Below are 56,284 nucleotides of genomic sequence, written 5' to 3'. Positions count from 1 at the left end.
GAGCGGGGAAGTTTCCGTTGATGTTTGCCAATACTGCCACGTATGTCATCTTACCACCTCCTCTCAATTTTTCTAACTTTATTTTACTAAAAGGAGGTATTTAAGCTTTTCGAAATTTAGGGCTCAAGAAGATCGGAGCTTTCTTCTCTTCTTCCTATCTTGTTTAACCCTCGCACTGCTGAGCAGATAAAGCATAAGTGCATCCTCTATCATTGCTATCACCTCCTTGGTTTTAATATAATGTCTTGCTCTAATGGGTAAGAAACGTTCTATGTTTTAATTACCAAATGTTATTTAAAAATTTTTGGTTATTTTTTGGTCATAATTGAATAAGAGTAAAGATATGGCGCCCCGGCGGGGATTTGAACCCCGGATCTCGAGGTCCGCAGCCTCGCGCCCTATCCAGACTAGGCCACCGGGGCATCCAAGGGAACTTTTGGGAGAGACCTTATAAATTTTGCTCGCAAGTTTCTCTATGGTGGTATATGTGGATAGGATGAAGAAATTCTTGGAATTCCTCACGGAATACGATGGTGCATTAATAACCCCCAGTAGCAATCTCTATTATCTAACCGGAATGGCCCCTCAAGCAACTGAGGAGAGGCTTTTTCTCCTTGTAGTCAATAGAGAGGGGGAAAGCGTTTTAATAGCACCCAAGCTCTATGAAAACGAAGTTGAATGGGAAAATGTGGTGTTCTGGAGCGATGAAGAAAACCCATATGAAATCCTCGAGAGATTTCTGGTTTCTCTGAATTTAAAGAGCGGTAAGATTCTGGTAGAAGATACTATGAGGGCGGACTTTCTAATTCACATTGAGCGGCTTTTAAAAGATTACACTTTTTATCCCCTAAGTCTTGTTACAAGAGAGCTAAGAATGCGCAAAGATGAAAAGGAGATAAAGCTGATGAAAAAGGCTGCTGAGATTGTAGACAAAGTTTTCTACGAGATAATAAACAGGGATCTAATAGGAAAAAGCGAAAAGCAAGTAGCATTAGAAATCGAGTTTCTTATTAGGGAGCTGGCAGACGGTGTGTCGTTCTCTCCCATAGTAGCTTCTGGCAAAAACGCTGCAAATCCTCATCATAAGCCTAGTGAAAGAAAAATAAGGCGCGGAGACTTCGTGATACTCGACTTTGGGGCAAAGTACAAAGGCTACTGTTCGGATATAACGAGAACTGTAGCAGTTGGTGAAACAAACGAGAAGCTTAAGGAAATCTACGAAACTGTTAGAGAAGCTCAAGAAAGGGCTTTTCAGAGTGTTCGTGAAGGGATAGAAGCAAAGAAAGTTGATAAAGCAGCAAGAGAGTACATATCCCAGAAAGGCTATGGTGATTACTTTATCCACAGAACGGGACATGGATTGGGGCTGGAAGTGCACGAAGAGCCATATATAAGCCAAACAAGTGATAGGATTCTTGAAAGCGGCATGACGTTTACAATTGAACCCGGCATCTACATTCCCAATCTGGGTGGTGTGAGAATAGAGGATGATGTTGTTGTGAAGAAAAAAGGAAAGAGACTCACAAGTGCCGAAAGAGAGTTAATAATACTTTGAACCTCCTACGTAGACTTCAAGAACCTTTATATCCCTCAGCTCTTTATCTTTAACTTCAAATGGATCCTTGTCTACTATAATAAAGTCTCCGAATTTGCCCTCTTCAAGGGTTCCAATTTCATTTTCAGCGTGCATTATATAGGCCGAGCCGTATGTATAGCCGTGGAGGCTTTCCTCAAGGGAGAGGCGCTCATCTTTTGTATAGTGGTAGGTTTCAGTATTTTCAAATTTTCCCCTGGTGACTGCAGCGTATATAGTTTCCCACGGATTTACAGGTTCTATTGGGGAATCTGTTCCAAAGCCTATCACTATGCCCTCCTTAAGCATGCTCTTGAAGGGATAAATCCATTTTGCCCTCTCCTTCCCCACTCTCTTTACTGCCCACCAGTCGCTTATTATGAACCTTGGTTGAACCGAGGCAACAACTCCAAGCTTTTTCATTCTTTTTATTTGATCTTTCCTTAAAACTGATGCGTGCTCTATGCGGTTTCTCTCTCCTCTAAACTTCTCATAAACCTCTAAGATCATATCCGTAGTTTTATCGCCTATTGCATGGATTGCCACCTGGAGGTTCAGCTGATATGCCTCTTTTACTATCTTCTCTAATTCTTCTCTGCTCACGTTGGGGTGTCCAGCTGTGGGAGCGTCTTCATAGGGTTTAGAAAGCCATGCCGTTCGGGCTCCAAGGCTTCCATCAGCGAGAACTTTTATTCCCATAATCTTTACTCTCTTGCTCCCGATCTTTTTAGTAAGCCCTAGGCTTTTTAACTCCTCAAGAAGAGACGGGTTTAGGTATACAAACACCCTAATGGGAAGTCTTCCTTCGTTGTCTAATTCTAGGAGGGCTCTAAGGCTTTTCTTATTCACGCTTACGAAGCCGACAGTCGTAACACCCTGAGAAAGAACGAACTTGGCTCCTTCTTCGATAAAGTGCTTGTAGTCTTCAACTGTTAAAGCTTTATTGATGATTTCCCTTACCTTTTCCAAGGCGTTTTCTTTTATTATCCCCGTTTCGAGATCTACATCCTCATCTTCTTCCAGATTCGCCATTTCTATAGCTCTCGTGTTCAACACAGCTGCATGGAAACAGGTTCTATACAAAAGCACTGGTTTGTCATCAATAACTTCATCCAAGTCCTCTTTCGTGGGATATCTACCAAGCTCTTCTTGATCCCATCCAAAGCCAAGGATCCAGCTTGTGCTCGTTTTTCTGGCGTATTCTTTAAGCTTCTTCTTTAATTCCTCTATGCTTTTTGTTCCCTTTAAGTTGAGCATTTTCAAAGACTGCCCAAGAGAACTTAAATGGATATGGGAGTCTATGAATCCAGGCAGAGCAGTTTTTCCGTTCAGATCTATTATTTTCCCTCCGAGCTCCTCAGCAATTCTGCGAGCCCTTTCACTATCTCCTGCGTAGATGACTTTTTCATTGGCTATCACAATTGCTTCTGCGCTTTTCAACGGTTTAAAGGAGAGATATATTTTCCCATTCACAAAAGCCCCAATCAATTTACTCCCCCTCCCTTGGTTTGCCGTTGTCTTTTATATCTCCTTTGGTTGCCATCAAAAAATCCTTAAAGCTGCAAACTTTAATGCACAATAGCCGATGAAGAGCGGTTTCGGAACTGAAGGATGATGTAACCAGCTATCGCTGAGGCTTATATTTATAAATTCGTTTAGTGATCATAACCCCGGTGAAGAGCAAATGTTTGGGAAACTTAAGGAAAAATTAAGCTCATTCGTTGACAAAGTTGCTCAAACTGAAATAAGTGAAAAAGACATCGAGAATGCACTCTGGGATCTTGAGTTAGAGCTTTTAGAAGCAGATGTTGCCTTGGAAGTCGTTGATGAGCTTAAGGAAAAAATAAAGCAGAAGCTCGTTGGACAGAAGGTTAAAATAGGCACAAACAAAAGGGAGATTGTTGAAAAAGCAGTTAAAGAGGCTGTTCTTGAAGTTTTAACACCTGAAAGACACATAGACCTTTTGGAGATGATAAAATCAAAAAAAGAGAAGCCATTCGTGATAGTTTTCGTTGGCTTCAACGGAAGCGGGAAAACCACTACAATAGCTAAACTTGCCAATTGGCTTAAGAAAAATGGCTTAAGCGTTGTTATAGCCGCTAGCGATACCTTTAGGGCGGGAGCAATAGAGCAGGTAGAGGAACATGCGAAGAGAGTGGGGGTTAAGCTCATTAAACATGGTTATAAATCTGATCCAGCTGCTGTGGCTTACGATGCCATAGAGCATGCGAAAGCGAGAGGAATCGATGTGGTTTTAGTTGATACAGCCGGAAGAAACGAACTTAACAGGAACCTTATGGATGAAATGAAAAAAATAGTCAGGGTTACAAAGCCGGATCTGGTTATATTTGTAGGAGATGCGCTTGCCGGAAACGCAATAATAGAGCAGGCAAGGCAGTTTAATGAGGCGGTTAGGATTGACGGAGTTATTCTAACAAAGCTTGACGCAGATGCAAGGGGAGGTGCCGCATTAAGCATAGCCCATGCCATTGGCGCGCCAATACTTTTTGTTGGAGTTGGTCAAGGATATGACGATTTAATGCCCTTTGATGAAAAATGGATGCTGGAGAAGATTTTTGGTGAGTGAGAATGTTTTTGTTTTTTAAAACATTTCTTTATGTGTTTGGAACTCTCTTTGCAGTGATGAACCCTATTGGGGCTGTTCCGGTGTTTCTTTCTATTGCCCAGCACTGCAGATCTTATGAGGGGAGGATAAGTCTAGCAAAGAGAACATCAGTGGCTGTTTTTATGACCTTGATAACCTTTGCACTCTTAGGAGAGTGGATATTCAAATTTTTTGGCTCTACGGTAGATGCCTTTGCAATCGCAGGAGGGATTTTGCTCTTCAGGATGGCTCTGGAAATGCTAAGTGGTAGCCTCTCTACCATAAAAATAACTCATGAAGAGGAGGAAGAGGCTGTAAGTTTAAGTGAGATCGCCATAATCCCATTGGCGATTCCTTTAATCTCTGGTCCAGGTTCAATAACAACTGTAATGATACACATGGCAAAAAACACCAACTATTTGGGAAAAATTGCTGTGATTCTAGCGATTTTTATGGCAAGTTCTTCAGTTTACTTGGTGCTTACGTCTGCAGAAAAGGTACAGCGGAGACTTGGTAGAGTTGGGATAAGACTTATTACAAGAATGATGGGCCTTATACTGGCTTCAATGGCCGTTCAGCTCGTAATTAATGGAATTAAAGGAGCGTTTGGACTTTGATCGCAACCTTTTTAAATTTTTTAGGCAACCCTAATTGTGGGTGATAGATTGATACTAGCTGAAAACCTGACGATTTACTACGATAATTATAAAGCAGTTGAGGATATCACTTTTAAGCTGGATAGTGGAGAGACTCTTCTTTTGCTGGGTCCAAATGGTGCGGGAAAAACAAGTCTTCTTAGAACGATTGCAGGGCTTCATAAATCCTATGAAGGCAATCTTCTTGTTTTTGGAAAGCCTCCTGCTGAAGTGAGGGATTTAATATCTTATGTTCCCCAGAGCCATTCTTTAAACGAGCGTGTGCCTTTGAAGGCTATTGAAGTCGTTGCAATGGGGGCCCTTTACAAAAAGGGTCTCGTTCACTTTAATATTCCAAAGTCAATCTTAAAAGAAGCTGAAGAAGCTTTGGAGTTTGTGGGGCTTGGAGATATAAAAAACAAAAGGTTTGCGGAGCTTAGCGGTGGGCAAAAGCAGAGGGTTCTGTTGGCTAGAGCACTTGTTTCAAAACCTCAACTTCTTCTTTTGGACGAACCGTTATCTGCCCTTGACCCTAGTGCCAGAGTGGAAGTGGTTTCAGTCCTTGCAAAAATAAAGCGTGAGATGGGACTGACGATGATAATAACAACCCACGACCCCAATCCATTAACGGAGATAGGAGATAAGATAATGCTTATCAATAAAAGGCTCATAGCCTTTGGAACCCCAGAGGAAGTTCTGAGGGATGAAATAATTACCAAAGTCTATGGGCCTCTCTCCAAAGCTGTTAGAGTGGGAGAGAGAATGTACTGCTTTATAGGGGATGTCCACCTTCATGGGAGGGAAGAAGTTTGATCCCCGAGTACTTGCTTAGGGCTCTTTTGGGTGGTGTGATGGTTAGTGTTTTGCTGGGTATGCTAAGCCCTCTGATAAACATGAAGGGCTTAGCTTTTCTTACTCATGCCACTTTCCACTCCTTGCTCTTCGGAGCTGTTTTGGGTATGATACTCGGACTGGTATTTTCGAACTTTTCCCTGATTCTGTGGGTAGCTTTAATAATCACGATTTTTGTTGTTATCTTAATAGCCCTCCTAGAAAACAGAGGATTCAGCAGTGACACTGCAATAGGAGTAATAGCGAGCTTTATAGCGGGCTCCACTGTGCTGGCTTTTGGAATTCTATATAAAGTTATGGCGAATAAACCCTACTTTGCCCTCTCTCAGAGCATAGTGTCCTATTTAACTGGGGAGCTTTTTCTGATAACGCTCAACGACTTGATGTTTTTGGTCTTGGGAGGTGCCTTGATATTCTTTGTGATGCTTGCATTTTACCGTGATTTCCTATACGTCAGTTTCGATGCTGAGGGACTTGAGACCTATTCGGGTAATGCAAGGTTTTATCTCACTTTGCTCTACGTTCTCGTGGGCGCTACTGGTGCGTTAATAGTTAGAACCGTTGGATTGATAACCCTCCAGGTTGTGGCGGTTTTACCGGGTACAATAGCCATGATGCTCAGCAATGACTTGAGAAAGATTCTTGGAATAAGCTTGGGTCTAACTCTCTTAGTCCAGGTACTCTCGATAGTGCTGGCTTACTTAACAAACATACCTCCAAGTGGAATAGCCACGATAATGCTGGGACTTGTTTATGGACTCTTAGTCTTGAGGAGGTAGAGACATGAAGCTGGGAGGAATAGACGAAGCCGGTAGGGGACCAGTTATAGGCCCTCTTGTAATTGCAGCGGTTGTTGTCGATGAGGCTCATATACAGGAGCTTGAAGCTTTGGGAGTCAGGGATTCAAAAAAGCTAACACCAAAAAGGAGAGAAGAGTTGTTTGAGGAGATTGTGCGGATAGCTGATGACTACGTTATCCTTCAGCTTTCTCCAAGGGAGATAGACAGCAGGGAGGGAACAATGAACGAGCTTGAAATTGAAAACTTTGCTAAAGCGTTGAACTCCCTTAGGGTTAAACCCGATATACTCTACATAGATGCCGCAGATGTTAAGGAGAAACGCTTTGGTGATATCATAGGGGAAAGGCTCTCATTCTCTCCAAAGATAATTGCCGAGCATAAAGCCGATTCTAAGTACATCCCAGTGGCTGCAGCATCAATACTGGCTAAAGTTACCCGCGACAGGATAATAGAGGAGCTTAAGGAAGTTTATGGAGAGATAGGCTCAGGATACCCAAGTGACCCAATTACAAGGAGGTTTTTAGAGGAATACTACAATCTCCACGGGGAATTTCCTCCAATAGTAAGGAAAAGCTGGAAGACTCTTAGAAAGATAGAAGAAAAACTGAAAGCCAAACGGACTCAGCCCACTATTTTGGACTTCTTAAAAAAGCCTTAATCCTTTCGAAGGCTTCTTTTGCCCATATTAAGATGTTTCTTATCCATTCCCAGTACATTCTAATAGACCTTTCAAAGTACTCCCACTTTATTATATCGTACGCCATTACTCCAAGCGTTACTGCCCCCGGGGGGACTAATGGAGCGGCATAAAAGCTGAACTGAGTTTTTCCACCTAAAATCCATTGGAGGGCATAAAAAGATATTGTACTCCAGAATATTCCAAATGGCACTAGAAGCTTTCTTCTTCTTGTCGCAGCATAGGGAATTGCGAATATAAATACCACCATAGAGAGCATCAAAATTGGATCGGTCGCGGCAAAGATATCTGGGTTATAGTGAAAAGGAAACGGTTTAAGACTTATGAACCATTCCCAGAAAGGTGAATTCGCTGGGTGGTCTCCCTTGTAGCTGAGATGCCACCCAAAGCTTCCAATGAACTCAGAAAGCCACGGGAAGAAGCCTATCGCTTTTATTATCGTAACCTGTGGAAGTAAAAATCCAAGAGCGGGTAAAATAAATGCTGAGATAAGTATTTCCTTAATCCTGATCTTATCCCTTAAGCTTTTTATGAGCAAAACTGGGTAAGAAAAAGCGCCGTTTAGCTTTGTAGCCGCCGCAAGACCAATAGAAAGACCGCTTGAGCGATACTTCTCAGAAATCAAAAGATACATGAAAAGTGCTGTAAAGAACGTCACGTGTATATCGAGCATTGCAGCAAGGGAAGTTGCATACAAAAGAGGGTCAAAAGCAGAAAACACCAGCGCTATGAAAGATGCAAGATAACTTTTTGAGATTTTATATGCAGCTAAGAAGACGAGAATGTTTATTATAGCGTGTTCTATCAGCCCTGGCAAACGCCAGAAGATAGGCTTGTCCTCTATCAGCATTCCAAGCATTATTATATCCTTCCCCAAAAATGGATGCTCCGTGTTCAGATAGTTTTGGATGTTCTCCTTATCAGGATAGCGGAAGCCTTTTACGACTTCAACCCCTTCTATGCTTTTGACTTCTTCTATGAAGGCTTTGAGGTTTTCGCGGGGGATTTCATAGTAAACGCCGTCAAAATTAGAATATGGTTTGTAATAAGTGTAGTTGTATTTTCTCGCTATTGTTTCGATTTTAAACTTGATCTCATCAAAATCAGGAGATGGGGTTTTGTTTAAGGGTATAAATTCTACTCTTATTCCCAACTTTGAGAGAATTGCTGGCGTTTGAAGGTTTACGTTTCTCGTATAAGGTCTCGTGAATTCAAATCCAAAAGCAGAGACTTTTACATGCCCCTTAATAATTTCTCCGCTTGCAATTATATTCACCCCTTCTGAATTTGTTGTATCGTTTACGTAATGAAGTTCAGCCCCAAGCTTGTGGAGAACGTTCCTTGCTGCTGGGATGTACCATACCTCGTCCCCAATGTAGTCATAGAGCTCTGTGCTTGAGGCCTTCTCGTATGAATACCAGAAAGTTCCAACTATTATTGTTACCACTGCTACAAAATAAAGCTTCTTTCTAACGTTCATGCTCTCCCCCAGTGAATTTCACCTGATATCTTTAAATTATTTCCCATAAACCTTTAAAAATTGAATGAAAATGAAACAACGGTGAGAAAATGGAGGAGTTTATCGAGCAAGCCGTCGAGATGATAAAGCGAGGTCTAGACGAGAGAAAAATACGGGCGAGACTTCCGAGAGAAAAAGCGGATGAGATACTTGAGATAGCAAAGGCAAGAATCAGAGCAAAAGATAAGTTCTCAAGGACTGACCTATGGATGGACTTAGAAGGCCTTAGGTATGCTACTCATGAGGTTGTTGCCGAGTATAGAGCGGAGAGAATTAAACCAAAAAGCATAGCAGACGTAAGCTGTGGGATTGGAATCCAGCTAATATTCTTCGCAAAATATGCAGAAAAGGCCTACGCTATAGATATCAATGAGAAAAAGCTTTTCTACGCTATGAAGAATGCGGAGAAATATGGGGTTAGGGATAAGATAACCTTTATCCATGGAGACAGCTTAAGTGAGGAGGTTGTTAAGCAGGTTGATGCCGAGATAATATTTTCGGATCCTGCAAGGCCACCAGAGATGCCTGAAAGAAGGCTTGAGGATCTTCTCCCGAGTCCTATTGAAATTTATGAATCTTACAAGCACAAGACCGATGCGTTTATCTTTGATCTTCCACCTCAGATAAGAAGAGAAAGAGTCCCGTGGAAAGGGGAGTTCGAGTACATAGACTTATATGGAACGCTCAACAGACTAACTTTTTATTTTGAACCACTAGCCAAGGCAGAGCGCTCTGCGGTTATGCTCCCTAAGGGGGTTAGACTTGAAAGCAATCCCAGTCTTGAAAGCATAGTCGAGTGGAGTGGGGAAGTAAAAGATTACTTGTATGAAATCCCGCAGGGCATTGATTACGCTGATCTAATAAACGAACTTTTCCATGCAGTAAAAGGCAACTTATGGATGCTCATTCGAGAAAAGCGGAGAACTATTGCAACAAGCAATGATGAAATTGAGAGCGAATACTTCAAGAGACGCTACATCGTAAGAAAGGTGCTGAACTTCCATCCGGTAAAGATAAACGACTTTTTAAAGAGAGAAGGATACGGCAGGGTTACTCTAAAGATCTCAATTCCAGACAAAGATTACTGGAGATTCAGAAGAAGAGTTGAGCAAGGCCTAAGAGGAGAGAAGAGGGCTTACTTGTTCAAATTTAAAGACAAAGCAATAGTAGCAGAGCCACTTGATTAGTCTTCCTGAACTTCAACTATCTTTACTCTTTGTATCCTCTTTGAACCGATGCGGAGGGCTTTAAAATAGTTTATGTGCTCATCGGGTAAAAATTTGTCCAGTTTAGTTGATTTGAGTCTCTTTTTCTTGGAGAGCTTGGCTTTATTTTCGCTTCTTATTTTAATGGAACCGTTTATGAATTCATCCAACTTTTTCTCCATTGACCCACCCAAGATATTAAGGTTGCTTTGGATATATAGGTTTTTTGGAAATCTCTCTTGTTTCATTTCCCTTCCTCTGGTGTTTGATTCTTATTAAAGGCCTCAAAAACCAAAAGAAATCGTTTTGAACAATATTTCAAAGGGAACACTGAAACAGAGTAAAGAACACAATGGTTGCGGTAACAGTTTTATGGAAATCCTTTTAATTAGTTTAAACCATTACGATTTACAGTACAAAAAGCGGAGGCAGCACAATGTGCGGTATAATAGGCTATATCGGAGATAGAAAAGCCGCTAAAATCCTTGTAGATGGTCTTAAAAGATTGGAATACAGGGGATACGATTCAGTTGGAATTGTAACAGAAAAAGGAGAGCTTTTTATAAAAAAAGGGGCTGGAAAAATAGACGAGCTTAAAGAAAAGCTTAAACTTCATGAAATGCCTGGAAACAGAGGAATTGGTCATACTAGATGGGCAACGCACGGAGTTCCCAATGATATTAACGCCCATCCTCATACCGATTGTACTGGAAAAATAGCGGTTGTTCACAATGGAATAATTGAAAACTACCTTGAACTTAGAAGCGAGCTTGAGAAAAAAGGCCACACGTTCAAGAGCGACACTGATACAGAAGTGATAGCACATCTAATTGAAGAAGCTTTAAAGGATTCATCTACCTTTGAAGATGCCCTCCGCAAGGCGTTGTTGAAACTTAGGGGTTCGTTTGCCCTTGGCATAATGTATGCTGAAGATAAGGAACGCCTATATTTTGTGAGAAATGAAAGTCCGCTCGTCCTTGGAATCGGAAACGGGGAGATGTTTGCTGCCTCCGATATTCCTGCATTTTTACCTTACACGAATAAAGTTGTGTTCCTGGATGATGGAGAGTATGCAGTGGTTAGCAAAGATGCATTTACAGTGAAAGACCTTTGGACAGGAAAAGAAAAGAAAAAAGAAATCCATGAAATTAATTGGACTCTTGAAATGGCTGAAAAGCAGGGTTATCCCCACTTCATGCTTAAGGAAATCCATGAACAGCCAAAGGCTGTAAAGGAAGCAATTTACGGCAACTTGGAAACAATAAATCAAGTTGCTAAGGAGATAGCCAAATACGAGAAGATATTTGTTGTGGCTATGGGGACCTCTTATCATGCAGGAATTGCCGCGAAATACCTCTTCCAAAGACTGGCAAACAAACCTGTCCTTGTTGAGGAGGCAAGCGAGTTTAGGTATGAGTTTGAGAACATAGTTGACGAGAATTCCCTTGTAATCGCCATTACTCAGAGTGGGGAAACTGCCGACACTCTGGCGGCGATAAGACTAGCTAAAAAGAAGGGTGCAAAAGTTCTAAGCATTGTTAACGTTGTTGGGAGCATGGCTACCAGGCTAAGTGACCTTGTAATATACACGCATGCAGGGCCAGAAATAGGGGTAGCTGCGACAAAGACGTACACAACGCAGCTTACCGTTTTGACAATGCTTGCAATAGCACTAGCTAAAATACTCAATACCGTAAATGAGAACTACCTTAAGAAACTCGAAGCTGAGCTTTTGGAACTCCCGAGGTACATTGAGAGTGTTCTTGGATATGAGAACAAGATAAAAGCCCTTGCTAAGGAGTTAGTAGACAAGAGGGACTTCTTCTACATAGGAAGAGGGATAAGTGTTGCAACAGCTCTAGAGGGAGCATTAAAACTCAAGGAGATCAGCTACATTCATGCAGAAGGTCTTTCTGCTGGAGAACTTAAGCACGGCCCTCTAGCGCTGATTGAGGAAGGAGTCCCAGTTGTTGCCATTGCCCCAAGTGGAAGGACATTTGATAAGATGGTGTCCAATATACAGGAGGTCAATGCAAGAAAGGGGCTTGTAATTAGCTTGGGAGATAATGAAGAACTGAAAAAAGTTAGCAGGATCTTCTTGAAGATGCCGAAAATAGATGAGCTTTTAAGTCCTGTTGTGTATATAGTACCACTCCAATTGCTTGCCTATCATCTGGCTGTGTTGAGGGGTAACGATCCTGATAAGCCCAGAAATCTGGCAAAATCGGTAACTGTGGAGTGAGGTGGTTCAAAATGGTTGGAACAAAAGTTAAGAAAAAAACCAAGAGTGAAAAACCGTCCTCTTTAGATTTTTCAAAAATTAAGCTTTATCTTTTCCCAATTGTGGTGATAATCGTTGCTTTTATTGGTTATAAAATTAGAGCAGCAACAGGGGAAACAAAATACTTCATAGATCCAGACACGTTCTACCATTTTGAGATATACAAGCTTGCGATAAAGGAGGGGCTTCCGAAGTATTATCCTTTGGCAGATGCTCCTTTTGGCTCTCTCATTAGGGAACCTCTGGGGCTGTACATAATCCCAGCTTTGCTTTACAAGTTCCTTTCTGCATTTGGGTTTGAAATAATAAAGGTCTTCAAGATGTGGCCTCCACTTGTTGGGTTTTTCAGCATAGTTGGGATATACTTCTTAGGAAGAAAACTTCACTCAGAATGGGCTGGACTTTGGGCAGCTTTAGCCATGATGTTCTCGATAGCTCACTGGACAAGAACATTTTCAGGAAACGCAAGAGGCGATGGGCCGTTTTTAATGTTCTTCATCTATGCTGCTTTGTTCATGTTCTACTACCTTGAAACCAAAGAGATCAAGAGAAAATCACTTTTTGGCGCTCTATTTGTGCTCTTTGGAGTTTTGATGCTCTCAGTATGGAACGGCTCCCCATTTGGTCTTATGGTTCTCTTGGGCTTTGCAAGCTTGTACGTGATTGTATTATTTATTTTTGGAAAAGTTGAAGACGTCAAGAAGTTTGCCATGGAATTTTACCCAGTTTATGTTGCAGTATTGCTCATTGGCTACGCATTGACTCCAAGTGGAATTGTAAGAGTTGGAGGGCACATAAAGTTCGCCTTTGAAGTTTTCCTTGGACTGGCACTACTTACGACGATAATGCTCTACGGTGGCAGATACCTAAATTACTCCGACAAAACACATAGGTTTGGAGTTGTTGCAGTGATAGTACTCCTAGGCTTTGCTGGAGCTTATCTTTATGTTGGCCCCAAGCTCTTTTCCCTTATGAGTGGAGCATACCAATCCACTCAAGTTTATGAAACTGTTCAAGAGCTTGCAAAGACGGAATGGAACGATATACAGAGGTATTACTCGGTCAAGGGAACCGATGGGATAGTCTTTCTCCTCTCACTTGTCGGAATTGCAATAGTTGCGTTTAGATTTTTGAAAGCCTTAAACCAAAACAAAGTCGATGCAAAGAATTTGTTCCTCTTGGTGTTTTACGGGCTTTCAGTATATCTCATGTGGACAGCGGTGAGGTTTTTATTCCTTGCTTCGGGCGCAGTTTTGCTAACCTTTGGAATTCTCGTGGGAGAGCTCTTTAAAATAGTAGAGAATATGCAGGAAAAGGTTTCAACAAAAGCTCTCTATGCTTTCTTGTTGGTCCTCCTCTTTATTCCGATTCCAATAGTGGGAGCAAACACAACTTACAACTCGGCAAAGGTTAGCGGTGAAGCTGTAAGCCCGAGCTGGGAAGAAACCCTTAAGTGGCTTAGAGAGAACACAAACGAATACGATACGGCAACTTCTTGGTGGGACTACGGTTATTGGATTGAAAGCTCTCTCCTTGGAAACAGGAGGGCAAGTGCGGACGGTGGTCACGCGAGGGACAGGGACTATATAATTGCCCGCTTTTTGGCAAACGATGGCAGCAAGAGTGAAGTTGACTTCGAGAGCTGGCAGCTTAACTATTTTATTGCTTGGAGTGCCGACTGGATAAAATTCAATGCCATAAGCTATCTTGGAGGGGCAATAACAAGAGACGAAAGAGACAGATCCGGAATGATATTACTATTGACTAATGCAAGTGGAAGTGTATACATTAATCCTGATGTTGGTATTCAATTCCAGATAACTAAACAAAATGGTCAAATAAAGGCGATAATAATAGCTGGCAATCAACAGGGAGAACCGATACAAACGATAGATGTTCAAAATGGGGTAGTAATACCCGGAAGGGGTGACTTTCCCTATGTGGTTTACATAGGAATCAACTATCCGTTATATATGTACTCCTATTCCTTTAGACAGGTGTTACCCGTTAGAGGTATTATGGTATACTACAAAGTTGCTACCAGCAATTTCCTAAAACTTTCTTTTAGAGTGCCGATTTCTTTGGAGGATAATTTTGCCCAAAAACTGTATTCAAACTTTAGAATTGCAAAATCGCCCTCTGTAGTGGTTAGCCCACATACTGATACTTTGACCATTTATGAATTCGTCCCATTTGGAGTATATAGAATTGAAGTTTACAAGAATGATACATGGATGCCAGTGTCAAAGCTTATTCCTGGGGAATACAAGGCTAAGCTCTACATATCAGCATTTGGAAGAGACGTTAAAGATGCCACCATAAAGCTCAGGGCTTACAATGGAGATAAGCTCATAAGTGAGCAGATTATAGCGCAAAACGTTAACATCGATCATTTAAACGAGACGCCGGTAGAAGTTAGTCTCAAAGTCCCAAACGCTACAAAGTATCAGCTTGTCCTTGTGCAGAAAGGCCCCGTTGGGGCTCTTACAGAAGCTCCAAAATTAAATGGCAGGCTTGTCAGCCCAATAAGAGTTTTAAACGATGGCCAAAGTGGAGAACTTGAGTTAAGAGCTGGGTTCAGAAAAGACTACTCCAACTTAGAGCTTTACCTTAGGGCTACAGTTATATATCTTATTAGAACCGAGGGAGAAAACAGAGATGATCCAAAAGCCGCATTTGAGCCTCACATGGATATAATCCATTATGAAAAAATTGCCAGTGGCTTAAGCACATCCAACAGAGAACTTTATTTCAAAGGTCAGGCAAGTTTTCCAGAAGTTATCCAGCCTTATATAGAGAAGCTCAAGAATGAATATGGAAATAAGGTGGAAATAAGGGGAATAAGAGTCGAACCGGTGTTTATAACAGACAAAGAATACATAATATACGAGGGGTGATTTTTGCTACTTTTCTCATTTTTGCTATTTTGGAAGGAAAGATTTAAAAAGCAAGCATCCTTCCCTAACTTGATGACTCGATGAACGATGAAGTTTGGAGGGATGTGAAATGGCAAAGCCAAGTTACGTGAAGTTTGAGGTTCCAAAGGAGCTTGCTGAGAAAGCCCTTGAGGCAGTTGAGATTGCAAGAGATACTGGAAGGATTAGAAAGGGTACAAACGAGACAACAAAAGCCGTTGAGAGGGGTCAGGCAAAGCTTGTAATAATCGCTGAAGATGTTGACCCAGAAGAGATCGTTGCTCACTTGCCACCCCTCTGTGAGGAGAAGGAAATCCCATACATTTACGTTCCAAGCAAGAAGGAACTTGGTGCTGCCGCTGGTATTGAAGTTCCAGCTGCAAGTGTTGCTATAATCGAGCCGGGTAAGGCTCGTGAACTCGTTGAGGAAATTGCGATGAAGGTAAGGGAGCTCGCCAAGTGAGCTCCCCTTTCCTCACTCTCATTTGGATCGGGCGAGCTTTCATGATTACAATTGATTAGAGGTGTGAGAGATGTCAGATGAGGGATACCCTGCAGAGGTCATCGAAATTGTAGGAAGAACTGGAGTTACCGGTGAGGTTACTCAAGTAAAGGTTCGTGTTCTTGAAGGGATGGATAAGGGTAGAGTGATTAGAAGAAACGTTAAAGGCCCAGTTAGGATTGGCGACATAGTTATCCTCAGAGAGACAGAAAGAGAAGCAAGAGAGATCAAAGCAAGAAGGTGATGTAAATGGCAAGATGGAACGTTTGCTCATACTGTGGAAAAGAGTTCGAGCCAGGAACAGGAAAGATGTATGTCAGAAACGATGGAAGAGTTTATTTCTTCTGCTCAAGAAAATGCGAAAGATACTTCTTTATGGGTAGGAACCCAAGAAAGCTCAAATGGACAAAAGCTTTTGAGGAAGCAAGGCTCCAGAGAGCCAAAAAGTGACTCTTTTTATTTTTTAACCCTCACAGAAGTTTTTAAGCAAAGATTGTTCAATATTAAAAAAGAAAAGAGGCTCTTCACTCTGCAAAGGTTATTATTTTAAGATCGATAGGCCTTCTAACGACATTGCTTTTTCTTGCACCTATTAAATATTTGACCCCCTTCTCGCTTACTATATCGATAAGTCTCTGAGTTATGATTCCGTTAAATATTATTGTGTGTACATTTTCTTTATCGTTTAGGGAGGTAAGTAGGTCTCTCACTGGTATTTCCGCGATTATGTTCTTGTTTTCATCTAGGAGAATTGCTGTGGAGTCTTTTTTCACTTTTTCAATCCAATCTTTAAATTCATTAAGCTCGGGAGCTTTGGGAGGCTGTATTGGTTTTACAAACTTTTCTTCCCTTGCTGGGGGTTTTACCTCAACTTTTGTCTCTCTTATGGTTTCTTTTTGGGGTTCAATGGCTTTCTCTATCTTTGGTTCTGCAGGTTGTGGCTGGCTGGCTTTTTGCTGTTCCCTTTCTTTAACAAGTTCGTAAAAACTCTTTCCTTTAGCAAAGAGCTCATTTATAACTTGCTCCGCCGGAACTTTGCTTCTTAGAGACTTAATTATCTCTTTCTTTGTCAGCTCTTCAACTTCTTTTCCTTCCGGAGCTCTGGCAACATAATCAATGTCTGCGACTTGAAGGAGTTCTTTTAGTATAAGCTCTCCTCCCCTATCCCCATCGGTAAATGCAGTTACGATTCTCTCTTTGCTGAGCTTTATTATTGTCTCTGGTACCGAAGTTCCTTCAACAGCTATAGCGTTTTTGATTCCATGTTTTAGAAGGTTAAGCACGTCAGCTCTTCCTTCTACAACGATTATTGAATCTGAAAACGGCACGTGTGGGCCAGCCGGGAGTTTCTCCGGACCATATTCGATAAGTTCTTTAGCTCTCACTTCCTTTTTAACTTCTTCAGTAATCTCCTGTGTTTCTGGAATTTCTTCTTCCATAAGGGTCTCAAGTATCTCTTTAGCTCTCTCTATGATGTATTTTCTCTTTGTTGCCCTGACGTCCTCGATTCTTATTACCCTAATCCTGGCCTCAGAAGGCCCAATCCTATCTATTGTTTCTAAAGCAGCTGCCAGTATTGCTGTTTCTACTCTATCCAAGCTAGAGGGTATTGTTATTGTCCCATAACTTTTTCCAGCTCTTGTGTGAACGTCAACCTTGATCCTTCCTATTCTTCCAGTTTTTTGGAGCTCCCTTAAGTCCAGATCGTCCCCAAGTAAACCTTCAGTCTGCCCAAAAATAGCTCCTACAACATCAGGCCTTTCAACAATTCCATTTGCTTCAAATTCTGCGTGGATTACATATTTTGTTGTTCCAAAATCATCCTTTGCAGCCATGCTATCACCTTCTATTCCTTTCTTTTTTAACATTCTTTGCTTTTCAAGCAAAATCTGCTGGATTGTAGTCTTTTTTCTCTTCAATCCATACCCCTCCTTTCGGGGGTCAGAAACGGAGATCCCTAACACGGATGTAAAGGGAGTACAAGTCTTCAATGCCCTTAATGTCTTTTTTTGCTATTTTCTTGAGCTCTCTTCGTGTTTCTGTATCTACTTTGCATTTATACCCTTCTAAATATCGGGTTAGTTTTTTTGCAAGCTCTTCACCCTTTCTGTCGAAATCTGTTAATATCATGACATCATGATAGTGAGAGGCTATTAGAGCAATCTCCGCTAGTGGTGAGCGGGAAAGCCTAATTATCTCCGTTTCGACCCCCAATTTTCGTAAGGCCACCTCGTCTCGCATTCCCTCTACGAGGATAACACCCTCAAACTCTCGCAATTTGTCTATAAGTTGTTCGAATCTTTTATAATTTTCGGCGTACATACTGCCGTCATGATGATGAGAGTTCGATAGTATTATAAAGTTTTGGGAAGCGAAGACTCAATAAAGTGTTCACTTTGTTTAAAATCACTATCCCATGACAAGAGTATGTGTAAATGTATGTTACATGCTTTGTTGTGTATTTTTAACCATTTTAATAGTAACAGAACTGCATATTTATGCAGTCAAAATAAAATTACAATTAGAAAAAGTGCAACTAAAATCAATAAGAAAAAATTTATATAGGTCTTTGGCTATTTTACAAATAGAAGAGGTGATTAAAAATGGTGAAAGAAAGAATGGTAGAACTTTTGCAAGAACACTTTGAGCTGAATTTATATGAAGCTAGGGCATATGTTGCACTAGTTGGCTTCGGAGTTCTTACACCTGCAGAGCTTGCAAGTGTTTCCGAAGTACCAGCTCCAAGAACTTACGACGTTTTGAGGAGTTTGGAAAAGAAGGGATTTGCATTAAGCCAGCCCGGAAAGGCCAACAAGTACAGACCAGTGCACCCCAAAAACGTTCTTGAGAAGTTCATTGAGGACTGGCAGGTCAGGGTAAAAGAGGAACTTGAAGCTAAGAAGAAGGCTAAGGAAGAGCTTTTAGAACTAATGACCCCATTAATAGAAACAGAGGTTCCCAAATATGGAGTGGAGAGAGTCTGGGTGGTCAGAGGTATCAGGAACTCGACCCTCAAGACTCAAGAGATGTTTGAAGAAGTTGAGAAGGAAATACTGCTGGCAGACAACGGTTACATTGCAGCGAACCTTGATGAAGAGATAGCAAAAGCCGTCGATAGAGGAGTTAATACAAAAATAATAGTATCCAAACAGGTACTTCCAAGAATTGAGACATCAAAGATAATGGACTACTACAAAGAAGGAAAGCTTGAACTCAGAGTGCTTGACAAAATAGAGCTCCCCATGCTAATATGTGACGAGGAAGTGTTCTTTGCCTTGGAAGATTTGGCTGCTAGATACTTCAACTATGAAACCCAAGTATGGATAAAGGACTTTAGAGTAGTTGAGCTCTTCAAAGGAAAGTTCAATGAGTATTGGGAAAAAGCAGAAAAAGCTTAAAGGTACTTAAATTCTTCCTCTTCTTTGCTTTTCTCTTTCAACTTCCAAAAGACTTTTCCATTTCTTTCAAAGCTCTCTATCTTTCCTTGCTCCAGAAGTCTAAGCAGGAATCTTCTGGTCTCAGCTAAGCTCAAACCACTTTCTTTTGCAATTTCCTCCATTGTCATTTCCCTTGTTAAGGTATTCAAAATCTTCAAGTGCTTCATTTTATCTCCTCCATTTTCTTATATTTTTCCAGCAGTTCTACTATCATTCTCATAACTTCTAGGTGCTTTTTTAACTCGTCTATATCATCTGGGAGCTGGTTTGCCAGCAGCCTTAGTTTTTCTATGAGGCTCTCTTCAATGCTCTTTAGTTCGACTCTTTCCTCCCTTTTTCTGTGCTCACAAATTGGGCAAAAAACTCTTCCGTTTAGTTCAAAAAGAGGAGAACCGCACTTTGGACAGTGCTTGTCAAGCATCTTTGCTCCGGACAAGAGGAGTGGAGTTATTATTTCTCTAATCTCCTTGTCACTTAGTGCCATTTTACTCACCCATAAGGGCTGTGTAAACTTCAATCAAAGCTTTCTTCCCAAGTTTTGACCTCTTTATCCTGTCTGATATTTCCGCTATATCGCATGCTATTATGTTGAAGTTTTTCTTAATTTCGTCTATAAGTTCTAAAAGCTCATCTAAGGTAAGCTCCCCGTGCTGAAATCTGGCAATTTTATATTCAGGCTTTAGAACGTCCATATCAACTGTTAGGTAAATATCTTCCCCAAGATATTTCCGCATCTCGGCAATTATCTCCTCTATTGGGGAGATTTTTAGGCTTTTGTATGCTTTCCATTTTCCCCTTATTTTTCTGGTTCTTGGGAGTGCAGGGAAGATTTTAACTCTTCTTGTCCATAAGCTCGTCCCTTCAGTGGTGGGTATCATCAATACCGATCCAATTACCGTTGCTCTGTTTACTGCCTTTTCTTCCAGGGCATAAGCAAGCCATGAACCGTGGTCAAGATAATCGTGCATTAAGTCAGTATGGGCATCGATACTTATTATAGAAGGCGGTTTTATCCTTTTGATTATTCCATATGTTGCCAAATGCTCCCCGATAATATAACATTTGTCTAGAGGTACTCTATCTGCGAGTAGCTCCACATTATTTGATTCAACAATCATAAATTCCTCTATTAGTTTGTTCTTTTTTAGCAATTCTATAGTGTACATAACCCCCTCTTTGTTGGGCTTCTCTCCGAAAGGGATAAATGTAACCATTTCTTTCCCCGAAGCTATTTCTGACTCATCCCTTTTAAATTTATAGCTAATTAGTCTTTGATTGCAGGGGAGTTAAAGTTAAAAGCACCCAATTTGATGTTAATTTGAAGATCATTGGGAGGTAAGTCAAGATGATCCTGCAGGTAGCACTTGATCTGACTGATATCGAGCAGGCAATTTCTATAGCAGAGAAAGCCGCTCGTGGTGGCGCTCATTGGCTTGAAGTGGGGACTCCCCTAATAAAGAAGGAAGGCATGAGGGCTGTAGAGCTAATGAAAAGAAGATTCCCGGATAGAAAAATTGTAGCAGATTTAAAGACAATGGATACTGGGGCTCTTGAAGTTGAAATGGCGGCAAGACATGGTGCCGATGTGGTCTCAATACTTGGAGTTGCTGATGACAAGACTATAAAAGATGCTGTGATGGTTGCGAGAAAGTATGGGATAAAGGTAATGGTTGATTTAATCGGGGTTAAAGATAAGGTAAAAAGAGCTAAAGAGCTTGAAAAAATGGGTGTGCACTATATTCTAGTTCACACAGGAATAGATGAGCAAGCTCAGGGAAAAAACCCTTTGGAAGATTTAGAAAAAGTTGTAAAGGCCGTAAAAGTCCCGGTCGCTGTGGCGGGTGGCTTAAATCTAGAGACAATTCCAAAGGTTATTGAGGCTGGAGCCACTATTATCATCGTTGGTGGGGCAATAACAAAGGCAAAGGATCCCGAAGAGGTTACTCGGAAAATACTTGATCTGTTCTGGGGAGAGTACATGGTCACCATAAGAAAAGCAATCAGAGATATTACCGAGCACATAAACATGGTTGCTGACTCTCTAAAGCTTGAACAGGTTAGAGGAATGATAGATGCCATGATAGGTGCCAATAAAATCTTCATCTACGGTGCCGGAAGGAGCGGTTTGGTTGGAAAGGCTTTTGCAATGCGCTTGATGCACCTTGACTTTAACGTCTACGTGGTTGGTGAAACGATTACCCCGGCTTTTGAGGAGGGAGATCTCCTAATTGCGATCAGTGGAAGTGGTGAAACAAGAACGATAGTAGATGCAGCTGAAATCGCAAAGAAGCAGGGTGGAAAAGTCGTCGCAATAACTTCCTATAAAGACTCAACCCTTGGAAAACTTGCTGATGTTGTAGTAGAGATTCCGGGAAGAACAAAAACAGATATTCCAACAGATTATATTGCAAGGCAAATGCTCACAGAATATAAGTGGATCGCCCCAATGGGAACGCTGTTTGAAGACTCAACAATGCTGTTCTTGGATGGTATCATAGCACTGCTAATGGCGACATTCCAAAAAACCGAAAAAGACATGAAGAGGAAACATGCAACCTTAGAGTGATTCACATGGCTTCTTTTCCCCATATTTTTGTTGGGATTGGGAATAATGGAGGCAAAGTTGTTCAAAATATCGGTATAGAAAGGATTCCAAAGATCGTGATAAATCCAACATATTATCTACTTGGAAAAGCGTCTTTTCGTCAAAACCTTAAGAATTTGTTCTGGAATGTTTCAGACGATGCAATTTTGTGGTTTGTACTTGAAAATAAGCCAGTAAACATTGAAATAATGCAGGTTATTCTTGAATACGTGCCACGAAAACCTATTAAGTTGGCTTATGTCCTTACTCCTCAGAAGGAGCTTGTTAATGAAGAAAAGCCCCAATGGGCAGAGGACTTTGATACAGTATTTTATGACTCATTGTGGGAATTCCTAGATGAATATACTTCCTCTTCTCTTGGCTCTGCATTTCAAATGGCAGCAAAAAACATTGGATTGATGTTCACCAGGCTTTACTACTACCTAGAAAACCAAATGCTTGTAAATGTTGACTATGCCGACTTCTTTAATATGGTAAAAGGAAGCAATGTGGGTATACTTCGTCTTCTAAGGAAGGTTGATTTCGACTGGCATTGGGGAATATGGGACAGGGGCTTAGTAAACATTCTAGTGGGTGAAAAAGTCCCACTGAGTTATGCTCATAAAATACTCAATACATTTCAAGGTCTCTTAAAAGAGAAAGACATAATATGGGGGATAAAAATGGAAGAAGGTTTAGAAGAGCAGGTAGAAATCCTTTCACTTCTAGTTAAGAGGTGGTAAAATGGATGCGATCTTCTTTGACATAGATGAAACCCTTTTAAGTGAGAGGCCACTTGTAATGCTTTTTCTTCCCCAAGTTTATGAGAGGCTTTCAAAGAAACTGGGAATTTCCAGGGGAGATGCTAGATTAAAATTCCTCAGAGAACTCTCTGAAAAACGGGATACGTACGAATGGCATGACTGGAACTTCTTTTTTGAAAGTTTTGGCCTGAATTTTAAATATGAGGAGCTCTTGAGGGCGTATCCTCACAAAATTCGCGTTTTTCCTGATGTGAAGCCAACTCTAGAGTGGCTAAGGGAGGAAGGATATAAGCTTGGTGTGATAACAAGTGGTCCAGAATATCAGAAGTTGAAACTAAGAATTGCAAAGCTCGATAAGTATTTTGATGTAATTGTGACTAGGGAAGATGTAAAAACCGTAAAGCCTGACCCTAAAATATTTTTATATGCTTGTGAAAAATTAAACGTAGAACCTGAAAATGCCATGATGGTTGGGGATAACCTGCATCAAGATATTTACGGGGCAAAAAATGTTGGAATGCTTGCAATATGGGTTAATAGGGAGGGATCGGAGGACTATAACTTTGCAGATTTTGAAATTAGGAGCTTTCATCAACTGAGAAAAATCTTGGGGGGTCTAGGATGAGGGAGCTATTCAATAAAGAGGGGGTTTTCGTAAAATATAAAGAAAAAGTTATAGAGCTTGAGAATGGTGATAAGTTGACCCATAGACAGGAATCTCCAACAGAACTGTGGTGGCTCCTAAAAGAGGCAATAAAAGGCAAAAAAGTTAGGATAATAGCATATGAAGTTGAGGAATGAAAGATGATAGCCCATTTAATAAACACCGATATCTACGGAAGGAACGTCCTAAAGCTTTACCTTGAATACCGCAAACGCAACTTCGACTTCTTAAGCGATGCTACTTCTTTGTTTCTTGAAAACCTTGACAGAGTTTTAATTGTCTCATGTTTTCCAATTCCACCAATGCAGATAGCTGAAACGGATGGCCCCCCTGGGGCTCTAGCGCTTTACAGAACTGTTGAAAAGTTAGGGGGAAAAGCTGAGATACTGACGTGCAAAAAGATTCAGGAAGCTCTTAAAGAGTTTAAAGTTGATTTTGCCCAAAATCCGACCATTGCCGATTATTCTCTTTTAGTAAGTGTTGAGACTCCTGGAAGGGCCAAAGATGGGAAATACTACTCAATGAGTGCTCTGGAAATAGATGTGCCCCCCTTTGACAAATTATTTCTGGAAGCTAGAGAACTTGGCATTCCCACAATTGGAATCGGTGACGGAGGAAATGAAATAGGGATGGGGAATATAAGGGATCTAGTTTGCAGGCACATAAAATTTGGAAAGAGAATAGGTAGTATTGTCAAGGTTGATTCTTTAGTTCTTTCTGCGGTATCCAACTGGGGGGCTTATGGGTTAATCGCTCAGGCATCTATTGAGCTTGGGGAGAATATGATAGTTGGTTGGAATAAGGAGGAAGAAAAGATTCTGAGGGCTTTGGTTTCTTCCGGGGTTATAGATGGAGTAACTAAGAAACCCGAGCTCAGTGTTGATGGAATCCCTTTCGGAGTCCATAAAAGCTTTTTAATTCTGCTTAATTCAATTGTTGAGAATAAAATCGGGTGAAAGACATGAAGCTTGAGGAATACATAAAAGACAAAGAGAGTATAGAACTAATCAAAAAGGCCGAAGGATTAGCTAGGAACTTCTTTGAGCGAGAGGGAACACATGGATTTTCTCACGTGAAAAGGGTCTTCAACCTCTGCTTGCATATTGGTAAAGCAGAGGGGGCAGATCTGGAAGTTTTGGCTTTAGCGGCTTTACTCCATGATGTTGCCAGGCCTCTGGAGGATAAAGGAATTGTTGAAGACCACGCTAAGGAAAGCGCAAAGATTGCTCGCAGGTTTTTAACCTCCCTTAAATACCAGAAAGTTGACGAAGTTGTTCACGCAATTGAGGCACATAGATTCTCAAGGCCTCCAGAGCCTAAAACGCTTGAAGCAAAAATCCTCAGTGATGCGGATAAGCTTGACGCAATAGGGGCTATAGGAATTGCGAGGGTTTTTATGTATTCAGGAGAACACGGAAGGGATATAGAAACCTCCATAAAGCATTTTGAAGAGAAAATACTAAAGCTCAAAGATTTAATGTATACAAAAACTGCAAAGAAATTAGCTGAAGAGAGACATAAATTTGTTGAAGGGTTTATCGAAAGGCTCCTTAAAGAGATCGAAGGGGAGCTCTAGATGGCAGATACTCGACTTAAGTTTTCTTAATTTTGATTCCTTTGTAATGGGATAAGGTTTTTAAATAACACCTGCAAAAGAGTGTTAGCTTATGTTCATTTTTTGCAATAACTGGGAGGTGAGCTAATGAAAGCGCCAATCTGTGAGGTGTGTCTAAAAACGGAGGACATTTTGTGCCCGGCAGATGAAAAGAAACTTCAAGAGGGGTTGATTTCTGAACTTGATGTTAAGATTTCAAGAATGCTCTATAAACTCTTGGGTGACGCTGACATTGAGTTTAAAAAGGCTGTTGAGGCCGGGGATTTGGTAGTAATAATGGTCGGAGAAGGGAATGTCCCTCTTGTCATAGGTAAGGGTGGTAAGAATATCAAGCTTCTCATGAGGGAACTCGGAAAGAGAGTTAGAGTAATTGAAGGCAGGGAAATTAAAGGCACCGATGACCTCAAGAAACTTGCCACAGACCTTTTATATCCTGCGGGAGTCTTTGGAGTTAACGTCGTCTATGCCCCACAGGGGCAGTATTACAAAGTGCTTGTGATAAGGAGGGACAAGCAGAAACTTCCCGAAAGGCAGGAGATTTTGGAGAATATCCTTTCGAAGATAGCCGGTACTGATGTTAAGATATCCTTCATCTGATTTCTAATTTTTGGAGGTTTAAACATGTATAGAACTCATTATTCAAGCCAAATAACCGAAGAGCTACATGGGAAGAAAGTGAAAGTTGCGGGATGGGTTTATGAAGTCAAGGATCTCGGTGGAATAAAGTTTCTTTGGTTGAGGGATAGAGAGGGTATAGTTCAAATTACAGCTCCAAAAAAGAAGGTTAATGAGGACATTTTTACCCTTATTCCAAAGCTTAACAGTGAGGATGTAGTGGCTGTTGAAGGTGTTGTCAACTTTACCCCTAAGGCCAAACTTGGGTTTGAAGTTATTCCAGAGAAGATTGAAATCTTGGCAAAAGCTGAGTCTCCCCTTCCTTTAGACCCTACAGGCAAGGTTAAGGCCGAGCTTGATACAAGGCTCGACAACAGATTTATAGATTTAAGGAAGCCTGAAGTCATGGCAATATTCAAAATACGCTCAAGCGTTTTTAGGGCAGTAAGGGACTTCTTTTATCAAGAAGGGTTCATTGAGATTCACACACCCAAAATAATAGCCACCGCCACAGAAGGTGGCACGGAGCTCTTTCCCATGAAGTATTTTGAAAGAGATGCATTTTTAGCCCAATCTCCCCAGCTTTATAAGCAGATTATGATGGCTTCTGGATTGGACAGAGTGTTTGAGATAGCCCCCATCTTCAGAGCAGAGGAACATAACACAACCAGGCATTTAAATGAAGCTTGGAGTATTGATGCTGAAATGGCCTTCATAGAGAATGAAGAGGAAGTTATGCAACTCCTTGAGAGACTCGTTGCCTATGCGATTAATTACGTTAGAGAGCACAACGAAAAGGAGCTCAAGATTTTGAACTTTGAGCTTGAAGAACCAAAGCTTCCCTTTAGAAGGGTTACATATACCCAAGCTCTTGAAATACTTAAAGACCTTGGAAAAGAGATCCACTGGGGAGAAGACATTGATACAGAGGGAGAGAAGCTGCTAGGACAATATATCAAAGAGACCTATGATGAAGACCTCTACTTTATCTACCAATACCCAAGTGAAGCAAAACCCTTTTACATAATGAAATATGATGATAAGCCCGAAATCTCAAGGGCATTTGACCTGGAGTATAGGGGTGTGGAGATAACCTCTGGAGGTCAGAGAGAACACCGCTATGAAAAATTAAAGGCTCAAATTGCCGAGAAAGGCTTGAATGTGGAAAGCTTTGAGTTCTATCTTAAGGCATTCCGCTACGGTATGCCGCCCCACGGGGGCTTTGGTCTCGGGGCAGAGAGGTTGCTCAAGCAGATGCTTAACTTGAGCAATATCCGAGAAGTTATACTATTCCCAAGGGACAGAAGAAGGTTAGAACCATAAGAGCTTTATATTATTTTATCTTTTATGAATTTTAGGAAACAATTTGCTGGAGGAGGAAATGATGAGAAAAGTTGCTATACTCATTGTTGGATTGTTAATTTTGTCCGTTGTACCCCTTGTAAAATCAGCGGTGCCTTCAACTGCCCAAGTAACCCTAATAGAGCTCGGCCTTGGAGATTCAGTGATTTTTGGCAACTATGAAATCAAGTTTGCGGATGTTAATCCTTCCTGGACTAAGGTGAACATACATATCTACGAAAAAGGCAAAACTACACCAAGTGCTACTCCTGTACTCGGAGTTGGGGAGAGTTATCCATTCCCTACTGAGAACAATCCGCTATTTTATGTCAAAATTGCCTGGATAAAATCGGATGCAAAGACAATATACCTTAGAATTGAATCTCCTCTAAAAAAATTAGAAAGCAAGACCCTAAGTGAAGGAGACACTTATCAATTGCCCTCTTGGTTGCCGGAGATCAAGATAAAAGTGGTGGAAGCATATGATGACAGCGCCAAGTTCGAGATAATCCTCCCTTATGAGACCGATTCTAAGGTAGTTACCCTGAATATCACAGAGGGCAAGGGAGATGGGATCTCCTATAAACTCACTGAGATTTCAGGAAAAACAATATCTTACTACCCCTATGTCTACATAGATCTCAAGAGTTCTGCAAACAACGGGGATGTTAATTTTGATATATACATTCCGGAATATGCAACAACTTCACTTCAGGTAAAGAGAGCGCAGGTTAGCGAAGAGACACCCCAACAAGTAGTTGCTGAACCTACGGAACTTATCTACAACGACATCCTTTATGTTGGAGAAATATTGACCTTTAGTATTAATCAAACTACTTATAAACTGAGACTCAACTCTGTCGGATATTATTCAAGCTTCAGTGTCTTTGATAAGAACAACAAACCAATAAAGACATTCACTGTAAAGGAAGGTTTAGGATATCAGTTATCCCAAGTACCTATTAGAGTAGAAATTCCTCCGAACAGTGTGGATTTAAGTTATAATCGCACAAAAGTTAGATTGTATGCTCCTAAAGGTTCTGAAGTTCAGCCAATTATTAGGGAAGCAAACATAAAAGTTGAACTAAGCGTCAGCACAACCAAGATTCTACTCGACGGAGATGAACTTATAGTATTTGTCAACGTTGAAAATCAAGGGAAAGGCAAGGCGTTTGATGTTAATGTTGTTGCCCCAATACCAAGCGGCTTTGAGCTCAGAAGCGGAATTGGAACCTGGAACCTAAAAATGCTCGATGCCTTCACACAAATGCCGGTTTTAGTTTACACCTTAAAACCCACTCAAGTAGGGAGTTATAAGCTTGATACAGTAAACGTTCAGTATTACAATGAAGCAGGAGAAAAGAAGGTCGTAAAATCAAATACAATCAACCAGATCATCGTTTATGGCTTGCCAAAACTCTCTTTGAGTGGAGAAGCCTTCAACGGAACGTGGAGCACCTATGTCCACACACAAGAAAAGACCGTCAAGCTTAAGTTTACAATCTCTGCCGAAGGTAAAGACGCAAAATACGAATTCATAAAAAATGCTACGATTAAATTACTTCTCCCGGATAGCCTTGATGGGGAGACAGAGCTCTTTGTTGGAGATCTTAAAGCCGGAGAAACCAAAACTTTAGAAAGTGAGTATGCAATCTTAAAGCCAGATAATGCCATAATAAGTGCAATGCTAGTTTACCAAGACCCACTTGGCAAGTGGCATGAAGAGAACTTTGGAAACCTTGTGATAGTGAATTCCCTCCCACCAGCAGTGGAGATCAAGGAAGTAAAAGTTTACCCCTCTCCCGAAGAACTTCCACAATACGTAAACTCGACATTGGCAAAGTTGGACAACAAAACAAGGGAAGTGCTTGCGGAGAAGCTCAATAACATAACCATTTCCTATCTACCGCCATCAGAAAAAGGCATCAACTGGTGGCCAATCTTAGCTATCTTGTTCCTTATAACTTCAGCGGTCTTGGCATACAACTACATAGATCTGAAATCAAAATACGAGAAAGCCCTTAAAGAGCTTGGAAGGAGGAAGAGGAGACCTGGAGGGCTTCCAAAGAAAGAGGAGACATTAAAAGTCGAAGAAAAGGCTGTTGAAGATACACAAACTTGAACTTCTTTCTTCTTAAACCTTTATATATCCTTTTTGTTTGTTATTCTTGGGATGAGAGATGTTCAAGTATAAGCAAGTTATGGTAGTTAGGTCAGATTTGAAGCTCAGCAAAGGCAAATTAGCAGTTCAAGTGGCTCATGGAGCAGTTACAGCAGCTTTTAAAGCTTACAAAGAAAAGCCAGAATGGTTTAAAGCTTGGTTCAACGAGGGGCAGAAGAAAGTTGTCGTAAAGGCGGAGAGCGAAAGAGAGCTTTTTGAGCTAAAGGCTCAAGCAGAGAATCTAGGGATTCCAACGGCATTAATAAGGGACGCAGGCTTAACGGAAGTTCCGCCGGGGACGATAACGTGTTTGGCAATTGGTCCAGCACCAGAGGAGATAGTTGATAAGGTTACTGGAAACCTAAAACTTGTGTGAGTGATGAAAATGGACTATAAAGAATTTTTTAGTCAGTTCAAATATTTAAGCTCGTCTCCTGGAATAGGGGGGAAGATTAAAACCTACCCAGAAGATTTTATAGTGAAGGAAAAAATTCCAAAGAGCATTTTTAAAGGGAATAAGTGCTTGATATACCTCCTCAAAAAACGGAACTGGGAAACAATGGCTGCTATAAAGGAAATAGCCAAGAGAGTTGGTATAGATTACAAGCAGATTGGGTTTGCCGGTACTAAGGATAGGCATGCGGTAACTTATCAGTACATCAGCATCTGCACTGAAAACTCGGAAGAAATAAAAAAGCGTCTTGACTCTTTAGAGATTTCGGACATTTCATTAGAGTTTGCGGGATATGGAAAAAGGCTAAAACTTGGCATGCTTCTCGGGAATTATTTCCAGATAACTGTGAGAGACGTTAATCCTGATACCGCTCTAGAACGTACTAAGAAGATTTTGGCAGAGTTAAAAGTCAAAGGGGGCTTTCCAAATTATTTTGGCTACCAGCGCTTTGGTGAGAAAAGGGTTATCAATCATGAGGTGGGAAAGCTTCTGTTGAAGGGAAATTTTGAAGAAGCAGCGTTTAAGTTTTTGGGAGAATATACAGGTGATATGATGGGCGATGAAGCAAGAAGGAACTTTTTGGAAAGTGGCGATGTTGAAAAAGCTTTGGAGGAGTTTCCCAACTTTTTAAGGTATGAAAGGGCTATGCTTTATAAATATAAGGAAACAAAAAGCTGGAAAAAAGCCTTTGCAGTTCTCCCAAGGCCAATAGTGAGAATATTCATTCACTCCTATCAGTCTTATCTCTTTAACAAAGTGCTCTCGAGGAGAATTGAGGAAGGATTACCTCTTAATGAAGCACTACCTGGAGATATTGTTTGTCAGGTAAAAAGGGGACTCCCTATAAGGAGCAAAACGTTCAAAGTTACTGAAAGAACCCTTCGCTTTGTAAATGAAAAGATCAAAAAAGGAGAGGCAATGGTTACGGGACCTATTTTTGGATTCGCCTCGCGACTTGCCGATGGAGAAATGGGCAGGATTGAGAGAGAAGTGCTGGAAGAGGAAGGTATAACGCTTGAGGAATTTAAAATGAAGCATTTAAAAATTTTGGCAGAGCCTGGCGGGAGAAGAGAGCTGTTAATAAAGCCTAAGAAGTTTAGATACAGGGCATTTGAAGAGGGACTTATTTTCCGGTTTTTCTTGCCTAAGGGTGTCTATGCCACAAGTGTTTTGAGGGAGATTATGAAAGATCACTAAGGTGGGAAAAATGAAAATTAGAGCGATATCCATAGACATTGACGGCACAATAACGTATCCCGATAGAAGACTCCATGAAAAAGCCCTTGAAGCAGTTAGAAAAGCGGAAGAAGTTGGACTACCTGTGATGCTTGTTACAGGAAACAGCGCATGCTTTGCTTATGCAGCGAGCATTTTAATAGGGACAAGTGGTCCGTTTATTGCTGAGGACGGAGGCGTTATAGGGGATAAGCGCAACAACAGGATTTTTCTTGGAGATATGGGAGATTCCATGATCTTATGGAGTGAGCTCAAAAAACGCTACCCTCAAGCGGAGATGAGCGACACAATGAAATTTGGAGAGAGAAGGGCAGGACTTGTGATAAAAAGAACGGTTCCAGTTGAGGCGGTTAGAGAGATCATAAGGGAGCTCGGCCTGAATCTTGTGGCAGTAGACAGCGGATATGCAATACACGTAAAACAGCCCCATGTGAATAAAGGAGAGGGGATAAGAAAAGCGTGCGAGCTCTTGGGCATAAGGCCAGAGGAAGTTGCTCACATTGGAGACGGCGAAAACGATCTTGATGCCTTTAGAGTAGTTGGCTACAGAGTTGCAGTGGCTCAAGCCCCAGAAAGTGTTAAAAAGGAAGCGGATTACGTAACAAGTAAGCCATATGGCGAAGGCGCCGCTGAAGGAATTTTGCACATCTTAAAGAAGTTTGGATATACCTAATCAAAATACTGCCTTGCTAGCAACTCTCTGAACTCCTCTGCTTTCTTTCTCACGTTCTCTGCAAATATGATGGCTCTTGAAACATTAACCACAACGTCTTTCCCTTTTAATTCTCTGAGAACTTCTGGGTTTCCCCCTTGTGTTCCAATGCCGGGAATTAACCATGAAAGGCCTCCACTCGCATTAGAAATTTTGCCTATATACTCTTTCCTTGTTGCACCTACCACTATGCCAATCCTTTCTGGATAGCTTTTTTCAAGTTCCTTTGCAAGCTCGAGGACTTTGTGATATACATGAAGCTCAACATCTCCGATCGATTCGTTGCTAGTTAAGAGCAGAACAAACGCATGCCCTTTCTCCAAAAACGGTATTATGGCATCTCTCCCCATGTACGGATTAACGGTTACCGAGTCAACACCAAGTCTATCAAAATATGCCTTGGCATAGGCTCTTGCAGTGTTTCCGATATCTCCCCCCTTGGCGTCGAGTATTATTGGCAAATCTGTCTCATTTTTTATGAGTTCTATTGTTTCTTCAAGTGCTTTATACCCTCTCCAACCGGATTTTTCATAGAATGCAAGGTTTATCTTGTAGCCACACACCAAATCCGCCGTTTCTTTTACGATGTGCTCGTTGAACTCCATCACACTTTTGAACCCTTTGATTTTTTCAGGATCGCTGTCAAGACCAACTACTAAAATTGACGTGTTCTTGTCTCTCGCCTTTCTATATTTCTTAATAAACATCAGAACCCACCTCTATGGGCTATTCCAATTATGTCCTCAAATTTCTCGATCCCTTTTTGCCTTAGAAAGCTCTCAATACCATGCAAAATTTCAAGCGGTGCTTGAGGATCTACCATAATGGCTGTTCCTATTCCGATAAGAGATGCTCCGGCCATTGCATATTCCAAAGCGTCCTGCCAGTTCATAACTCCCCCGATGCCTATAATAGGGACTTCTAAAGCTTCTGCCACTCTAAAAACTCTCGCAAGAGTAATCGGCTTTATTGCGGGACCGCTTAAACCACCGGTTTTGAGTTTAAGGACAGGTAGTCCAGTTTCTATGTTTATCCTCATAGCTTCTATTGTGTTCCCAATGCTCAGGGCATCGGCACCGGCATTTACTGCTTTCTTTGCTACCTTCACTATATCCGTAACGTCGGGGGCTAGCTTGGCTATTATTGGCCTATCCGTCGATTCTCTTACGGCCTTTATTGCTTCTTGAGTAAGTTCCTCGTCTTTAGCCCAGATTCTCTTTCCTTCTACGTTAGGACACGAGAGATCGAGCTCAATCGCCTTTATCTCTTTAATTTTGTCCATTTCTTCTCCCAAAATTTTCCATTCCTCTGTGGTGAATCCCGCAATGCTTCCAATTTTGATCGTTTTAAGATCTTTAAGTCTTGGAGCAATGGTTCTCACAAATTTTTTGATGCCCGGATTTTGGAGTCCTATGGAATTTATTATTCCTCCATGAGTATCAACAAGTCTTGGAGGAGCATTCCCCTCTCTTGGATTCAGTGTAATGGTTTTCAGGGTTATTGCGCCTATCCTTGAGATGTCTAGATATTGCTGGAGCTCAAAACCAAATCCCGCTGGTCCAGAGGCAAGCACAAGCGGATTTTTAAATGTTAGTCCCAATATTTGGACGCTTAAATCCACTCCCATTGTATCTCCTCCTTTCTAAAGAGTGGCCCGTCCTTGCATACCATCTTAATGCCCTCTTTTGTTTTTACGGCGCAGCTTTTGCATGTTCCGATTCCACACCCCATTACGCTCTCAAGGGAGACGTATGAATCATGAGGAAGGTTTTTCAGCATTGGGATTGGACCACATGCCAAAATTCCTAGTTCCTCTGAATAGACCTCCCTAAATATGTCCACGACAGTTTTCCCGCTTTCTTCTTCTATTACAAGAGTCGACTGCTCCTCCTCCTCGAAGAGCTCTCTTATATATTTTTCTCTAAATCCATAGAGTTTTTTATAAACAAGCTCGGGATAAAGCTCTGAAAAGAAATTTAAAGGTGCTATCCCGCTTCCTCCCCCAATTAAAATATACTTTCTCCCTTTGTTGATCTTTTCAATGTACGGTGTTCCATAGAGCCCTCTTATGTAGAACACCTCCCCTATAGGACTGGAGAATATCTTTCCTGTCAATCTTCCAACACGCTTTATAAATAGGGTGAGGTTTTTGTTTTTGTAGGAATAAATGGAGAACGGCTTTGCAAGAATCGGCTCATCAAGAGCTTTTAGCATTATAAACTGTCCTGCATCCGGGCTTTCTAATTTTTTATGGAGTTTAAATTTAAAGAACCCGTAATCTTTTGCTATTTTCTTTTCTATAAGTTCTGCTTCAATCAAAGGTGATCCCCCCGGTATACAATCCTGCCCCCTTTAATGGTCATCTCAACTACCCCTGGAAGTTTTCTCCCGAGGAATGGAGTGTTCTTACCTTTTGAAAATAAACTTTTTTCTGTGACTTTCCACTCTTTATCTGGATCTAAGATGACCAAATCTGCTCTGTATCCTTCTCTTACGTCTCCTCTTAGAGGAAGATTGAAGAGATTTGCTGGGTTGTAGGTAACCTTTTCTAAAAGGATTTCAAAATTGATCTCGTGTTTTTCTGCTATTAACAACAAAGATGAGAGCAGGGTTTCAATACCACTTATTCCGAAGGGGGCTTTTTCAATGTCTATGTTCTTTTCCCCAAGAGAATACGGAGCATGGTCAGTGACTATTATGTCTATTGTGCCATCAAGGAGTCCTTTTATAAGTTCCTCTTGATCCTCTTCTCTTGGTAGAGGTGGATTAACCTTTTTAAACGAAGAACGATCTTTCAGGTCTTCATCCTTAAAAAGGAGGTGATGATGAGTAACTTCAGCAGATACTGGGGCTCCTTTTTTCTTTCCTTCTCTAACTATATCCACGGAGGATTTTGTTGAGAGGTGCTGTATATGAATATGAGCTCTAGTATATCTTGCCACTTCCACGTCCCTTGCAACGGCTATTGATTCAGCTATGTCGGGGATTCCGCTTATGCCATAAAGCCTTGAGAACTTCCCTTCTCTCATGGTACCTCCTGATAATTCCTTTATCTCTGCGTGGTCTAAGATTGGCTTGTTTACTTTTTTTGCATATCTCGCAGCTTCTAAAAATACTCTGAAGCTTTGAGGAGTTGACCCATCATCACTGAAGCCTACAACGTGTTCTGCTAATTTCTCAAAATCCGTGATTTCTTTTCCATTCCTGCCTTTTGTAATTGCCCCGATTGGGAGAACGTCAACGAGCCCTATTTCTCTTGCTTTCTCTTTTACGTATCCTATTACCTCGATATTGTCCATGGCGGGATTAGTATTTGGCATAAGGGCGACAGTTGTAATGCCTCCATGAACAGCCGCTCTTGACCCACTTTCTATCGTTTCTCTGTGTTCATACCCGGGCTCTCGAAAATGAGCATGCATATCTATTAATCCAGGGATAACGAGTTTGTCCTCTGCATCGATGTCTACGGCCCCTCTTGGCTTTTCTCGCTGAACGCTCCTGATTACTCCATTCCTGATTATTATGTATCCTCTTCCTTTGAAACTCTTTGAGATTATCTCTCCTTTGATTATCATTTTGACCCTCACAACAGATGTTTTGGCACGATGTCTTCTTCCAATGTCCTTTCACAGTAGTGACACTTTAACTTAAGTGGCTTCTTCGAGAGTACCTTAAACTTTGGGGTTACTTCTTCGTAGTGTGTTATACAATTGGGATTTGCACACTCTATGATTCCGATTATTTCATCCGGTATTTCGACCTTTCTCTTTTCCACGACTTCCCAGTTCTCTATTATGTTCACTGTGGCACTTGGAGCTATGAGGGCTATTTTGTTGACTTCTTCTTCGTTCAGTATTTTTCCTTCGACTTTTATGATGTCTTTTCTTCCAAGTTTTCCGCTTCTTACGTTCATAGCTATGAGTATCGTATTGTCTCCGGATAAATTTAAGATTTCAAGAACTTTCAACCCTCTGCCGGCAGGTATGTGATCTATTACAGTCCCTTTGTTAATTGCTGAGACTTTCAGCTCCTTCATTCTATCACCCCCAGTACAATGCCGAGAAGAGCCATCCTGACTGGAATCCCGCTCCACACTTGTCTGAAGTATGCGGAGTACTTCGTATTATCCACTTCATATGCTATCTCATCAACCCTTGGCAAAGGATGCATAACCTTTAGCGTATCTTTGGCCTTCTCAAGAACCTTTAAATCCACCTTATATGACCCCTTGATTTTATTGTACTCTGCAGGGTCTGGGAACCTCTCTTTTTGGATTCTTGTTACATAAAGCACGTCCACTTTTGGGATTACAGCTTCCAGATCACTGGTCTCTACGATTTCGACTTTGTTTGATATCTCTTCAACTATGTGCCTTGGCATCTCTAAACCTTTGGGAGCCACAAAATAAAGCCTGACGTTGTAATAAGAGAGGGCTTTTGCTAAGCTATGCACGGTTCTTCCATACTTAAGATCTCCAAGAAGGGCAATGTCAAGGCCATCTATTTTTCCAAATTCCTTTTTAATTGTATAAAGGTCAAGTAAGGTCTGGGTGGGATGTTGATTTGCCCCATCCCCTGCGTTTATTACTGGCACCCTCGCAACCTCGGCAGCTAATCTTGCAGCTCCCTCTCGTGGATGCCTTATAACTATTACATCTGCATAATTTTCTACGGTTCTTATCGTATCCATTAAACTCTCTCCTTTTTTGACACTTGTGCTTGATGCTTCGGCGAACCCTATTACTGAGCCTCCGAGTCTGTGCATTGCACTTTCAAAGCTCAATCTTGTTCTTGTCGATGGTTCGAAGAAAAGAGTCGCCAAAACTTTTCCTTTTGCGTATTTGAGTGTCCCTTCTTTTTTAAGTTCTTCTTCGAGTCTTTCTGCAACCCTCAAAACGTAGTCTATATCTTCTTTTCTAAAATCACTTATACTAATCACATCTTGGAACTTCATAAAGCCCGACCGAATTAACTCTGCAAAGATTTATAAATTTTTTGTTAACATATTTGTGAGAGCATGGGGGGATTTACATGGAAATGTCAATGAAAAAAGACCGGCTTATTGAAATGATATTCAAAGAAAAAGCAATCGAGTTTGGTCATTTTATCCTGAGCTCTGGAAAAGAAAGTGACTATTACATAAACATCAAAAAAGTGATAACCAATCCAAAAGCCCTAAGGCTTATTGCCTTCCTTATGAAGGCTAAGACAGAGGAGCTAGGCCTTGAGTACGACAAAATAGCTGGGCCAGAGTTGGGGGCGGTTCCTATAGCTGTCTCTTTGGCCTTGGAAACAGAAAAGCCCATTTTAATAGTGCGTAAAAAGAAAAAAAGCTATGGGACCGGAAGGCAGATCGAAGGAGTAGTAACACCTGGAGATAGGGTTCTTTTGGTTGAGGATGTTACAACGACAGGAAATAGCGTTTTAAGGGCTGCAAAAGTCTTAGAGGGAGAAGGTGCAAAGGTAGTTGGTATTATAGTAGTAGTCGATAGAGAAGAAGGCGCGAAAGAGTTACTATTGAGAGAAGGCTACACTTTAATTCCTCTTGTGACCGTTGGAGAACTATTTGAATACAAAGAAAAGCAGAGAAAGGATTAAAAGTAGTCTTCAATAGTCTTTGCCTTTACCATTATTGTAGCTTTTTCCTCCCCGAAGGATATTTCAACAAGCCCTTCGGATTCTAAATGCCTTAAAGCATTCAAAAGGTGGGGCATGGGGGTTTCGAGCTCTTCACTCAACTTCTGAAGAGAAGTAGCTTTTTTCTTGGTCGCTAAGAGTTTGTATATGATTTCCCTTCTAGCAACCATCACGAAAACACCATTAATATTACTCCTCTATCACTAATAAGGTTTTTCATGTAGTAAGTTGGCATTGTGACAATATAATCCCGAAAGTTTTCTAAACTTGGGCGGCATCTTTTTATATGCCTTCCAAAAACATTGAAACATGAGAGCAAGTGTAGAAAGACTAAGTGAGGAAGGATTCGGAGAAGTAAAGGTCGGGAAAAAGATCATATTGGTTCCGTTTACTTCTCCAGGTGACGTTGTTGAAATCAAGAGATGGCACAGAGAGAAGAAAAGGCTAGTTGCTCATGATTATGAGATAGTGGAATTTTCTCCTAACAGGGTAGAGCCAGCTTGCCGGTATTTTGGACGATGTGGGGGATGCTTGCTTCAGCATATCCCTTACAGGGAGCAGATAAAGTTTAAAGAAGAAAAGCTTGCCCATCTTCTCAAGGTTGAAGTAGAAGTACTCCCATCCCCAAAAATCTACGGGCATAGAAACAGAATTGACGTTGCAACAACAACGAGTGGGATAGGATTTAGGAGAAGGGGAACTTGGTGGGATGTTGTTGAGATTGAGGAGTGTAAAGTGTTTGGAGAAAATAGCAAAAAAGCATTGAGTGCATTGAGAGAATTTATAGAGGATTTTAAAATTCAACTTTGGGATTTAAAAAAGAGTGAGGGTTTTTTGAGATACATTGTGCTTAGAGAGGGGAAATTTACAGGAGAATTAATGGCAAATTTAGTAACCTCTACCGGGAAACTTCCTGAGGAAGTCAGCCACTATTTTGATTTCGTTGACTCTCTTTATTGGAGTATCAACGAGACTAAAAGCGATGTGTCCTATGGCGAGCCGAGAAAGTCTTGGGGAATGGAATTCATCAGAGAAAAGCTTGACAACGTGATTTACCTAATCCATCCCAACTCATTTTTCCAAACGAACTCATATCAAGCAGTTAACCTCCTAAAAAAGGTTGCAGAATTTGTAGAAGGTGAAAAAGTACTTGACCTTTATTCTGGGGTGGGAACCTTTGGGATATATCTCGCCAAGAAGGGATTTAAGGTAGAGGGTGTTGAAATAAACCCGTTTGCTGTTGAGATGGCTAAGAAAAATGCGGAAATAAACAACGTTGAGGCTGAATTTAGAGTTGGCGCTGATAAAGATATTGAAAGCCTAAACCTTTATGATACAGTTATAGTAGACCCCCCAAGAGCGGGCTTACATCCAAAACTCATAAGAAAGATTTTGAATGATTTACCAGATAATCTGGTCTATGTCTCCTGCAATCCCAAAACTTTTGCTGAAAATATCGAAAAGCTTAAGGAGGGATACTCCCTAGAGAACATAATTGGGCTCGACATGTTTCCTCATACCCCGCATGTTGAACTCATCGCAAAGTTGAGTTTGAAGGATAAACTTTAAGGTTCAAAAAGTTAATATACATGTTTTGACAAAATAACAATGGGGTGAGCTTTATGTTAGACGAAAGGGATAAGGTCATAATTGAGATGCTGACGAAGGATGCGAGGACACCTTTCACGGAAATAGCTAAGGTCTTGGGTATAAGCGAGACGGCCGTAAGAAAAAGAGTGCGAGCATTAGAAGAGAAGGGCATAATACAGCAGTATACGATCAAAGTAAACCCCCAAAAACTTGGGTACAACTTAATAAGCATAACCGGAGTTGATACAAAGCCAGAAAAGCTGTTTGAAGTCGCAAACAAACTGAAGGAGTTTGAATTTGTTAGGGAGCTTTACCTTTCAAGTGGCGATCACATGATAATGGCAGAAATCTGGGCAAAAGATGGCGAGGATTTAGCGGATATTATGTCAAACAAAATAGGAAAAATTGACGGGGTTACAAAGGTTTGTCCTGCGATAATTCTAGAGCGCTTAAAGTAAAGCTTTTAAACCCTTTTCTTATTATTTCTGTTGAGCGGTGGTAGTCTAGCCTGGTCTAGGACACCGGCCTCCCAAGCCGGTGACCCGGGTTCAAATCCCGGCCACCGCACCAATTCTCATTCAATTATTTTGATTGAGTCTATTCTTTCGTCTCCGAACACATAGAAGCGTAGCTCAAGGATTTCCCCATCAGGTTTATGGAGTTCCCATACCTCATAAAGCCTATCTTCTGTTTCCTTTCGCTTTAGAAAACTCCCGCCATCTCTGTAGAATTTGTTAAGGTTCCCATAAATGAACTTGTTTATCCTCTCCTTGTCCCCTATAAGCACTACCAAATCTAGCTTTCCTTTTGATATCTCCTCTTTAACGAGCACATATACCATAAAATCCACCTAATAACTTTTTGGTCCTTACTCTATTGTGTAGTTTCTTCAAATATAAATAATTTTCTAAGGAAATTGGGATACTGTTAGGATAACTGGGGCATCACCTCCTGAAGCCATTCAGTAACATCACCAGGCGGATCACCAAAACTAGAATGAATTCTGACAAAATTATACCAGAAGGCAAACAGAAAAACAAACCTATGAACCCTCCTCCAGTCTTTACCCCTGAAATTATTCCAGAAACGCTTCGTCCTCTCCTTCAACGTCCTAAACCAGCGCTCAACACTGTTCCTCGGCCCGAAAGTCACATGCAGATAACCCAACCTCAAACTCTTAAAAGCAGACTTATACCAGCTCGCCCTGTCAACCAGAAAGACAGGCTGCCCTTCACACGACTTTAAAACAACCAGAATGAAATCCCTGGCAACCCACCAGTTTCTAACAGTCGTAATCCAGACTGCTAAAACTTCCTTGCTCTCAACGTCAATTGCAGCCCAGAGGTATCTTTTCTTCCCGTTGATTTTTATTACTGTTTCGTCAACTGCGATGAAGTTTCGCTGTTTTTTGACTGCGAGGATTTTTGGCTTGTAAACTGCTTCTGCGAGTTTTTGGACTGCCTCCCAGACTGTTACGTGACTGATTTTGAGTATTCTGGCGGTTTGCCGGTAACTGAGGCCTCGCAGGTATAATTCTACTCCCCTGATTTTCTTTTCTGGTGGGATTTTGTTGCGACGAAAGGGTTTTAAGGCTGAAACCACCCAGTAAATAATGGTTTCAGACTTCATGTTCCCCCTTCTTTTTCTAAAGTACTGCCAGTAACTTAAACCTGACACCCCACAGCTTATCCTAACAGTATCGAAATTGGTTTATTGGTTTTCATGAGTCTAATTGATCATCGCTTATACGCCAATTTTAGCAAAGGAGGTGTTGAGATAGTTGTTACAAATACCATGAATATTGCTATGGTCAATGCCTCCGGCCCAATAACTCCACTTGAAAGTGCTATAGTCAGCATAGCGAGCTCCACTCCAAGCAGCATTCCCCCAATAAGCTGACCAAGAGCCCCCGGCATTTTGACTTTCGTTGCCAAATATCCGAACAGTTTAGCAACTATTAGGATCACTGCGAGTTCAAGGAACACGTCCATGCTTTCATCTCCCGCTGATTAAAGCGCAACAATCCTAATAAGTCGGATTATGTCCTTAACTTCCAGCAAGCCATGAACCTTTTTCTTATCGTCTATGACTGGCAGATGATGCTTCCCAGTCTCCGTCATGAGCTTAATAGCGTGCCCAAGGTTGTCATCTACATGAATGGTTATGGGCTTCGTCACCATTATGTCCTCTACCCTGGAGGCGCGGGTTAAAGTGTATTTTTTCAGTAAGCCTAAGCCAACGACTGAATATCTTCTCGGTGTTGTAAAAAAGTGCAGAAGGTCTTTCATCGTTATAAACCCTAAGAGTTTCCCATCTTCGTCAACAACTACTGCAGAAGTTTCTTCGCTTGTGAACCTGCCGATTAGAACTGTTAAAGGATCCTCAGGGCGGACTGTTAAAAATTCTCTGTCCATAACAAGCTTGACCGGAACTTTAGAGATATATCTAATGTTGTGGCTTAGTTCCTCTTTTCTTTGAAGCATCATATGGCGCTTTTTACCGACGATTATTGATATCTTTTTATTTTTCGCGTCTTTGGGTTTGCTTGGGAAAGGGTCGTTCACATTTACCCCCTATAATTTTTGTTCACTTCCCACTTAAAATTTTCTCCTAGCTGTAAAGCAGAATCTCTCCACGTGGTTGCTATGTACATATACAAAGCAAAAATCCAGAGGGAAAAGCTCTTCTTAACCTTGCATCAGGCAAAAAGTTTATAAGATAACTGCTCCAAAATATCGGCAAGGGAAATATGAGTTCTGAGGAAAGGTTTGATGTTGTTATAATAGGTGCAGGTCCAGCAGGCCTTTTTGCGGCTTATGAGCTTGCAGAAAAAAGCGATTTGAAAATTGCAATTTTTGATGAAGGTGGAGATATAGACCAGAGAACATGCCCAATGGACGAACTCGGCTACTGCATTGAGTGCAAGCCCTGTCATATAATGAGCGGTGTCGGAGGAGCTGGTGGCCTTAGCGATGGGACAATAAATCTAAGACCCGATATTGGAGGAAACCTAACCGACCTTACAAAAGATGAGAACTATTCCTGGCAGCTTGTGTGGGAAGTTGACCAGATCTTCTTGAGGCACGGAGCTCCTAAGGGCGTTTATAAGGGCAACGAAGACGAAATCAGGAAATGGGAAAGAAGAGCCGCTCAAGCTGGGGTAAAGTTCATACCAATAATTCAGCGCCATATAGGTTCAGACCACACAAAAGAAGTCATAAAGAGCATTAAAGACTACTTAGAAGCCAAAGGCGTAAGGTTTATCTTGTGGACGAAGGTCGAGGAGTTCAGAAAGGGTGAGGTCATAGCGAGAAAAGGAAAAGATATCTTCACAGTAAAGTCCAAATACATAATAGTCGCCCCCGGCAGAGGGGGGGCGGAGTGGTTCCACGACGTTGCTCAAAAGATTGGGCTAAATGCCAGACACGGCCCAATAGACGTGGGTGTTAGGGTTGAAGTTCCAGCCATAATAATGGAGCCCATAACGAGGATAAACCACGACCCGAAGTTCCACATATACACAGACACTTACGATGATTTTGTGAGGACTTTCTGCACCAATCCAAACGGCTTTGTTGTCGAAGAAAAATATGACGGCTACGTTGGCGTAAACGGCCACTCCATGAGAGACAAAAAGAGCAACAATACAAACTTTGCGTTTCTCACAAGGATAGAGCTAACCGAGCCGGTTGAGGATACAACAGCATACGGCAAAAGCATAGCACAGCTCGCAACCACCATCGGGGGAGGACGGCCAATACTTCAGAGACTTGGGGATTTGAAGAGGGGAAGAAGGAGCACATGGAGCAGAATCAGGAAGAGCGACGTTGAGCCGACACTGAAGCATGTAACGCCCGGAGATATAGCAATGGCATTGCCCCACAGAGTTGTGACGAACATAATTGAGGGACTTGAAAAGCTTGATAAGGTAATCCCCGGTGTTGCAAGCGACCACACCTTGCTCTACGCTCCAGAGATAAAGTACTATGCAATGCAGGTTGAGGTTAATGAGCTCCTTGAAACCAGCATAGAGAACATATTCGCAGCAGGGGATGGGGCTGGGTTGAGCAGGGATATAGTTAATGCTGCAGCCACGGGTCTTTTGGCAGCGAGGGGAATATTGATCAAGGAAGGCCTCTACATGGAGAGGAGCTTCAAAAAGCCAGGTAACTGGAAGAAAGCTGTTGAGAGTTTGGAGGCATGAATGCAAAGGTTTAAATTTGTTCTTCTTTTTCTCATTCTGGTGAGATCATGAGGTGCAGAGTTTGTGGAGAGAAAGCGTTTATAAAACTCCATTATCCAAAAATGTATCTTTGCGCTGATCACTTTGTGGAGTATTTTGAGAGGAAAGTCAAGAGGACAATCGAGAAATACAAACTCCTCAAGCCGGATGAAAAAGTCCTTGTGGTTATTAGCGGGGGAAAGGATTCCGCAGTAACGGCTTACGTTCTAAAGAAGCTCGGTTACAATGTGGAATGTCTACATATAAACCTTGGCATAGGGGAGTATTCAGAAAAAAGTGAGCAATATGCTAGGGAACAGTGCAGGATTATAGGTGCCCCTCTTCACGTGGTTAACGTTAGGGAGCTTCTTGGAAAAGGAATCGGCGAGGTGAGAACGAGAAGACCCACCTGTTCCTACTGTGGCCTTACGAAGAGGTATCTCTTCAACAAGTTTGCCTATGACAACGGCTTTGACGTCATTGCAACGGGCCATAACCTGGATGATGAGGCGAGCTTTATATTCTCCAACCTCATGAACTGGAACACAGAGTATCTGGCAAAGCAGGGACCTCTTTTACCGGGGGAGGGGAAGTTTGTAAGAAAGGTCAAGCCCCTCTACGAGCTCACCGAGAGGGAAGTAGTGGCTTATGCCCTTGCAGTCGGATTGGAGTATATAATCGATGAATGCCCCCACGCAAGAGGGGCTACAACAATAGAGTACAAGCAAATTTTAAATGAGCTTGAAGAAAAAAGGCCTGGGACTAAGATAAACTTCGTCAAGGGTTACCTGAGGAAAAGACACTTATTTGAGGCTGAGCTTAAGGAGATAGAGCTCAATGAATGCAAGGTCTGTGGAATGCCCACCCAGGGGGAAAAATGCTCATTCTGCAGATTCTGGGGCTTGGAAGAGCCCGTCAACCTTAGGATAGTAAATACCGATGAAGAAACTTTCGGGCCCTGAGGGGGGTGATGAGGGCCTTCCTATCTGAGGGATAATAAGGAAGAAAGGTCAGAGCTCCCTAAACCTTACCGTGAACTCTAATTCCTTTTCTATTGGGAAAAGCATTGTATAGCTTACTCCCTGCTGTATGAAGTCCCATCCGGCCTCACTCTGACTGAGCGTTTTTATCGGGAACTTCCAAACCTTTGCAGCCTTGTCGAGCTCTATCCTGACTTTTCCAATGCCGTATGGGTCATTCACTTCAAACTCTTTTGCTTCAAACTCTTCTGGCTTTTCCATAACGCTGTGTACTGCTAGGTTAATCTCTACTCCGAAGAGAGCTTTGTAGGGTTTTTCAAGCAAGACTCTGTACTTTGCAATGAAGCCGTCTTCCGTTAGTTCTATTTTCTTCTCTACCCTTGCAGGGATTTTTTCCTCTGCATAAACGCCTCCTTCACGCCACAGCTTTACTCCGTTTTCTATCATCTTATACTCGTAGGGCTGGTTAACGAAATCACCGAGCTCGTGGTACTTTACAAGGCGATAGTTGTCGAGAGTTTCTTCTGGTTTGATGAAGTGGTCTTGCAAAATAGCCCTTAGTTGCCAGTCATAGGCAAGCTCTCTCTTTATCTCCTCTGGAATTTGCTTTCCGAGCTCATGTATGCTTGCAACACCTTCTTCGCTTTCCTCCTCTGGTGTAGCGGCTTCCGGAACCTCATGGTAGTGCTCCCATCTTCTCGGAAGCACGTCGTTGTAGTTTACGGCTTTTTTCTTTGAGCTTAGTTCAAAAATGCTGCCTCCGTAATGGGGTTTTATCGTGGCAATAAAGCCCTCGTTTTCAACCATAATCTCTTTTCTTCCATCAAAATCAACGTCAAGTATTTTGTTTTCTGGCTTTAGGTGGCTCTGGGCTTTTATTATGTTCTCCCACACAGTTCTTCTCAAGTGAGGCAGATAAATTCCTCCAAAAACGCCGTGCCAATATGCGTCATTGCACTGTGCTTTGAGGATGTATTTTCTAGCTTCGGGGTCATCTCTCACGGCTTTGCTTACCATAAGCATTCTTTTGTGCATAAAGTTGCTTTCGGGGTACTTGAAGAAGAAGTTCTTCCATATGCCACCCCTGACAAAGACGCGGTACTTTTCAAACTTCCCCTCTTTTTTCAGCCCTTCTACAAACTCCACGAAGAGCTTTGCCTGCTTTGCCGGTAAAGACCACTCGCTCATCTCAAAGTACGACGCTATTGGGAGATACACCAGCCCCTTTGGAGTAAACTTGTTCAGGTATTCACTGTAGGTCATGAGGTTGATCTTTTCGTTGCTTGTAATTGTGTCAAAGAACTCTCTGAGCCAGCCTTTTTCATAAACCCATTCATAAGTTCCCGGCCAAACTCCAAACTTTTCGCCGTCGTCGTGGAACACAGCTACCTTTGAGGGGTCATCGCTTGCAAGGCTTTCTAAATATTCGAGAGTCTTCTTAACCGGACGGGTATCAAATAGCGTAGTTTTTCATCTATTGGGAACACTGTTATGACTTCTCCACCGTCTTCCGTATAGTACGGCCAGAAGAGTTCTTCTTTGCTCAATCCAGCACTCATGAAGTGATAATCATCAACGACTACGTACTCGATTCCAGCCTCTCTAAGCGACTTTACCAGTTCCGGTTGCCATACCCTCTCTGTGAGCCACACACCTTTTGCATCATAGCCGAGCTTTCTTGCATAGTCCTTTAGCATTTCTATCTGAACCAATCTGTCTTCTTTTGGAATAGCCGCTAACACTGGCTCATAAAATCCCGCCACAACGATCTCAAGTTGCCCCCTTTTTATGAGGGATTTAAGAAGATCAAGATAATCTGGTTTGTTTTCTTCAATCCATTCCAAAAGCGGTCCACTAAAGTGAACGTTTACTTTCATCTCTGGGAATTCCTCTAAAATCTCCATAAAAGGTCTGTAAGAACGGTTATATGCTTCTTCAAACACCCATCCAAAGTTGCCGAGAGGTTGATGGTTGTGAATGCCAAAGATGAAGTTTATTCTTTCCATAATTGCACCTCCTCAAATAGTTATCACTAAGAGTGATAGTGGGAAAGATATATAAATATTTTATGCTCATATATCAACTGGGGTGAACAAATATCACCCGAGGTGAATAAAGATGAAGAGGAGTGCGTCTTTGTGGATTGTTTTTTTGATGGTTCTTAGTCTAGTGCCAGCAGCAAAATTTGCTAGTGCCCTCTATGGGACAAAAGTTATTGATGGAAATCTAGGTGATTGGGGAACTCTCGATCTTGTAGCAAAAGACAAACTTGGCTATGGAGTAGATGGTGGAAACCTAAGCTCTCTCTATGTGTCTTATGACGATCAGTATCTTTATATAGCATTAGAAGCTAACAATAAAGCCAATTGGGGAATGGCGTATGGAATTGGAATTGATGTGGATCCTGATAGTGGAAATGGATACACTGGAACAAGTGATGCTTGGGGAAGAAGTATAAGTTTTAGTGGCAATTATGCCATTGATTATGAACTATACACTTGGTGGGACGATTCGCAAGCAAAGCCTACAGTGGAGGGACAAGAAAATGTTGCTTTTCTACCTTGGGTAGGAGATCATTGGGAATACAAAACAATTGGAGAGGTAGGCGGAAGTTTTGGATGGAGTGGAGATAGCTCTGTGGGTTTAAAGACTCTCGAAATAAAGATACCATGGAACGCTATTGGAGGAAAAACAAACAAAATTGCTGTTATTGTATGGGTAACAGGGGGTGAAGGATCTGCAGTGGATGCTCTTCCAGAAAGCTCCGTTGTAAAAGATAATCCTAATGAATGGGGAGACACTGATTACTTCACGAACCTTGCTGAAGTATACATCGTTCCTAAGACTATTGATGGGGATTTAAGCGACTGGGAAAGCTATGAGGTTGTGGGAGTAAGCAATCTTGATGGTCCAGATGGGGCGGATTTGAACAAGCTCTACGTTTCATACGATGAACAGTACCTATATGTGGCTATTACCACAAATAATACTGCAAGTTGGGGCGTAGTATATGGTTTTGGCCTTGACGTTAAAGAAGGAGGCTACACTGGGGATACTGATGCATGGGATAGAAAAATAGGGTTCTCGAGAGGAGTTGATTATGAGATTTACTTCTGGTACGATGGAGGTAATGACGTCATTGGGGGCGGAAACTTCATAACGTGGACTGGAAATGGTTGGGATTACAAAGACGTTGGAAGTGTAGTTACTTACGATTTCACAACAGGCAATGGGCTACAAGTACTCGAGATGGCAATTCCATGGGATGCAATAGGGGGTAGAACATCGGAAGTCGCCCTAATCGCATGGGTGGCTGGAGGTGCGAAGGGGGATTCAGCTGTTGATACAGTTCCCTTGGATCCAGCCGTAGATGGAAATGATTGGACTGATCAGGACGTTTTATCAAATTTTGCCGTTATTGAAATCCCAATTCCAAAACCCGAGCTTACGGTTAGCATTTCTTCAGATGTACTTAATGTCGAGCAATGGCAGCCAGCTAACATTACAATTACAGTTAAGAACATAGGAGAGGTGGATGCTCAAAACGTAACTGTGGAGCTCTACGATGGAGATGCTCTCCTCAAAAGCTGGCTTATTAACGTATCTGCACACTCTGAAGTCAAGCTTGGCTATCTCTACAGGTATTCTGATGCATGGGGGGTTCACACCATAAAGGCAGTTGTCGATCCCAACAATGAGATAGAAGAGGCTAACGAAGATAACAACGTTGCCACACTGGACATTGTGGTGGGACAAGTCGCAGAGAGGCAGAACAAGCTTATAAGGCTCGGTATGTATGTGTGGCCTAGAACCTATCCAGAGGAATACGAGAAGACAAAGCTACTTGTAGAAAATATTTCCTCCATGAGTCTGCCAGCCAAATATGCTGAGACTGTAAAAGGATTTGAGCTGAAGCTCAATGAAAGCCTGAAACTGTTTAACGAAGGCAAATCTCTCATTTACATGCCCAACTATGAATTGAGAGGGGCTCTAAAAATTTTCTCTGCGTATATCCGCCTTGTTAAGCTGCAGAGAGAGATTTCAGAATTCCTGGAGAGTTTAGAATTTAAGAAGAAGATCGATGGATTCCTTACGGATTGGGACGAAAGCTCACTTGTAGCTCAAAACAAAGTTGGGGCGGGAGCCGGAGCTTATCTGGACAGTCTCTACGTAGACTACGACGACAAATATCTCTACATTGCTCTGAGCACAAAGAACACCGAATCATGGAGAATAGCTTACGGTTTCGCACTTGATTACAGAGAGGGAGGATATACCGGAGATGCTGATGCGTGGGGAAGAAAGATTGGGTTCGCTAGAGGCGTTGATGCGGAAGTATACCTTTACTGGAATGGCCCGTTCTTTGAAAACCCTGGAACAAACACTATAACATCAGCGGAACTTGCAGTATGGAATGGGGCTGGATGGGAGTACTATAAATTGTTCGAGAATGCTGCAATAGGATACCTCGGAAACGACAAAGGCTTGCAGAGCCTTGAAATGGCTATTCCATGGGAGTTGCTTGGAGGAAAACCAGAAAAGATAAGCATAGTTGCATGGATAACAGGTGCAAACCCTGGAGACTCGGCCGTTATAACCATTCCGGATGATCCAAGCGTCCACGACAGTGACAACGAGTGGGGCGATATGGATACCATAAGCACCTTCGCAGAGGTCTACATCAGGTGATTTCCCTTTCTTTTTGTTTTTTACTGTCCAATGAATTTTCTAAACGTCCATAGTGCAAACGCCACGGCAAGTTGGTTTGACAAATTGTCATCGGGAGGCAACTCGTAAAACTCTGCTAACATTCCCGCTAAGGCTCCCACAAAGGCGTGGGGAAGGTCTATTAAAAAGAATAGTATCAAAAACGCGGTTAAAAAATACGCTAGGCTCCCTTCTACGCTTTTGCCGTTTTTAAACCTGTGCTTTCCAAAGGGTTTTCCCACTATTGCCGCAACTGCATCTCCAAGGGTCGCGACTGTTATGGCACCTATGGCTATGTCCCTCGGGAAAAAGCAGACTATTATTAATGCCCCGAGTGTAAAATAGATATGTGCTCCAATCGAATGCTTTTCATGCTCTCTTGAAATTGCGTCCAGTTCTCTCTCTACGCGGGCTATCACTTCATCTCTGACGTAAAGTCCGAGCTTTCTTTTTACCCGGTCTCTCAGCCCTTCAACTATTCTAAATGGCTCCAGAATTAAAAAAACTATCAGTGCGGATGAAACGAACCCTATCGCTGCTTTTTGTCCAAACGTTAGATATATCAGAGGAACTGTAAGCCCTGTGAGATGAAGCGCTTTTCTTTTAAGCTCGCTTTTTATGCTCATTCTTTATTACCTCCAATGCCTCTTTGAGGTCTTTAACTACATAATCAGCATGCTTTGGTAAGAGGGATTTAAAGTATCCTCTCCTTACGAGAATTGTTGTTGCACCGATTTCTTTTCCCCCTCTCATATCTGTGTCATCTCTATCCCCTACTACGTAGACTTCATCCTCCTTGGGAAACATTTTCCTCGCAAGTATAAAGTTATGGGGCTCAAGTTTGCTGTGCCCGGTCTCTCCACTTATTATAAGGTGATCAAAATATTGCTTCAGGTTGAGATACTCCAGCTTCTTTCTCTGCCACTCAGAGGAGGAATCCGTCACTAAAACAACCTTAGCATTTATATCCTTTAAGCCCTTCAGGAATTCAACGGCATCTGGGTAGAGCTTTAAGTTTGAGAAAAATGTCCTATCAACAAGTTCAAACATTTCTCTAAGGTCTTCCTCCGAAATTTTTTGATAAATCCGCTCCATGAAATTTTCGACCAGTTCGTCTAGATCAAGGAGATGCAGCTCTCTTGACTGCTCAAGCTCTTTGTACCTCTGGGTGAGAATGTAAAGGAGTGCCCTAAACTTTCTTTTTCTAATCAAATGGGGCAGGAGTCTAAGAACACTCCATCTTGCTGCCTCCCATGTGTTGCAGAGAGTATCATCCAAATCCACAAGTACGAGCATGCTGTAGTTCCTCCTTCAGTAACTTTAGCGTTAAAGCTTAAAAACTCTAAGTGTAGTTTTCCATGAGGGGCCATGAAGGGAGAACTGCTTATACTGGCAGGGATGGGACTGATATTTATAGGCTTCATGCTGATCTTCATAGGAACTTTGATGGCAGCATCCGGGGGAGAGGCTGACGTTGAGAGTGGAGGAGTAATAATGATTGGCCCTATTCCAATAGTCTTTGGGACAAGCAAGGGGGCCACCTTGGCAATGATACTCGCAGTTTTCCTAATGCTCCTGTGGATAATAGGGGCTCTGCTGAGCAGGAGGGTATGAAGTGGAGTACATTCTTGACCTTTCCATCCTTCTGGTTTTTGCAAAGACTTTAGAGTGGCTGTTTGAGAAGAAGGATGTCCACCCTATACTTGCCCATATACTCACCGGAATGATACTGGGGCCTTTTCTTCTCAACGTTATTTCTCCTTCCGAGCCATTGAAAGTCCTTTCAGAGTTCGGCCTTCTGATGATGATGCTCTACATGGGTCTCACAAGCAACTTTTCATCGATTGCATCAAACAAAGCAAAAGCTATCACAGTGGCCGGTTTGGGTGTTGCGTTTTCATTCTTTCTTGGCTTTTCAACGGTTTATCTCTTTGGAAAGGGATTGGCTGCGGCTATTTTTGTAGGGGTGACTCTGGGGAATACTGCAATTGAAGTTACCAGTGGGGTGTTGTTGAAGTCAAGGGTAGGGAAGGAGATTTCTTCAATATTAATGGGGGCAGCGTTTGCCGATGACATAATGGCCGTTTATCTAATTGGCATAATAACGGCGATGACACAGGGCGAGCTTGCACTCTTCCCCTTGGTTGTTTTGACAATTAAGATAGCCATATTCATAGCAGCAGTTCTCTTACTTTCTGAATACATTTTCAAGCGCTCTGTGAGGTTTTACGGCATATTGAGGAACCTCAACATATTCTTCACTTTTACGATAATCCTCACATTTTTCTTAGCAATAGTGGCTGAAAGGGTGGGCCTGCACCAGATAATTGGTGCCTATCTTGCGGGCTTAACAATAAGCAGACTCAGAGAGAGGAGAGATCCCCTCGTGTTAAGCAAGATAAAGCTTAACGAACTTATTGGGGACCTGCAGGTAGTCCTTACAGAGTTCTTCATGCCTCTCTTCTTTATTTACGTGGGGCTGATGTTTAATCCCTCTCTCAATGAGCTCAACGTCGCTTTGATAGTCCTTCTTTATCTGGCTGCAGTTTTAGGAAAGCTCCTCGGCTGTGGACTTGGAATGAGAGCATTTGGATTTGACTGGAAATCGGCAATGCTCGTTGGAATCGGTATGGGTGGAAGGGGCAGCCTGGAACTTGCCATACTAAAGTTCGGAATTGAAGAGGGGCTAATAGACCAAGGCCTCTTTGCAACCATTGTCATAGTCTCAATGCTGACTGCTGTAACGACTCCCCAGTTTTTCAAACTTTATTTATCTCGCATAAGGGAGGAGTGACAAAAGCTTAAAGGCTATGCTGATGAGTCTAGGTCGGTGAGAGCATGATTCCAAAGGAAGGAATGAGCGAAGAGGAAGTGCTTGCTGAACTTGAGGAAAGGCTTAAAGTTGACCTAACTTTTGATTCGGGCAGGATTTTGGGATCCATGTGTACTTATCCTCATCCGCTTGCTCAAAAGATAATCCAGAAGTATATAGATAGGAACCTGGGCGATCCGGGGTTGCATAATGGAAGCAAAAAAATCGAGGAAGAAGCCGTTCAGATGCTTGGAGAACTTTTACATTTAAAGAAGGCCTACGGTAACATAGTGAGCGGTGGTACCGAGGCAAATATCTTGGCCGTAAGGGCTTTTCGCAATATATCCGATGTTGAGAAGCCCGAGTTGATCCTCCCAAAAAGTGCTCACTTCTCTTTTCTAAAGGCGAGTGATTTGCTGAGGGTAAAGCTGGTGTGGGCCGAACTTAATAGGGACTATTCTGTTAACGTCAAAGATGTTGAGAGTAAGATAACCGATAACACAATTGGTATAGTTGGAATTGCCGGTACAACCGGGCTGGGAGTTGTCGATGATATCCCCGCTCTTTCAGACATTGCTGTTGATTACGGGATTCCCCTTCATGTTGATGCGGCCTTTGGAGGTTTTGTAATACCCTTTGCGAAGGCTCTGGGTTACGAGTTGCCGGATTTCGATTTCAAGCTCAAGGGTGTGCAGAGCGTTACCATAGACCCCCACAAAATGGGCATGGCTCCAATCCCTGCCGGAGGGATAGTTTTTAGGAAGAAAAAGTACATAGAGGCCATAAACGTTTTAGCACCTTACTTAGCTGGAGGAAAGATATTCCAGGCGACCATTACCGGCACTAGGCCAGGTGCAAATGCAATAGCAGTATGGGCCCTCCTCAAGCATCTTGGCTTTGAAGGATACAAGAGAGTTGTCAAGGAGGCTATGGAAAATGCTTACTGGTTCGCGGAGCAAATAAAGGCTCTAAATGGAGTATACCTTATAAGGGAGCCCATGTTGAACATAGTCTCCTTCGGCTCCAGGAAGCTTAAGAAAATTGAGGCCGAGCTCAAAGCCAGAGGCTGGGGAATAAGCGCCCACAGGGGGTATATAAGGATAGTTATGATGCCCCACGTAAAGAGGGAGCACCTTGAGGAGTTTTTGAAAGACCTGAAAGAAATCCTGGAAAGAGTTCTTTGATTTCGCTTTTATTGTTTTTAAGATTTCACCTAAGCGCTTTCAATTCTTCTAAAGTCTTATTGGAACCTGGGTCGGTATGGGCTTTAGTCGGGGCGGTGTTGTTAACTTTCAATTCTTCTAAAGTCTTATTGGAACCATTGATGTGTTGAACCCACATGTTAGGGCGAGGATCCCTTTCAATTCTTCTAAAGTCTTATTGGAACCGAGGAAGCAGATAATCATCTACAACACTCCTGCATTTCTTTCAATTCTTCTAAAGTCTTATTGGAACCAAGACCAAAACCAAGACCAAAAACAAGAGAGAATTATCTTTCAATTCTTCTAAAGTCTTATTGGAACTCGTAAACCATGAGGGTGTAGGTTTTCACGGCTCCCGTCTTTCAATTCTTTTAAAGTCTTATTGGAACCAAGAAGAAGGATGAGGAGAGGAAGGTTGCAGATAAAGCTTTCAATTCTTTTAAAGTCTTATTGGAACTTAGTGTCAAGAGTTATTCATAAGGTATTGGAGTGGTGCTGTTTCTTTCAATTCTTTTAAAGTCTTATTGGAACAGAATACCCAGCACCTCAGCCATTAGAAATTCTGCTGTCTTTCAATTCTTTTAAAGTCTTATTGGAACTTGGTGGAGAAGATTGTGCTTGGAATTTTTGCTCTTGCCTTTCAATTCTTTTAAAGTCTTATTGGAACCCTCGACTCTAACATTGCCAGGGCCCCGAGCACGGTTCTTTCAATTCTTTTAAAGTCTTATTGGAACTTGCTGGATAGGGACGCTTGGAAGAGGGGCTCATATACTTTCAATTCTTTTAAAGTCTTATTGGAACGCCCAAGCCTTTCCCTTCCTCCTGTCCCCCAAGTCACTTTCAATTCTTTTAAAGTCTTATTGGAACCTTGAGAGGGAAAACCTCGATAATGAAAAGAAATCTACTTTCAATTCTTTTAAAGTCTTATTGGAACGGCCTCCTGCTGGCCGGTTCCCACTATCTCCTCGACTTTCAATTCTTTTAAAGTCTTATTGGAACATATTCATAGTTAAAGACGAGTTCATTACAACCGTGCCTTTCAATTCTTTTAAAGTCTTATTGGAACACTGATCTTGAGGTTTCAGTGAAGACCCCTTCTGCTTTCAATTCTTTTAAAGTCTTATTGGAACGCCCCATTCCGCGTTATGTGCCAGGTTGAGAAGCCCACTTTCAATTCTTTTAAAGTCTTATTGGAACATAACATTTCAATAAGTGATAGAACTTCAATTAAAGCCTTTCAATTCTTTTAAAGTCTTATTGGAACAGGTATGTAGTGTTATTCTCATTATCGAGATTTGAATCTTTCAATTCTTTTAAAGTCTTATTGGAACAATGGCAACGTTTGGCACGGAGATTAATCACTTGAACTTTCAATTCTTTTAAAGTCTTATTGGAACGGTTCTCCCGCAGGAGGAATTTCTTCCTTGCGAGTTCTTTCAATTCTTTTAAAGTCTTATTGGAACGACTTCTGGGAGAAAGTAGAGAAGATCAAGGCGATACCTTTCAATTCTTTTAAAGTCTTATTGGAACATCTTCTGTAATAGACAGCCAGCCCTCCTAAGACTACCTTTCAATTCTTTTAAAGTCTTATTGGAACAGTTGTAGAATGTCCCCTTTCGTGATTTCCTGCGAGCCTTTCAATTCTTTTAAAGTCTTATTGGAACAGAGGGCCATCTCGTGCCTTTGCCCCTCACGATACCCACTTTCAATTCTTTTAAAGTCTTATTGGAACATATATAAGCAGGAGAACGGAGGGAATCGCTAAAAAACTTTCAATTCTTTTAAAGTCTTATTGGAACCGATATGCTGATTAAGGCCTATGAAGGACTGAAGAGCTTTCAATTCTTTTAAAGTCTTATTGGAACTCTTTTGACGATAAATCCATGATATTTTGAGCTGTAGTCTTTCAATTCTTTTAAAGTCTTATTGGAACCCATGTTGAGTCAACTGTTCCTCCTGGCTCCAACACGACTTTCAATTCTTTTAAAGTCTTATTGGAACTCGAATCTAGCCGTATCGTTAGTTACTGTAGTAGTTACTCTTTCAATTCTTTTAAAGTCTTATTGGAACTAGCCGAAGCGAACGTACACATTATAAAAATGTTTTACTTTCAATTCTTTTAAAGTCTTATTGGAACAATTCTAATTCAGTCAAATAAGCTAGGGAACGGTTAAAACTTTCAATTCTTTTAAAGTCTTATTGGAACATGTCTATACCCTATCGAACACCTCAACGCCGGGATTGCTTTCAATTCTTTTAAAGTCTTATTGGAACATTATCGTGATAAGCAAGACTTTATTATCGATGCAATACTTTCAATTCTTTTAAAGTCTTATTGGAACTCTCACGAACGCAGCGATTCATTTTAACGGCACGAGCTTTCAATTCTTTTAAAGTCTTATTGGAACTGTTGGATAAGAGGGCAAGGGAAGAGGTGTGGTAACAACTTTCAATTCTTTTAAAGTCTTATTGGAACATGGTTCAATGAAGCCAAGTTTTTAGGCATCGACGAGACTTTCAATTCTTTTAAAGTCTTATTGGAACATGGAACAGACGAATGGACAACATCAACGAGATATACCTTTCAATTCTTTTAAAGTCTTATTGGAACACGATTCTTGAGATATTCACCAAATACCTTAGAGAAGCTTTCAATTCTTTTAAAGTCTTATTGGAACAATTTAGGGTTGCACAAAGCAACTTGACGGCAAAAGTCTTTCAATTCTTTTAAAGTCTTATTGGAACTCAAAATGTTCGCCAAACACATCGACCTCGTGCTCCACTTTCAATTCTTTTAAAGTCTTATTGGAACCAAAATTAAACACACTGTACGAGTCGCCTACATACGTCTTTCAATTCTTTTAAAGTCTTATTGGAACACTTCCCTCCTACAACAGTCTGTAATGCCAATAATATTCTTTCAATTCTTTTAAAGTCTTATTGGAACTGGCTACAGCGTACATTGACGTAAGCAGGGACGTTATACTTTCAATTCTTTTAAAGTCTTATTGGAACCCTCAAAATCGTATATCACGTCTTCATAGTACGCATCCTTTCAATTCTTTTAAAGTCTTATTGGAACCGAACAACGTTATGTATTATTACATTAGAAGCAACGCTTTCAATTCTTTTAAAGTCTTATTGGAACTCAAAGTCTTGAAGTGTTTGTGATAGAACACTTTCTACTTTCAATTCTTTTAAAGTCTTATTGGAACGACATTATTGAGGAATTAAGGGAATTTAAGAAACAATCTTTCAATTCTTTTAAAGTCTTATTGGAACCAGCCTCAACTGCTTTTATGTAGGCTTCGTAGACTTCCTTTCAATTCTTTTAAAGTCTTATTGGAACTTTTGCGTCTTTTTTGTTCACTCATATCGTCCTCTATCTTTCAATTCTTTTAAAGTCTTATTGGAACGTGTTTTACAAGGACATGTTGTTGAATGGTAAGCTTACTTTCAATTCTTTTAAAGTCTTATTGGAACGTGATATGAAGGGTAGATTGCAGGTGAAGGTTGTTGTTCTTTCAATTCTTTTAAAGTCTTATTGGAACCAAAAGAAGGGGTAAAAAGAAACAAATTGTAATCAATGACTTTCAATTCTTTTAAAGTCTTATTGGAACCCCGAATCGTGTAGCATAACCTGTTTCTTAAGTTTGTCCTTTCAATTCTTTTAAAGTCTTATTGGAACAAAGGTAGGCAAGCCCAGCCCCACTGACCTCCATACTCCCGCTTACTTTCAATTCTTTTAAAGTCTTATTGGAACAATCCAACTGTTTTATCACTTCACTAAACACCCATTTCTTTCAATTCTTTTAAAGTCTTATTGGAACCTTCAAATTCCGTGGTGGGCATTATGTCTTTCATTTCGACTTTCAATTCTTTTAAAGTCTTATTGGAACGTTTACATAACCATGCACAAATATGTGAAATGTTTTTGCTTTCAATTCTTTTAAAGTCTTATTGGAACA

At 41.5% G+C, this 56,284-nt stretch carries 55 protein-coding genes, 2 tRNA genes, 2 pseudogenes and 1 CRISPR repeat array (1 of these 60 cut by a window edge); of the genes and pseudogenes, 35 read left to right on the top strand and 24 right to left on the bottom strand.

Annotation, left to right across the window (positions count from 1 at the left end; genetic code table 11):
* Both ACZ5NL_RS03635 and ACZ5NL_RS03630 read right to left on the bottom strand, forming a co-directional pair.
* A protein-coding gene (locus ACZ5NL_RS03635) for a metallophosphoesterase family protein (RefSeq protein ID WP_464842981.1) crosses the window boundary here: on the bottom strand, positions 1-49 show its beginning. It extends 707 nt beyond the left edge of the window; the window shows 49 of its 756 coding nt (coding positions 1-49); it begins with the start codon at positions 47-49; its stop codon lies off the left edge, out of view.
* Positions 50-344: 295 nt separating this feature from the next.
* Positions 345-422 (bottom strand) — tRNA-Arg (locus ACZ5NL_RS03630).
* Between the two features lie 74 nt (positions 423-496).
* Between ACZ5NL_RS03630 and ACZ5NL_RS03625 the strand changes: the two genes are divergently transcribed.
* Positions 497-1,555, top strand: coding sequence for an aminopeptidase P family protein (locus tag ACZ5NL_RS03625; RefSeq protein ID WP_464843305.1), 1,059 nt, complete (start codon positions 497-499; stop codon positions 1,553-1,555).
* Here the strand turns inward: ACZ5NL_RS03625 and ACZ5NL_RS03620 are convergent.
* Entirely contained in the window at positions 1,541-3,046 is a 1,506-nt protein-coding gene (locus tag ACZ5NL_RS03620) for an amidohydrolase (RefSeq protein ID WP_464842980.1), read from the bottom strand. The two genes, ACZ5NL_RS03625 and ACZ5NL_RS03620, sit on opposite strands and share 15 nt — an antisense overlap.
* Before the next feature lie 211 nt (positions 3,047-3,257).
* On the opposite strand from ACZ5NL_RS03620, the gene ftsY reads away from it, so the two are divergent.
* Genes ftsY through rnhB form a run of 5 tightly spaced genes read left to right on the top strand, consistent with a single transcriptional unit; the run spans position 3,258 to position 7,123 of the window.
* Positions 3,258-4,160, top strand: a complete 903-nt coding sequence (gene ftsY, locus ACZ5NL_RS03615; RefSeq protein ID WP_464842979.1) for a signal recognition particle-docking protein FtsY — start codon at positions 3,258-3,260, stop codon at positions 4,158-4,160.
* Between the two features lie 2 nt (positions 4,161-4,162).
* The gene (gene snatA / locus ACZ5NL_RS03610; protein ID WP_464842978.1) at positions 4,163-4,795 is read left to right on the top strand and encodes a neutral amino acid NAAT transporter SnatA; all 633 of its coding nucleotides are present in this window, start codon (positions 4,163-4,165) and stop codon (positions 4,793-4,795) included.
* A gap of 48 nt (positions 4,796-4,843) precedes the next feature.
* Complete coding sequence (locus tag ACZ5NL_RS03605) at positions 4,844-5,626, top strand: metal ABC transporter ATP-binding protein (protein WP_464843304.1); 783 nt, start codon at positions 4,844-4,846, stop codon at positions 5,624-5,626.
* Complete coding sequence (locus ACZ5NL_RS03600; protein WP_464842977.1) at positions 5,623-6,444, top strand: metal ABC transporter permease; 822 nt, start codon at positions 5,623-5,625, stop codon at positions 6,442-6,444. Before ACZ5NL_RS03605 ends, ACZ5NL_RS03600 begins: the two co-directional genes overlap by 4 nt.
* Before the next feature lie 4 nt (positions 6,445-6,448).
* Positions 6,449-7,123 (top strand): ribonuclease HII, encoded by a 675-nt coding sequence (gene rnhB, locus ACZ5NL_RS03595; protein WP_464842976.1) that lies wholly within the window; start codon positions 6,449-6,451, stop codon positions 7,121-7,123.
* Here the strand turns inward: rnhB and ACZ5NL_RS03590 are convergent.
* Positions 7,095-8,642 carry a dolichyl-phosphate-mannose--protein mannosyltransferase gene (locus ACZ5NL_RS03590; RefSeq protein WP_464842975.1) on the bottom strand — a complete coding sequence of 516 codons (1,548 nt, stop codon included), beginning with the start codon at positions 8,640-8,642 and terminating at the stop codon, positions 7,095-7,097. The genes rnhB and ACZ5NL_RS03590 overlap by 29 nt on opposite strands.
* Before the next feature lie 89 nt (positions 8,643-8,731).
* Between ACZ5NL_RS03590 and ACZ5NL_RS03585 the strand changes: the two genes are divergently transcribed.
* Positions 8,732-9,868, top strand: a complete 1,137-nt coding sequence (locus ACZ5NL_RS03585; RefSeq protein WP_464842974.1) for a class I SAM-dependent methyltransferase — start codon at positions 8,732-8,734, stop codon at positions 9,866-9,868.
* Here ACZ5NL_RS03585 and ACZ5NL_RS03580 read toward each other — a convergent pair.
* A complete protein-coding gene (locus ACZ5NL_RS03580; protein WP_464842973.1) occupies positions 9,865-10,068 on the bottom strand; it encodes a PCNA-inhibitor in 204 nt (67 codons plus the stop codon). The two genes, ACZ5NL_RS03585 and ACZ5NL_RS03580, sit on opposite strands and share 4 nt — an antisense overlap.
* A 254-nt stretch (positions 10,069-10,322) precedes the next feature.
* Between ACZ5NL_RS03580 and glmS the strand changes: the two genes are divergently transcribed.
* From glmS to ACZ5NL_RS03555, 5 genes are all read left to right on the top strand, one after another.
* The gene (glmS, locus tag ACZ5NL_RS03575; RefSeq protein ID WP_464842972.1) at positions 10,323-12,128 is read left to right on the top strand and encodes a glutamine--fructose-6-phosphate transaminase (isomerizing); all 1,806 of its coding nucleotides are present in this window, start codon (positions 10,323-10,325) and stop codon (positions 12,126-12,128) included.
* Positions 12,129-12,139: 11 nt separating this feature from the next.
* On the top strand, positions 12,140-15,064 hold the full coding sequence (locus ACZ5NL_RS03570; protein WP_464842971.1) for a peptide transporter: 2,925 nt from the start codon (positions 12,140-12,142) through the stop codon (positions 15,062-15,064).
* Between the two features lie 109 nt (positions 15,065-15,173).
* Positions 15,174-15,545: a 50S ribosomal protein L7Ae gene (gene rpl7ae, locus ACZ5NL_RS03565; RefSeq protein ID WP_004067237.1), complete on the top strand. Its 372-nt coding sequence runs from the start codon at positions 15,174-15,176 to the stop codon at positions 15,543-15,545.
* Between the two features lie 70 nt (positions 15,546-15,615).
* The gene (locus ACZ5NL_RS03560) at positions 15,616-15,828 is read left to right on the top strand and encodes a 30S ribosomal protein S28e (RefSeq protein WP_004067238.1); all 213 of its coding nucleotides are present in this window, start codon (positions 15,616-15,618) and stop codon (positions 15,826-15,828) included.
* Between the two features lie 5 nt (positions 15,829-15,833).
* Positions 15,834-16,034 (top strand): 50S ribosomal protein L24e, encoded by a 201-nt coding sequence (locus tag ACZ5NL_RS03555; protein WP_004067239.1) that lies wholly within the window; start codon positions 15,834-15,836, stop codon positions 16,032-16,034.
* A 74-nt stretch (positions 16,035-16,108) separates the two neighbouring features.
* Here the strand turns inward: ACZ5NL_RS03555 and dnaG are convergent, their stop codons facing one another.
* Together dnaG and ACZ5NL_RS03545 are read right to left on the bottom strand one after the other, a co-directional pair.
* Complete coding sequence (gene dnaG, locus ACZ5NL_RS03550) at positions 16,109-17,503, bottom strand: DNA primase DnaG (protein WP_464843303.1); 1,395 nt, start codon at positions 17,501-17,503, stop codon at positions 16,109-16,111.
* Between the two features lie 6 nt (positions 17,504-17,509).
* Positions 17,510-17,906: pseudogene (locus ACZ5NL_RS03545) on the bottom strand (toprim domain-containing protein); the annotation flags it as partial.
* A gap of 281 nt (positions 17,907-18,187) precedes the next feature.
* Here ACZ5NL_RS03545 and trmBL2 point away from each other — a divergent pair.
* On the top strand, positions 18,188-18,982 hold the full coding sequence (gene trmBL2, locus ACZ5NL_RS03540; RefSeq protein ID WP_464842969.1) for an HTH-type transcriptional regulator TrmBL2: 795 nt from the start codon (positions 18,188-18,190) through the stop codon (positions 18,980-18,982).
* On the opposite strand, the gene ACZ5NL_RS03535 is transcribed toward trmBL2, so the two are convergent.
* From ACZ5NL_RS03535 to ACZ5NL_RS03525, 3 genes are read right to left on the bottom strand one after another with little or no spacing between them, the layout of a single operon-like run.
* Complete coding sequence (locus ACZ5NL_RS03535; RefSeq protein ID WP_464842968.1) at positions 18,979-19,188, bottom strand: winged helix-turn-helix domain-containing protein; 210 nt, start codon at positions 19,186-19,188, stop codon at positions 18,979-18,981. The genes trmBL2 and ACZ5NL_RS03535 overlap by 4 nt on opposite strands.
* Entirely contained in the window at positions 19,185-19,505 is a 321-nt protein-coding gene (locus ACZ5NL_RS03530) for an Sjogren's syndrome/scleroderma autoantigen 1 family protein (protein ID WP_464842967.1), read from the bottom strand. The genes ACZ5NL_RS03535 and ACZ5NL_RS03530 overlap by 4 nt, the downstream gene beginning before the upstream one ends.
* A gap of 1 nt (position 19,506) precedes the next feature.
* Entirely contained in the window at positions 19,507-20,235 is a 729-nt protein-coding gene (locus ACZ5NL_RS03525; RefSeq protein ID WP_464842965.1) for an arginase family protein, read from the bottom strand.
* Between the two features lie 131 nt (positions 20,236-20,366).
* On the opposite strand from ACZ5NL_RS03525, the gene hxlAB reads away from it, so the two are divergent.
* The 12 genes from hxlAB to ACZ5NL_RS03465 all read left to right on the top strand — a co-directional run bounded on the left by hxlAB (position 20,367) and on the right by ACZ5NL_RS03465 (position 31,128).
* Positions 20,367-21,587 (top strand): bifunctional 3-hexulose-6-phosphate synthase/6-phospho-3-hexuloisomerase, encoded by a 1,221-nt coding sequence (gene hxlAB, locus ACZ5NL_RS03520; protein WP_464842964.1) that lies wholly within the window; start codon positions 20,367-20,369, stop codon positions 21,585-21,587.
* 5 nt (positions 21,588-21,592) lie between these two features.
* Entirely contained in the window at positions 21,593-22,348 is a 756-nt protein-coding gene (locus ACZ5NL_RS03515; RefSeq protein WP_464842962.1) for a hypothetical protein, read from the top strand.
* Between the two features lies 1 nt (position 22,349).
* Positions 22,350-22,994: a TIGR02253 family HAD-type hydrolase gene (locus tag ACZ5NL_RS03510; protein WP_464842960.1), complete on the top strand. Its 645-nt coding sequence runs from the start codon at positions 22,350-22,352 to the stop codon at positions 22,992-22,994.
* Positions 22,991-23,170 carry a hypothetical protein gene (locus ACZ5NL_RS03505; protein ID WP_464842958.1) on the top strand — a complete coding sequence of 60 codons (180 nt, stop codon included), beginning with the start codon at positions 22,991-22,993 and terminating at the stop codon, positions 23,168-23,170. The genes ACZ5NL_RS03510 and ACZ5NL_RS03505 overlap by 4 nt, the downstream gene beginning before the upstream one ends.
* Positions 23,171-23,173: 3 nt before the next feature.
* Positions 23,174-23,989 carry a DUF4392 domain-containing protein gene (locus tag ACZ5NL_RS03500; RefSeq protein ID WP_464842957.1) on the top strand — a complete coding sequence of 272 codons (816 nt, stop codon included), beginning with the start codon at positions 23,174-23,176 and terminating at the stop codon, positions 23,987-23,989.
* A gap of 5 nt (positions 23,990-23,994) precedes the next feature.
* The gene (locus ACZ5NL_RS03495) at positions 23,995-24,609 is read left to right on the top strand and encodes an HD domain-containing protein (RefSeq protein ID WP_464842955.1); all 615 of its coding nucleotides are present in this window, start codon (positions 23,995-23,997) and stop codon (positions 24,607-24,609) included.
* Positions 24,610-24,735: 126 nt separating this feature from the next.
* Complete coding sequence (locus tag ACZ5NL_RS03490) at positions 24,736-25,245, top strand: KH domain-containing protein (RefSeq protein WP_464842953.1); 510 nt, start codon at positions 24,736-24,738, stop codon at positions 25,243-25,245.
* A 24-nt stretch (positions 25,246-25,269) separates the two neighbouring features.
* On the top strand, positions 25,270-26,586 hold the full coding sequence (gene aspS, locus ACZ5NL_RS03485) for an aspartate--tRNA(Asn) ligase (RefSeq protein WP_464842951.1): 1,317 nt from the start codon (positions 25,270-25,272) through the stop codon (positions 26,584-26,586).
* A 61-nt stretch (positions 26,587-26,647) separates the two neighbouring features.
* Positions 26,648-28,726, top strand: coding sequence for a COG1361 family protein (locus ACZ5NL_RS03480; RefSeq protein ID WP_464842950.1), 2,079 nt, complete (start codon positions 26,648-26,650; stop codon positions 28,724-28,726).
* Between the two features lie 58 nt (positions 28,727-28,784).
* Entirely contained in the window at positions 28,785-29,141 is a 357-nt protein-coding gene (pth2, locus tag ACZ5NL_RS03475; protein WP_252742627.1) for a peptidyl-tRNA hydrolase Pth2, read from the top strand.
* Positions 29,142-29,150: 9 nt separating this feature from the next.
* Positions 29,151-30,416 carry a tRNA pseudouridine(13) synthase TruD gene (gene truD / locus ACZ5NL_RS03470; protein ID WP_464843302.1) on the top strand — a complete coding sequence of 422 codons (1,266 nt, stop codon included), beginning with the start codon at positions 29,151-29,153 and terminating at the stop codon, positions 30,414-30,416.
* 10 nt (positions 30,417-30,426) lie between these two features.
* The gene (locus tag ACZ5NL_RS03465; protein WP_464842949.1) at positions 30,427-31,128 is read left to right on the top strand and encodes a phosphoglycolate phosphatase; all 702 of its coding nucleotides are present in this window, start codon (positions 30,427-30,429) and stop codon (positions 31,126-31,128) included.
* On the opposite strand, the gene pyrF is transcribed toward ACZ5NL_RS03465, so the two are convergent.
* Genes pyrF through pyrB form a run of 6 tightly spaced genes read right to left on the bottom strand, consistent with a single transcriptional unit; the run spans position 31,125 to position 36,120 of the window.
* Positions 31,125-31,874: an orotidine-5'-phosphate decarboxylase gene (gene pyrF / locus ACZ5NL_RS03460; RefSeq protein ID WP_464842947.1), complete on the bottom strand. Its 750-nt coding sequence runs from the start codon at positions 31,872-31,874 to the stop codon at positions 31,125-31,127. The two genes, ACZ5NL_RS03465 and pyrF, sit on opposite strands and share 4 nt — an antisense overlap.
* Positions 31,874-32,794 carry a dihydroorotate dehydrogenase gene (locus ACZ5NL_RS03455; protein ID WP_464842946.1) on the bottom strand — a complete coding sequence of 307 codons (921 nt, stop codon included), beginning with the start codon at positions 32,792-32,794 and terminating at the stop codon, positions 31,874-31,876. Before ACZ5NL_RS03455 ends, pyrF begins: the two co-directional genes overlap by 1 nt.
* Positions 32,779-33,486, bottom strand: a complete 708-nt coding sequence (locus ACZ5NL_RS03450) for an iron-sulfur cluster-binding protein (RefSeq protein WP_464842944.1) — start codon at positions 33,484-33,486, stop codon at positions 32,779-32,781. Before ACZ5NL_RS03450 ends, ACZ5NL_RS03455 begins: the two co-directional genes overlap by 16 nt.
* Positions 33,483-34,742: a dihydroorotase gene (locus ACZ5NL_RS03445; RefSeq protein ID WP_464842942.1), complete on the bottom strand. Its 1,260-nt coding sequence runs from the start codon at positions 34,740-34,742 to the stop codon at positions 33,483-33,485. The genes ACZ5NL_RS03450 and ACZ5NL_RS03445 overlap by 4 nt, the downstream gene beginning before the upstream one ends.
* Positions 34,743-34,750: 8 nt before the next feature.
* The gene (gene pyrI, locus ACZ5NL_RS03440; protein WP_464842940.1) at positions 34,751-35,203 is read right to left on the bottom strand and encodes an aspartate carbamoyltransferase regulatory subunit; all 453 of its coding nucleotides are present in this window, start codon (positions 35,201-35,203) and stop codon (positions 34,751-34,753) included.
* Entirely contained in the window at positions 35,200-36,120 is a 921-nt protein-coding gene (gene pyrB, locus ACZ5NL_RS03435; protein ID WP_464842938.1) for an aspartate carbamoyltransferase, read from the bottom strand. The genes pyrI and pyrB overlap by 4 nt, the downstream gene beginning before the upstream one ends.
* Positions 36,121-36,197: 77 nt before the next feature.
* On the opposite strand from pyrB, the gene pyrE reads away from it, so the two are divergent.
* The gene (gene pyrE / locus ACZ5NL_RS03430) at positions 36,198-36,764 is read left to right on the top strand and encodes an orotate phosphoribosyltransferase (protein ID WP_464842937.1); all 567 of its coding nucleotides are present in this window, start codon (positions 36,198-36,200) and stop codon (positions 36,762-36,764) included.
* Here pyrE and ACZ5NL_RS03425 read toward each other — a convergent pair.
* Positions 36,761-36,973, bottom strand: a complete 213-nt coding sequence (locus ACZ5NL_RS03425) for a hypothetical protein (RefSeq protein ID WP_004067283.1) — start codon at positions 36,971-36,973, stop codon at positions 36,761-36,763. The genes pyrE and ACZ5NL_RS03425 overlap by 4 nt on opposite strands.
* A 139-nt stretch (positions 36,974-37,112) precedes the next feature.
* Between ACZ5NL_RS03425 and rlmD the strand changes: the two genes are divergently transcribed.
* The 3 genes from rlmD (at position 37,113) to ACZ5NL_RS03410 (ending at position 38,963) form a co-directional block, all read left to right on the top strand.
* Positions 37,113-38,372 (top strand): 23S rRNA (uracil(1939)-C(5))-methyltransferase RlmD, encoded by a 1,260-nt coding sequence (rlmD, locus tag ACZ5NL_RS03420; RefSeq protein ID WP_464842936.1) that lies wholly within the window; start codon positions 37,113-37,115, stop codon positions 38,370-38,372.
* A 53-nt stretch (positions 38,373-38,425) separates the two neighbouring features.
* Positions 38,426-38,851 (top strand): HTH-type transcriptional regulator LrpA, encoded by a 426-nt coding sequence (gene lrpA / locus ACZ5NL_RS03415; RefSeq protein ID WP_087036471.1) that lies wholly within the window; start codon positions 38,426-38,428, stop codon positions 38,849-38,851.
* Between the two features lie 34 nt (positions 38,852-38,885).
* A tRNA-Gly gene (locus ACZ5NL_RS03410) sits at positions 38,886-38,963 on the top strand.
* A 4-nt stretch (positions 38,964-38,967) separates the two neighbouring features.
* On the opposite strand, the gene ACZ5NL_RS03405 is transcribed toward ACZ5NL_RS03410, so the two are convergent.
* The 4 genes from ACZ5NL_RS03405 to ACZ5NL_RS03390 form a co-directional block, all read right to left on the bottom strand.
* Positions 38,968-39,234, bottom strand: coding sequence for a hypothetical protein (locus ACZ5NL_RS03405; protein WP_464842935.1), 267 nt, complete (start codon positions 39,232-39,234; stop codon positions 38,968-38,970).
* Positions 39,235-39,320: 86 nt separating this feature from the next.
* Positions 39,321-40,022, bottom strand: a complete 702-nt coding sequence (locus ACZ5NL_RS03400; RefSeq protein ID WP_011011522.1) for an IS6-like element ISPfu1 family transposase — start codon at positions 40,020-40,022, stop codon at positions 39,321-39,323.
* A gap of 107 nt (positions 40,023-40,129) precedes the next feature.
* Positions 40,130-40,384, bottom strand: coding sequence for a hypothetical protein (locus ACZ5NL_RS03395; protein ID WP_464842933.1), 255 nt, complete (start codon positions 40,382-40,384; stop codon positions 40,130-40,132).
* 18 nt (positions 40,385-40,402) lie between these two features.
* Positions 40,403-40,879: a CBS domain-containing protein gene (locus tag ACZ5NL_RS03390; protein WP_464843301.1), complete on the bottom strand. Its 477-nt coding sequence runs from the start codon at positions 40,877-40,879 to the stop codon at positions 40,403-40,405.
* A gap of 263 nt (positions 40,880-41,142) precedes the next feature.
* On the opposite strand from ACZ5NL_RS03390, the gene ACZ5NL_RS03385 reads away from it, so the two are divergent.
* On the top strand, positions 41,143-42,597 hold the full coding sequence (locus tag ACZ5NL_RS03385; protein WP_464842932.1) for an NAD(P)/FAD-dependent oxidoreductase: 1,455 nt from the start codon (positions 41,143-41,145) through the stop codon (positions 42,595-42,597).
* A gap of 47 nt (positions 42,598-42,644) precedes the next feature.
* A complete protein-coding gene (ttuA, locus tag ACZ5NL_RS03380) occupies positions 42,645-43,577 on the top strand; it encodes a tRNA-5-methyluridine(54) 2-sulfurtransferase (protein ID WP_464842931.1) in 933 nt (310 codons plus the stop codon).
* A 48-nt stretch (positions 43,578-43,625) separates the two neighbouring features.
* On the opposite strand, the pseudogene jtg reads toward ttuA, so the two are convergent.
* A pseudogene (gene jtg / locus ACZ5NL_RS03375) lies at positions 43,626-45,601 on the bottom strand (4-alpha-glucanotransferase).
* 112 nt (positions 45,602-45,713) lie between these two features.
* Here jtg and ACZ5NL_RS03370 point away from each other — a divergent pair.
* Positions 45,714-48,284, top strand: coding sequence for a CARDB domain-containing protein (locus ACZ5NL_RS03370; RefSeq protein ID WP_464842930.1), 2,571 nt, complete (start codon positions 45,714-45,716; stop codon positions 48,282-48,284).
* Positions 48,285-48,304: 20 nt separating this feature from the next.
* Here ACZ5NL_RS03370 and ACZ5NL_RS03365 read toward each other — a convergent pair whose 3' ends face one another.
* Positions 48,305-48,928: a diacylglycerol/polyprenol kinase family protein gene (locus ACZ5NL_RS03365; protein WP_042699501.1), complete on the bottom strand. Its 624-nt coding sequence runs from the start codon at positions 48,926-48,928 to the stop codon at positions 48,305-48,307.
* Positions 48,906-49,598, bottom strand: coding sequence for an HAD family hydrolase (locus ACZ5NL_RS03360; RefSeq protein WP_152879397.1), 693 nt, complete (start codon positions 49,596-49,598; stop codon positions 48,906-48,908). Before ACZ5NL_RS03360 ends, ACZ5NL_RS03365 begins: the two co-directional genes overlap by 23 nt.
* 72 nt (positions 49,599-49,670) lie before the next feature.
* Here ACZ5NL_RS03360 and ACZ5NL_RS03355 point away from each other — a divergent pair, with 72 nt between their 5' ends.
* The 3 genes from ACZ5NL_RS03355 to mfnA are packed head-to-tail and all read left to right on the top strand — an operon-like array spanning position 49,671 to position 52,298.
* Entirely contained in the window at positions 49,671-49,916 is a 246-nt protein-coding gene (locus ACZ5NL_RS03355) for a TIGR00304 family membrane protein (RefSeq protein ID WP_042699499.1), read from the top strand.
* Between the two features lies 1 nt (position 49,917).
* Positions 49,918-51,096 (top strand): cation:proton antiporter, encoded by a 1,179-nt coding sequence (locus tag ACZ5NL_RS03350; RefSeq protein WP_464842928.1) that lies wholly within the window; start codon positions 49,918-49,920, stop codon positions 51,094-51,096.
* A 44-nt stretch (positions 51,097-51,140) separates the two neighbouring features.
* Entirely contained in the window at positions 51,141-52,298 is a 1,158-nt protein-coding gene (gene mfnA, locus ACZ5NL_RS03345; protein ID WP_464842927.1) for a tyrosine decarboxylase MfnA, read from the top strand.
* 36 nt (positions 52,299-52,334) lie between these two features.
* Positions 52,335-56,283: direct repeats of the CRISPR family, unit length 30 nt; unit sequence CTTTCAATTCTTTTAAAGTCTTATTGGAAC.
* Between the last annotated feature and the right edge of the window lies 1 nt (position 56,284).

This window comes from Thermococcus aegaeus (genome assembly GCF_055393685.1).
The sequence above is the reverse complement of the archived record's forward strand: the minus strand, read 5'-3'. Positions and strand labels throughout refer to the sequence as shown.

What these genes read in the sequence shown, in the direction of transcription:
- ACZ5NL_RS03390 (WP_464843301.1), bottom strand. Translation starts at nt 40,879, where the DNA reads ATGATGCTTCAAAGAAAAGAGGAACTAAGCCACAACATTAGATATATC.
- ACZ5NL_RS03590 (WP_464842975.1), bottom strand. Translation starts at nt 8,642, where the DNA reads ATGAACGTTAGAAAGAAGCTTTATTTTGTAGCAGTGGTAACAATAATA.
- ftsY (WP_464842979.1), top strand. Translation starts at nt 3,258, where the DNA reads ATGTTTGGGAAACTTAAGGAAAAATTAAGCTCATTCGTTGACAAAGTT.
- ACZ5NL_RS03425 (WP_004067283.1), bottom strand. Translation starts at nt 36,973, where the DNA reads ATGGTTGCTAGAAGGGAAATCATATACAAACTCTTAGCGACCAAGAAA.
- ACZ5NL_RS03500 (WP_464842957.1), top strand. Translation starts at nt 23,174, where the DNA reads ATGATAGCCCATTTAATAAACACCGATATCTACGGAAGGAACGTCCTA.
- hxlAB (WP_464842964.1), top strand. Translation starts at nt 20,367, where the DNA reads ATGATCCTGCAGGTAGCACTTGATCTGACTGATATCGAGCAGGCAATT.
- ACZ5NL_RS03530 (WP_464842967.1), bottom strand. Translation starts at nt 19,505, where the DNA reads ATGGCACTAAGTGACAAGGAGATTAGAGAAATAATAACTCCACTCCTC.
- pth2 (WP_252742627.1), top strand. Translation starts at nt 28,785, where the DNA reads ATGTTCAAGTATAAGCAAGTTATGGTAGTTAGGTCAGATTTGAAGCTC.
- pyrI (WP_464842940.1), bottom strand. Translation starts at nt 35,203, where the DNA reads ATGAAGGAGCTGAAAGTCTCAGCAATTAACAAAGGGACTGTAATAGAT.
- glmS (WP_464842972.1), top strand. Translation starts at nt 10,323, where the DNA reads ATGTGCGGTATAATAGGCTATATCGGAGATAGAAAAGCCGCTAAAATC.
- ACZ5NL_RS03555 (WP_004067239.1), top strand. Translation starts at nt 15,834, where the DNA reads ATGGCAAGATGGAACGTTTGCTCATACTGTGGAAAAGAGTTCGAGCCA.
- ACZ5NL_RS03580 (WP_464842973.1), bottom strand. Translation starts at nt 10,068, where the DNA reads ATGGAGAAAAAGTTGGATGAATTCATAAACGGTTCCATTAAAATAAGA.
- ACZ5NL_RS03480 (WP_464842950.1), top strand. Translation starts at nt 26,648, where the DNA reads ATGAGAAAAGTTGCTATACTCATTGTTGGATTGTTAATTTTGTCCGTT.
- ACZ5NL_RS03395 (WP_464842933.1), bottom strand. Translation starts at nt 40,384, where the DNA reads ATGGACGTGTTCCTTGAACTCGCAGTGATCCTAATAGTTGCTAAACTG.
- ACZ5NL_RS03535 (WP_464842968.1), bottom strand. Translation starts at nt 19,188, where the DNA reads ATGAAGCACTTGAAGATTTTGAATACCTTAACAAGGGAAATGACAATG.
- ACZ5NL_RS03560 (WP_004067238.1), top strand. Translation starts at nt 15,616, where the DNA reads ATGTCAGATGAGGGATACCCTGCAGAGGTCATCGAAATTGTAGGAAGA.
- ACZ5NL_RS03585 (WP_464842974.1), top strand. Translation starts at nt 8,732, where the DNA reads ATGGAGGAGTTTATCGAGCAAGCCGTCGAGATGATAAAGCGAGGTCTA.
- ttuA (WP_464842931.1), top strand. Translation starts at nt 42,645, where the DNA reads ATGAGGTGCAGAGTTTGTGGAGAGAAAGCGTTTATAAAACTCCATTAT.
- pyrB (WP_464842938.1), bottom strand. Translation starts at nt 36,120, where the DNA reads ATGAAGTTCCAAGATGTGATTAGTATAAGTGATTTTAGAAAAGAAGAT.
- ACZ5NL_RS03405 (WP_464842935.1), bottom strand. Translation starts at nt 39,234, where the DNA reads ATGGTATATGTGCTCGTTAAAGAGGAGATATCAAAAGGAAAGCTAGAT.
- ACZ5NL_RS03400 (WP_011011522.1), bottom strand. Translation starts at nt 40,022, where the DNA reads ATGAAGTCTGAAACCATTATTTACTGGGTGGTTTCAGCCTTAAAACCC.
- ACZ5NL_RS03495 (WP_464842955.1), top strand. Translation starts at nt 23,995, where the DNA reads ATGAAGCTTGAGGAATACATAAAAGACAAAGAGAGTATAGAACTAATC.
- ACZ5NL_RS03570 (WP_464842971.1), top strand. Translation starts at nt 12,140, where the DNA reads ATGGTTGGAACAAAAGTTAAGAAAAAAACCAAGAGTGAAAAACCGTCC.
- ACZ5NL_RS03625 (WP_464843305.1), top strand. Translation starts at nt 497, where the DNA reads ATGAAGAAATTCTTGGAATTCCTCACGGAATACGATGGTGCATTAATA.
- ACZ5NL_RS03455 (WP_464842946.1), bottom strand. Translation starts at nt 32,794, where the DNA reads ATGGGAGTGGATTTAAGCGTCCAAATATTGGGACTAACATTTAAAAAT.
- ACZ5NL_RS03385 (WP_464842932.1), top strand. Translation starts at nt 41,143, where the DNA reads ATGAGTTCTGAGGAAAGGTTTGATGTTGTTATAATAGGTGCAGGTCCA.
- ACZ5NL_RS03365 (WP_042699501.1), bottom strand. Translation starts at nt 48,928, where the DNA reads ATGAGCATAAAAAGCGAGCTTAAAAGAAAAGCGCTTCATCTCACAGGG.
- lrpA (WP_087036471.1), top strand. Translation starts at nt 38,426, where the DNA reads ATGTTAGACGAAAGGGATAAGGTCATAATTGAGATGCTGACGAAGGAT.
- ACZ5NL_RS03510 (WP_464842960.1), top strand. Translation starts at nt 22,350, where the DNA reads ATGGATGCGATCTTCTTTGACATAGATGAAACCCTTTTAAGTGAGAGG.
- ACZ5NL_RS03445 (WP_464842942.1), bottom strand. Translation starts at nt 34,742, where the DNA reads ATGATAATCAAAGGAGAGATAATCTCAAAGAGTTTCAAAGGAAGAGGA.
- mfnA (WP_464842927.1), top strand. Translation starts at nt 51,141, where the DNA reads ATGATTCCAAAGGAAGGAATGAGCGAAGAGGAAGTGCTTGCTGAACTT.
- trmBL2 (WP_464842969.1), top strand. Translation starts at nt 18,188, where the DNA reads ATGGTGAAAGAAAGAATGGTAGAACTTTTGCAAGAACACTTTGAGCTG.
- ACZ5NL_RS03525 (WP_464842965.1), bottom strand. Translation starts at nt 20,235, where the DNA reads ATGGTTACATTTATCCCTTTCGGAGAGAAGCCCAACAAAGAGGGGGTT.
- truD (WP_464843302.1), top strand. Translation starts at nt 29,151, where the DNA reads ATGGACTATAAAGAATTTTTTAGTCAGTTCAAATATTTAAGCTCGTCT.
- ACZ5NL_RS03515 (WP_464842962.1), top strand. Translation starts at nt 21,593, where the DNA reads ATGGCTTCTTTTCCCCATATTTTTGTTGGGATTGGGAATAATGGAGGC.
- ACZ5NL_RS03370 (WP_464842930.1), top strand. Translation starts at nt 45,714, where the DNA reads ATGAAGAGGAGTGCGTCTTTGTGGATTGTTTTTTTGATGGTTCTTAGT.
- rpl7ae (WP_004067237.1), top strand. Translation starts at nt 15,174, where the DNA reads ATGGCAAAGCCAAGTTACGTGAAGTTTGAGGTTCCAAAGGAGCTTGCT.
- pyrF (WP_464842947.1), bottom strand. Translation starts at nt 31,874, where the DNA reads ATGTTTATTAAGAAATATAGAAAGGCGAGAGACAAGAACACGTCAATT.
- ACZ5NL_RS03465 (WP_464842949.1), top strand. Translation starts at nt 30,427, where the DNA reads ATGAAAATTAGAGCGATATCCATAGACATTGACGGCACAATAACGTAT.
- snatA (WP_464842978.1), top strand. Translation starts at nt 4,163, where the DNA reads ATGTTTTTGTTTTTTAAAACATTTCTTTATGTGTTTGGAACTCTCTTT.
- ACZ5NL_RS03490 (WP_464842953.1), top strand. Translation starts at nt 24,736, where the DNA reads ATGAAAGCGCCAATCTGTGAGGTGTGTCTAAAAACGGAGGACATTTTG.
- ACZ5NL_RS03360 (WP_152879397.1), bottom strand. Translation starts at nt 49,598, where the DNA reads ATGCTCGTACTTGTGGATTTGGATGATACTCTCTGCAACACATGGGAG.
- ACZ5NL_RS03505 (WP_464842958.1), top strand. Translation starts at nt 22,991, where the DNA reads ATGAGGGAGCTATTCAATAAAGAGGGGGTTTTCGTAAAATATAAAGAA.
- rlmD (WP_464842936.1), top strand. Translation starts at nt 37,113, where the DNA reads ATGAGAGCAAGTGTAGAAAGACTAAGTGAGGAAGGATTCGGAGAAGTA.
- rnhB (WP_464842976.1), top strand. Translation starts at nt 6,449, where the DNA reads ATGAAGCTGGGAGGAATAGACGAAGCCGGTAGGGGACCAGTTATAGGC.
- ACZ5NL_RS03355 (WP_042699499.1), top strand. Translation starts at nt 49,671, where the DNA reads ATGAAGGGAGAACTGCTTATACTGGCAGGGATGGGACTGATATTTATA.
- aspS (WP_464842951.1), top strand. Translation starts at nt 25,270, where the DNA reads ATGTATAGAACTCATTATTCAAGCCAAATAACCGAAGAGCTACATGGG.
- pyrE (WP_464842937.1), top strand. Translation starts at nt 36,198, where the DNA reads ATGGAAATGTCAATGAAAAAAGACCGGCTTATTGAAATGATATTCAAA.